At 64.5% G+C, this 54,298-nt stretch carries 42 protein-coding genes, 3 tRNA genes, 1 other RNA gene and 2 pseudogenes; 29 read left to right on the top strand and 19 right to left on the bottom strand.

What is annotated here, in order from left to right:
• A pseudogene (locus XdyCFBP7245_RS24300) lies at window positions 1-135 on the top strand (IS5/IS1182 family transposase); the annotation flags it as partial.
• Window positions 136-385: 250 nt separating this feature from the next.
• Window positions 386-2,329, top strand: coding sequence for a methyl-accepting chemotaxis protein (locus XdyCFBP7245_RS18010; RefSeq protein ID WP_211287739.1), 1,944 nt, complete (start codon window positions 386-388; stop codon window positions 2,327-2,329).
• A 401-nt stretch (window positions 2,330-2,730) separates the two neighbouring features.
• On the opposite strand, the gene XdyCFBP7245_RS18015 is transcribed toward XdyCFBP7245_RS18010, so the two are convergent.
• A complete protein-coding gene (locus XdyCFBP7245_RS18015) occupies window positions 2,731-3,432 on the bottom strand; it encodes a pirin family protein (protein ID WP_104616874.1) in 702 nt (233 codons plus the stop codon).
• Window positions 3,433-3,568: 136 nt separating this feature from the next.
• Here XdyCFBP7245_RS18015 and XdyCFBP7245_RS18020 point away from each other — a divergent pair, with 136 nt between their 5' ends.
• Window positions 3,569-4,513, top strand: a complete 945-nt coding sequence (locus XdyCFBP7245_RS18020) for a LysR substrate-binding domain-containing protein (protein WP_104616875.1) — start codon at window positions 3,569-3,571, stop codon at window positions 4,511-4,513.
• Window positions 4,514-4,557: 44 nt separating this feature from the next.
• Complete coding sequence (locus tag XdyCFBP7245_RS18025) at window positions 4,558-5,550, top strand: DedA family protein/thiosulfate sulfurtransferase GlpE (RefSeq protein ID WP_104616876.1); 993 nt, start codon at window positions 4,558-4,560, stop codon at window positions 5,548-5,550.
• Between the two features lie 137 nt (window positions 5,551-5,687).
• Here the strand turns inward: XdyCFBP7245_RS18025 and XdyCFBP7245_RS18030 are convergent.
• The 10 genes from XdyCFBP7245_RS18030 to XdyCFBP7245_RS18075 all read right to left on the bottom strand — a co-directional run bounded on the left by XdyCFBP7245_RS18030 (window position 5,688) and on the right by XdyCFBP7245_RS18075 (window position 11,873).
• Window positions 5,688-5,764 (bottom strand) — tRNA-Arg (locus XdyCFBP7245_RS18030).
• Window positions 5,765-5,857: 93 nt separating this feature from the next.
• Window positions 5,858-5,934, bottom strand: a tRNA-Arg gene (locus tag XdyCFBP7245_RS18035).
• A gap of 40 nt (window positions 5,935-5,974) precedes the next feature.
• Window positions 5,975-6,880: an alpha/beta hydrolase family protein gene (locus XdyCFBP7245_RS18040; protein WP_104616877.1), complete on the bottom strand. Its 906-nt coding sequence runs from the start codon at window positions 6,878-6,880 to the stop codon at window positions 5,975-5,977.
• On the bottom strand, window positions 6,877-7,686 hold the full coding sequence (thiD, locus tag XdyCFBP7245_RS18045) for a bifunctional hydroxymethylpyrimidine kinase/phosphomethylpyrimidine kinase (protein WP_170068704.1): 810 nt from the start codon (window positions 7,684-7,686) through the stop codon (window positions 6,877-6,879). The genes XdyCFBP7245_RS18040 and thiD overlap by 4 nt, the downstream gene beginning before the upstream one ends.
• 37 nt (window positions 7,687-7,723) lie before the next feature.
• On the bottom strand, window positions 7,724-8,392 hold the full coding sequence (locus XdyCFBP7245_RS18050) for a YoaK family protein (RefSeq protein WP_104616879.1): 669 nt from the start codon (window positions 8,390-8,392) through the stop codon (window positions 7,724-7,726).
• 6 nt (window positions 8,393-8,398) lie between these two features.
• On the bottom strand, window positions 8,399-8,881 hold the full coding sequence (locus XdyCFBP7245_RS18055) for a hypothetical protein (RefSeq protein ID WP_104616880.1): 483 nt from the start codon (window positions 8,879-8,881) through the stop codon (window positions 8,399-8,401).
• On the bottom strand, window positions 8,881-10,278 hold the full coding sequence (locus tag XdyCFBP7245_RS18060) for a PhoH family protein (RefSeq protein WP_104616881.1): 1,398 nt from the start codon (window positions 10,276-10,278) through the stop codon (window positions 8,881-8,883). Before XdyCFBP7245_RS18060 ends, XdyCFBP7245_RS18055 begins: the two co-directional genes overlap by 1 nt.
• 82 nt (window positions 10,279-10,360) lie before the next feature.
• On the bottom strand, window positions 10,361-10,843 hold the full coding sequence (locus tag XdyCFBP7245_RS18065) for a peroxiredoxin (protein WP_104616882.1): 483 nt from the start codon (window positions 10,841-10,843) through the stop codon (window positions 10,361-10,363).
• A 39-nt stretch (window positions 10,844-10,882) separates the two neighbouring features.
• Window positions 10,883-11,233 (bottom strand): ribonuclease E inhibitor RraB, encoded by a 351-nt coding sequence (locus XdyCFBP7245_RS18070; RefSeq protein ID WP_104616883.1) that lies wholly within the window; start codon window positions 11,231-11,233, stop codon window positions 10,883-10,885.
• Between the two features lie 13 nt (window positions 11,234-11,246).
• Window positions 11,247-11,873: a glycine cleavage system transcriptional repressor gene (locus XdyCFBP7245_RS18075; protein ID WP_083992831.1), complete on the bottom strand. Its 627-nt coding sequence runs from the start codon at window positions 11,871-11,873 to the stop codon at window positions 11,247-11,249.
• A gap of 92 nt (window positions 11,874-11,965) precedes the next feature.
• Between XdyCFBP7245_RS18075 and dapA the strand changes: the two genes are divergently transcribed.
• Together dapA and XdyCFBP7245_RS18085 are read left to right on the top strand one after the other, a co-directional pair.
• Window positions 11,966-12,874, top strand: coding sequence for a 4-hydroxy-tetrahydrodipicolinate synthase (gene dapA / locus XdyCFBP7245_RS18080; RefSeq protein ID WP_104616884.1), 909 nt, complete (start codon window positions 11,966-11,968; stop codon window positions 12,872-12,874).
• A gap of 16 nt (window positions 12,875-12,890) precedes the next feature.
• Window positions 12,891-13,406, top strand: coding sequence for a hypothetical protein (locus tag XdyCFBP7245_RS18085; protein ID WP_055844218.1), 516 nt, complete (start codon window positions 12,891-12,893; stop codon window positions 13,404-13,406).
• 112 nt (window positions 13,407-13,518) lie between these two features.
• On the opposite strand, the gene fdxA is transcribed toward XdyCFBP7245_RS18085, so the two are convergent.
• From fdxA to XdyCFBP7245_RS18110, 5 genes are all read right to left on the bottom strand, one after another.
• Entirely contained in the window at window positions 13,519-13,842 is a 324-nt protein-coding gene (gene fdxA, locus XdyCFBP7245_RS18090; RefSeq protein ID WP_005994928.1) for a ferredoxin FdxA, read from the bottom strand.
• A gap of 299 nt (window positions 13,843-14,141) precedes the next feature.
• On the bottom strand, window positions 14,142-15,020 hold the full coding sequence (locus XdyCFBP7245_RS18095) for a 2-dehydro-3-deoxygalactonokinase (protein WP_104616885.1): 879 nt from the start codon (window positions 15,018-15,020) through the stop codon (window positions 14,142-14,144).
• Window positions 15,017-15,928, bottom strand: a complete 912-nt coding sequence (locus tag XdyCFBP7245_RS18100) for an SMP-30/gluconolactonase/LRE family protein (protein ID WP_104616886.1) — start codon at window positions 15,926-15,928, stop codon at window positions 15,017-15,019. Before XdyCFBP7245_RS18100 ends, XdyCFBP7245_RS18095 begins: the two co-directional genes overlap by 4 nt.
• Window positions 15,922-17,070, bottom strand: a complete 1,149-nt coding sequence (dgoD, locus tag XdyCFBP7245_RS18105; RefSeq protein WP_104616887.1) for a galactonate dehydratase — start codon at window positions 17,068-17,070, stop codon at window positions 15,922-15,924. The genes XdyCFBP7245_RS18100 and dgoD overlap by 7 nt, the downstream gene beginning before the upstream one ends.
• Window positions 17,067-17,699 carry a 2-dehydro-3-deoxy-6-phosphogalactonate aldolase gene (locus XdyCFBP7245_RS18110; RefSeq protein WP_104616888.1) on the bottom strand — a complete coding sequence of 211 codons (633 nt, stop codon included), beginning with the start codon at window positions 17,697-17,699 and terminating at the stop codon, window positions 17,067-17,069. The genes dgoD and XdyCFBP7245_RS18110 overlap by 4 nt, the downstream gene beginning before the upstream one ends.
• Before the next feature lie 408 nt (window positions 17,700-18,107).
• Between XdyCFBP7245_RS18110 and XdyCFBP7245_RS18120 the strand changes: the two genes are divergently transcribed.
• From XdyCFBP7245_RS18120 to XdyCFBP7245_RS18175, 12 genes are all read left to right on the top strand, one after another.
• Entirely contained in the window at window positions 18,108-19,079 is a 972-nt protein-coding gene (locus XdyCFBP7245_RS18120; RefSeq protein WP_104616890.1) for a LysR family transcriptional regulator, read from the top strand.
• Window positions 19,080-19,336: 257 nt separating this feature from the next.
• Window positions 19,337-22,270, top strand: coding sequence for a TonB-dependent receptor (locus XdyCFBP7245_RS18125; protein WP_104616891.1), 2,934 nt, complete (start codon window positions 19,337-19,339; stop codon window positions 22,268-22,270).
• Window positions 22,271-22,602: 332 nt separating this feature from the next.
• Window positions 22,603-25,323 (top strand): TonB-dependent receptor, encoded by a 2,721-nt coding sequence (locus XdyCFBP7245_RS18130; RefSeq protein WP_104616892.1) that lies wholly within the window; start codon window positions 22,603-22,605, stop codon window positions 25,321-25,323.
• A gap of 111 nt (window positions 25,324-25,434) precedes the next feature.
• Window positions 25,435-27,693: a beta propeller repeat protein gene (locus XdyCFBP7245_RS18135; RefSeq protein ID WP_104616893.1), complete on the top strand. Its 2,259-nt coding sequence runs from the start codon at window positions 25,435-25,437 to the stop codon at window positions 27,691-27,693.
• A 106-nt stretch (window positions 27,694-27,799) separates the two neighbouring features.
• On the top strand, window positions 27,800-29,716 hold the full coding sequence (locus XdyCFBP7245_RS18140) for a sialate O-acetylesterase (RefSeq protein ID WP_104616894.1): 1,917 nt from the start codon (window positions 27,800-27,802) through the stop codon (window positions 29,714-29,716).
• Window positions 29,717-29,727: 11 nt separating this feature from the next.
• Window positions 29,728-31,470 carry a GH35 family beta-galactosidase GalD gene (gene galD, locus XdyCFBP7245_RS18145; RefSeq protein WP_170068705.1) on the top strand — a complete coding sequence of 581 codons (1,743 nt, stop codon included), beginning with the start codon at window positions 29,728-29,730 and terminating at the stop codon, window positions 31,468-31,470.
• 59 nt (window positions 31,471-31,529) lie between these two features.
• A complete protein-coding gene (locus tag XdyCFBP7245_RS18150) occupies window positions 31,530-34,433 on the top strand; it encodes a TIM-barrel domain-containing protein (RefSeq protein ID WP_104616895.1) in 2,904 nt (967 codons plus the stop codon).
• Window positions 34,434-34,566: 133 nt separating this feature from the next.
• A complete protein-coding gene (locus tag XdyCFBP7245_RS18155) occupies window positions 34,567-36,897 on the top strand; it encodes a glycoside hydrolase family 95 protein (RefSeq protein ID WP_104616911.1) in 2,331 nt (776 codons plus the stop codon).
• Window positions 36,894-38,387, top strand: a complete 1,494-nt coding sequence (xylB, locus tag XdyCFBP7245_RS18160) for a xylulokinase (RefSeq protein ID WP_104616896.1) — start codon at window positions 36,894-36,896, stop codon at window positions 38,385-38,387. The genes XdyCFBP7245_RS18155 and xylB overlap by 4 nt, the downstream gene beginning before the upstream one ends.
• Before the next feature lie 36 nt (window positions 38,388-38,423).
• Window positions 38,424-39,761, top strand: a complete 1,338-nt coding sequence (gene xylA, locus XdyCFBP7245_RS18165; protein WP_104616897.1) for a xylose isomerase — start codon at window positions 38,424-38,426, stop codon at window positions 39,759-39,761.
• An 85-nt stretch (window positions 39,762-39,846) separates the two neighbouring features.
• On the top strand, window positions 39,847-41,274 hold the full coding sequence (locus XdyCFBP7245_RS18170) for a sugar porter family MFS transporter (protein WP_170068706.1): 1,428 nt from the start codon (window positions 39,847-39,849) through the stop codon (window positions 41,272-41,274).
• Window positions 41,275-41,570: 296 nt separating this feature from the next.
• Entirely contained in the window at window positions 41,571-43,121 is a 1,551-nt protein-coding gene (locus XdyCFBP7245_RS18175; RefSeq protein ID WP_104616899.1) for an MASE1 domain-containing protein, read from the top strand.
• Here XdyCFBP7245_RS18175 and XdyCFBP7245_RS18180 read toward each other — a convergent pair.
• Window positions 43,060-43,536 (bottom strand): hypothetical protein, encoded by a 477-nt coding sequence (locus XdyCFBP7245_RS18180; protein WP_104616900.1) that lies wholly within the window; start codon window positions 43,534-43,536, stop codon window positions 43,060-43,062. The two genes, XdyCFBP7245_RS18175 and XdyCFBP7245_RS18180, sit on opposite strands and share 62 nt — an antisense overlap.
• 321 nt (window positions 43,537-43,857) lie before the next feature.
• Here XdyCFBP7245_RS18180 and XdyCFBP7245_RS18185 point away from each other — a divergent pair.
• Window positions 43,858-43,934: non-coding RNA, sX9 sRNA (locus tag XdyCFBP7245_RS18185), on the top strand.
• A 7-nt stretch (window positions 43,935-43,941) separates the two neighbouring features.
• Here XdyCFBP7245_RS18185 and XdyCFBP7245_RS18190 read toward each other — a convergent pair.
• Window positions 43,942-44,162, bottom strand: a pseudogene (locus tag XdyCFBP7245_RS18190) (hypothetical protein).
• Between the two features lie 230 nt (window positions 44,163-44,392).
• On the opposite strand from XdyCFBP7245_RS18190, the gene XdyCFBP7245_RS18195 reads away from it, so the two are divergent.
• Together XdyCFBP7245_RS18195 and folE2 are read left to right on the top strand one after the other, a co-directional pair.
• Window positions 44,393-45,544 carry an N-acetylmuramoyl-L-alanine amidase gene (locus XdyCFBP7245_RS18195; protein ID WP_104616901.1) on the top strand — a complete coding sequence of 384 codons (1,152 nt, stop codon included), beginning with the start codon at window positions 44,393-44,395 and terminating at the stop codon, window positions 45,542-45,544.
• Window positions 45,545-45,580: 36 nt separating this feature from the next.
• Window positions 45,581-46,504, top strand: coding sequence for a GTP cyclohydrolase FolE2 (gene folE2 / locus XdyCFBP7245_RS18200; RefSeq protein WP_104616902.1), 924 nt, complete (start codon window positions 45,581-45,583; stop codon window positions 46,502-46,504).
• A gap of 442 nt (window positions 46,505-46,946) precedes the next feature.
• On the opposite strand, the gene XdyCFBP7245_RS18205 is transcribed toward folE2, so the two are convergent.
• Window positions 46,947-47,021: transfer RNA gene (locus tag XdyCFBP7245_RS18205), tRNA-Glu, on the bottom strand.
• 49 nt (window positions 47,022-47,070) lie between these two features.
• Here XdyCFBP7245_RS18205 and pcnB point away from each other — a divergent pair.
• The 8 genes from pcnB (at window position 47,071) to XdyCFBP7245_RS18245 (ending at window position 53,942) form a co-directional block, all read left to right on the top strand.
• On the top strand, window positions 47,071-48,438 hold the full coding sequence (pcnB, locus tag XdyCFBP7245_RS18210) for a polynucleotide adenylyltransferase PcnB (protein ID WP_104611311.1): 1,368 nt from the start codon (window positions 47,071-47,073) through the stop codon (window positions 48,436-48,438).
• 3 nt (window positions 48,439-48,441) lie between these two features.
• Entirely contained in the window at window positions 48,442-48,927 is a 486-nt protein-coding gene (folK, locus tag XdyCFBP7245_RS18215) for a 2-amino-4-hydroxy-6-hydroxymethyldihydropteridine diphosphokinase (protein WP_104616903.1), read from the top strand.
• Between the two features lie 35 nt (window positions 48,928-48,962).
• Window positions 48,963-49,778, top strand: coding sequence for a 3-methyl-2-oxobutanoate hydroxymethyltransferase (panB, locus tag XdyCFBP7245_RS18220; RefSeq protein WP_104616904.1), 816 nt, complete (start codon window positions 48,963-48,965; stop codon window positions 49,776-49,778).
• Window positions 49,775-50,617, top strand: a complete 843-nt coding sequence (panC, locus tag XdyCFBP7245_RS18225; RefSeq protein WP_104616905.1) for a pantoate--beta-alanine ligase — start codon at window positions 49,775-49,777, stop codon at window positions 50,615-50,617. The genes panB and panC overlap by 4 nt, the downstream gene beginning before the upstream one ends.
• A gap of 176 nt (window positions 50,618-50,793) precedes the next feature.
• Window positions 50,794-51,174 (top strand): aspartate 1-decarboxylase, encoded by a 381-nt coding sequence (gene panD / locus XdyCFBP7245_RS18230; RefSeq protein WP_104616906.1) that lies wholly within the window; start codon window positions 50,794-50,796, stop codon window positions 51,172-51,174.
• The gene (pgi, locus tag XdyCFBP7245_RS18235; protein WP_104616907.1) at window positions 51,171-52,685 is read left to right on the top strand and encodes a glucose-6-phosphate isomerase; all 1,515 of its coding nucleotides are present in this window, start codon (window positions 51,171-51,173) and stop codon (window positions 52,683-52,685) included. The genes panD and pgi overlap by 4 nt, the downstream gene beginning before the upstream one ends.
• 282 nt (window positions 52,686-52,967) lie before the next feature.
• Window positions 52,968-53,312 (top strand): type II toxin-antitoxin system Phd/YefM family antitoxin, encoded by a 345-nt coding sequence (locus XdyCFBP7245_RS18240; protein WP_104616908.1) that lies wholly within the window; start codon window positions 52,968-52,970, stop codon window positions 53,310-53,312.
• A 3-nt stretch (window positions 53,313-53,315) separates the two neighbouring features.
• Window positions 53,316-53,942: an ATPase gene (locus XdyCFBP7245_RS18245; RefSeq protein ID WP_104616909.1), complete on the top strand. Its 627-nt coding sequence runs from the start codon at window positions 53,316-53,318 to the stop codon at window positions 53,940-53,942.
• The last annotated feature ends 356 nt before the right edge of the window (window positions 53,943-54,298 follow it).

Raw genomic sequence — 54,298 nt, forward strand, 5'->3', positions numbered from 1 at the left:
GAACGCACCCATGCCTGGTTCGCAGGCATGGGGAAGCTGCGCATCCGCTTCGAACGCCGCATCGATCTCCACCTGGCGTTGCTCTCGCTTGCCTGCTCCATCATCTGCTTACGGCTTCTTCCTGGGTTTTGTTAGCCGCTCTAAATCAGCGCCTGTCTTCCGCGCCGGGGAAGAAGGCTTGGTCTTCCTCGTGCACCCGATAAAGAGGGCCTCGACTTCGAGCATGAGTGGAGCATGACGAGGTCGATCAGGGAGAAGCCGTCCGATGCCTGAATCGCTCGGTTCTGTGGCATGCGACGGGGGTCAAGTAAGCCGTACGTGTGTCGCTAACGACGTGACCAATATCTCGGATTTTCACGTGATGCGCCTACCGTTGCTTGGACGCTTGTTTTCTTCCTGGAGCCGTGGGCTGCAGCACAAGGTCAATGCGGTAGATCGGGTGATGGCGGTGATCGAATTCGATCTGGATGGCCGCATTCTGGACGCCAATCCCAACTTCCTGTCGCTGATGGGGTACCGGCGTGACGAGGTGGTCGGCCAGCATCACCGCATGTTCGTGACGACGAGTGATCGCGACAGCGAGAGCTACCGCCAGTTCTGGGATGCGCTGCGGCGTGGCGACTTCAATGCGGGGCGTTTTTGCCGGCTGGACAAGCAGGGTCGCGAAGTCTGGATCAACGCCTCGTATAACCCGTTGCTGGATCGTGCGGGCAAGGCCTACCGCGTGGTGAAGTACGCCACCGACATCACCGAGCAGGTCCGTCAGACCGCCGATTTCGAAGGGCGCATCGATGCGATCGACAAGGTGATGGCGGTGATCGAATTTTCGCTGGATGGCACGGTGCTCGATGCCAACCAGAATTTCTTGCAGGTCATGGGCTATCGGCTTGATGAGATTCGCGGCAAGCACCACGGCATGTTCGTGGAGGCGCAGACGCGTCAGTCGGCGTCCTATCGCGCGTTCTGGCAATCGCTTGGGCGCGGTGCATTCGATGCCGGTCGCTACAAGCGCATTGGTAAGGATGGCAGGGAAGTGTGGATCCAGGCGTCCTACAACCCGGTCCTCGACGAACTCGGTCGCCCTTACAAGGTGGTCAAGTACGCCACCGACGTCACCCGTCAGGTCATCGATTCGGCCGATGCGGATGGGCGCATACAGGCCATCGACAAGGTGATGGGCGTGATCGAGTTCGATCTGCACGGTCGTGTGTTGAGTGCCAACGAGAATTTCCTGGCGATTGTTGGTTACTCCGCGCAAGAGGCGGTTGGTCAGCATCACGGGGTGTTCGTGGATGCGGCCTACCGCGCCTCCGACGAGTACCGGCATTTCTGGGCAAAGCTGGCGCGTGGTCAGTTCGACGCGGGGCGCTATCGCCGGCTGAGCAAGGATGGCAGTGCGGTGTGGATCCAGGCGTCCTACAATCCGATCCTGGACGTCTCCGGGCGCCCGTACAAGGTGGTCAAGTACGCCACCGACGTGACCGATCAGGTGCGCTCTGCCGAGCGCATGCGCGAGCTGATGCGGCAGACCATGAGCATCGCGCAGAACGTGCAGCGCGAGTCGCATCATATTTCTGCCAGCAATCAGGAGCTGGTGAGCCGGGTGTCCACACAGTCCGAGGCAGTGGCGCAGACCTCGAGCACGATCGATCAACTGGCCGCCACCGTGCGCACCAATTCCGAAAATGCCGGCTCGGCACGCCGCATGGCCGAGGACTCGGCCGCAGTGGCACGGCGCGGTGCAGACGTCATCTCCAACGTGGTCAAGACCACCGCCGGGATTCGATCGGCAACCGACCGCATCGGTCAGATCATCGAAGTGATCGACGGCATCGCGTTTCAGACCAATATTCTGGCGCTCAACGCGGCGGTGGAGGCAGCGCGCGCCGGCGAGCAGGGACGCGGGTTTGCGGTGGTCGCCACCGAGGTACGCAGCCTGGCGCAGCGTTGCGGCGTGTCGGCCAGGGAGATCCGTTCCCTGATCGACAATGCCGCCGGGCAGGTTGGCGACGGCTCGCGCCTTGCCGAACAGGCCGGTGTGGTCATGCAGGACGTGGTGACGTCGGTGCTGCGTGTCACCGCGACCGTAGAGCAGATCGCCGCTGCCAGTCACGAGCAGGCGCAGGACCTTTCGACGGCGAACACGGCGTTGCAGTCCATTGGGATGCAGGCGCGCGATCAGGCGCAGATGGTCGATGACCTGGCGCGGTCGGCACGGGTGCTGGAAGCCGATGCGGACACACTATTTGCGCTGGTCAACGGCGATGACGACGGAGCTGCGCAGCTCGATACGCCGTTTAACCGGCAGGTCAAATCGCAGGCCGCGTGACCGCAGCCGGCGCCGATTCCATGGCCGGATTTGATTGGCCGCGAAGCGGTTGCCTTCGTTGCTGAAGCAATGCGCGATGTCGTGTGGCGACGCGTATGCCATCCGCGCCGCTTAACCCGCATGTCAGCGCAGGCAGCATAACCGCAGCTGCGCCGCTTTCACGGCCAGATTGGATCGGCGGTGAAACGGTTGCCTTCGTCGCCGAAGCAATGTGCCGTGCGGTATAGAACTCTTGCGATACGCGCGGTCGCAGAAGCGCAGGCAAGCGTGGAAGCCGCACGCGCAGCGTCGCAACGAGGCCTCGCACACAGCACAAAGCCCGCAAATGCGGGCCTTGTGTATTGCGATCAGCGCCCCTGCAGCACATGCACATCGCATGCGCTGCAAGGTTCGCAACCGGCTTACTTCGGCAGATCGAATACCAGCACTTCGGCGTCGCGTGCATCGGCCAGCACGATCTCCGGCTCGCCGATGACCTGCACCGCATCGCCGGCCGACAACGCCTGCCCATTGACGCTCAGGCTGCCGCGGGCTACTTGCACGTAGCCGATGCGGCCTTCTGCCAGCGGCTGCTGCAGGCGCACGTCGCCATCGAGGATCGACGCATACAACCGTGCGTCCTGGTGCAGGCGCAGCGAGCCGTCGTCACCGGCCGGCGAGGCGATCAGGCGCAACTGGTTACGCTTGCTGTCGGCATCGAAATGCTTTTCTTCGTAGCTGGGCTCGATACCGTTGCGCTCGGGCATGACCCAGATCTGCAGGAAGTGCACCGGCTCGCTGGACGAATGATTGAACTCGCTATGGGTCACGCCGCTGCCGGCGCTCATGCGCTGCACATCACCGTAATGCAGCACCGAACCAGTGCCCATGCTGTCCTTGTGCTCCAGCGCGCCGCCCAGGACGTAGGAAATGATCTCCATGTCGCGGTGGGCGTGGGTGCCGAAGCCTTCGCCTGGGGTCACCTTGTCTTCGTTGATCACCCGCAGCGGGCCGATGCCCATGTGGCGCGGGTCGTGGTAGCTGGCGAAGGAGAAGGTGTGGCGCGAGGACAGCCAGCCATGCTCGGCGCGGCCACGGGTTTCGCTCTTGCGGACATTCAACATGTTGCTTCTCCTTGAAAGATTCGAATTGGCGCTGGGGGTGGGATTGGTGTCCCAGCGGCTTGATGCGTAGTCTCCACCTCTGCCGGCGAGAGAAAAAGCGAGTAGATTTGGCTGCTACCATCGAAAAATTCGAATAATGAAAATCAGCCTGGAAGCGTTGCAGATCCTGGATGCGATCGACCGCCGCGGCTCGTTCGCTGCGGCGGCCAAGGTGTTGTTCAAGGTGCCATCCACCATCTCCTACACGGTTTCCAAGCTGGAAGACGATCTGGGTGTGCAGCTGTTCGAGCGGGTGGGGCCGAAAGCAACGCCGACCCAGGCCGGGCGCGAGCTGCTGCGCGAAGGACGCAACCTGCTGCGGGCCGCCCAGGAGCTGGAGGTGCGCGTGCGGCGGGTGGCCTCGGGCTGGGAGTCGGACTTTGCGATCGGCTTGGATGCGATGTTGCCGGCTGCGCTGCTGCAGGCGCAGATCCTGGACTTCTACGCCGTGGCCGACAGCACGCGGCTACGCGTACTCAGCGAGTCGCTGTCCGGCAGCTGGGAGGCGTTGCTGGACCGGCGCGTGGATCTGATCGTGGCGGCGGGCGAGGGGCCCAGCGGCGGCGGTTATGTCGCCGAACAGATCGGCAGCGTGCGCTTTGTGTTCGCGGTGGCGGCGACGCATCCGCTGGCGGGCGCGCAGCTGCTCGGCGCGACCGAGCTGGCCGACCATCGCGCGATTGCCGTGGCCGATTCGGCACGGCGTCTGCTGCCGCGTACTGTCGGTTTGTTGTCCGGCCGCGACGTGCTGACCGTGCCGGACATGCAGACCAAGTTGCTGCTGCAATTGGCGGGGGCAGGCTACGGGTTTCTGCCTGAGCCGTATGCGCAGGGCGCGCTGCGGGAGGGCCATTTGCGCAAGGTGCCGGTGGAAACGCACAAGGCCGACGAAACTTTCTACCTGGCGTGGCGTCCGGGCGAAGAGGGCGAAGCGCTCGGCTGGTGGCGGCGCGCCTTGCGTGCCGACGGTTTGTTCGAGCGATGGTTGCAGGCGCTTGCCGAAACGTATCGTTTCGCTGCCGCCGGGCAGTCGCAAGCGTGATCAAGAGCGGATAATGGCCGTTCGCCGTCGCGCAGGGTCCTCGCATGCAAGGCTTGATCGAACAGTACGGATTGGCGCTGGTGTTTGCCAACGTGCTGGCATTGTCGCTCGGGCTTCCGGTGCCGGCGCTGCCGACGCTGGTGCTGGTCGGCGCCGGTTACGCGCTGCGCGGTGGTAGCGAGGCGTGGCTGGCGGGTCTTGCCGCGTGGGGCGTGTCGGTGCTGGCGAGTCTGCTTGGCGACCTGGTGTGGTATCTGGCAGGCCGCCGCTTCGGCAATCGTACCTTGCAGTCGCTGTGCCGGTTGTCGCTGTCGCGCGATACCTGCATGAAGCAGACCGAGCGATTCTTCTCGCGGTGGGGCGTGCGCGTGCTGGCAGTGGCCAAGTTCGTACCGGGCCTGTCGATGGTGTCGGTTCCGATGGCTGGTGCGATGCGGGTGCGGCCGGGCGCGTTCCTGCGTTACGACGCGTTCGGCGCTTCGCTGTGGGCGCTGGTTGGGCTGGGGCTTGGGGCGGCGTTCGCCCATCAGGTGCAGGACGTGCTGGCGTTCTTGTCCGAGCTCGGTTCCGGTGCGGTGCTGGTGTTGGCCGCGCTGCTGGCCTGCTACGTCGGCTGGCGCTGGTGGCGGCGTCACACGCTGCTGCGCTCGCTGGAACAGGCGCGCATTGCAGTGGACGAGCTGGTGCCGCTGCTGGAGGGCGACGAGAGCCTGCGGCCGACGGTGCTGGATATCCGTGCTCCAGGATATCGCGACCTGCAGCCGTACACGATTCCTGGCGCGGTCTTTGCCGACGAGCGCCAGCTTGCGCAGATTCTGGCCAGCGTGCCGCGCGATCGCAGCGTGGTGATTTATTGCGCGTGCCCGGATGAAGTGTCTGCAGCATGGCTGGCAGGCAGGATGCGCGAGCGTGGATATCGTGATGTGCGTCCGTTGCTTGGCGGGCTAGATGCATGGCGCGATGCCGGGCATCCGGTGACCTCGTTGGTGCCGGTGGTGGTGGTCGGCGAGTCGGATGCTCTGGGGGCTACAGCGTGAGCGTTCTGCGTCTGGGTCGGTAACAGACACCGCAGCGCAGCCGCTCGGCGCGATCGATGCGCTGCACTCGCAGGCGATGCAGGACAAAAACGACAGGCAAAAAAAAAGACCAGCAAGCTGGTCGTTTTCTTCAAGATTGGTGCGCCCGGAGAGATTCGAACTCCCGACCGCCTGGTTCGTAGCCAGGTACTCTATCCAACTGAGCTACGGGCGCATATCTTGTTTGACTTGCAATCCGATGCAATGCAACCGGACTTTTTAACCGAAAAAACAGCGGTTGAATGCTGTCTTTTTTTGTTCCTGAAGATGGTGCGCCCGGAGAGATTCGAACTCCCGACCGCCTGGTTCGTAGCCAGGTACTCTATCCAACTGAGCTACGGGCGCCTCGTCAGGAGCGGAATTATGCGGATGCCCGACGTACTCGTCAATCCCTTTGTGAAATTCGATCGTCGCCGACTGCATCGGCACGCATGCGTTGCAGCGCAGCCGCAACGGCGCCAGGTGCCTTCATCCATGCAAAGTGATCGCTGCGCACGCCCAGTTGCGCATCGTCCAACTGCTGCACCTTTGCATGCGCCTGCGGCATCTTGTGCAGCAGTGCATGCAGCGCCGCGGCGGGGCCGAAATGATCGTGGGCGAAAGTCAGCGCCTTGATCGGTACCGTCACCGTGCTCAGTGCGCGCTCCAGATCCCAGCCACTGCCTGCAGCGCGATAGCGATTGCTGCGTCCGACCTGCGCCCAGTCGCCGATCAGGCTGCGTGCCTCGGTGCCGCCAAAGCCGAGCGATCGCCCGTGCAGCACGCCTTGCAAGCGTGCAAGCCAGGGCAGGGCGCGATACACCAGCGGCAGCCCGTAGCGCATCGGGCGCGGAAAGTTACGCCAATACGGCGAGCCGCGGGCAACCAGCCATAGCTGGGTCAGAGGCCAGTCGACTTGCGACGGCGATCGCGACGCCTGCAACGCGGCATGACAGCAGGCCAGCTGCCCACCCAGGCTGTGCCCGCCGACGATGCGCGGGTGCTGCGGGTCGTGACGCTCCATCAGTGCCTGGCTGGCCGGGATGTCATCGCCAAGCAGTATGCGATAGCCCCAATCGTATCGACGCGATGGCCGCAGCGTGCTGCTGCCATTGCCGCGCCATTCGTGCAGATACACCGCGATTCCGGCAGCGGCCAACGCATGGGCGAACGCTTGGTAATGCCGCGCTGCCACGCCCAACGCCGGCAGCCACAGCAAGGTGGCGATCGGTTGCGCCGGTGCGATGCGCATCACTTCCCAGCGATGTCCATCCGCCGCGCTGGCAGCCAATGCGGCGCTGTGCACACTCATCCCGTTGGGGCAGCGCCGAAGTGGTCGAGCACCAGTACCTCGCTGTGCCCAGGGCGCTGCCCCAGGCGAATGGCACGCGCCACATAGTCAATTGCGGCTTCGCAAGCATTGAGCAGCGACAGGCCCTGGCACAGTTGCGCGGCAATCGCTGCCGACAGGCTGCAGCCGGTGCCGTGCGCGTCGACGTCCACACGTGGATGCATGAACACGTCCTGGGTGACGCCGTCGTCGAAGCGATCGATCACGCGCGCGCCTTCACGCAGATGGCCGCCCTTGAGCAGCACGGCGTTCGCACCCAGCTCCAGCAGCGCGGCGGTCGCATGTTCTGCGGCGTCGGCTGTGTCGATGCGGCGGCCGGTCAGCAGCTCGGCTTCCGGCGTATTGGGCGTGATCAAGGTTGCCAGTGGAAGCAGGCGGGTACGCAGCGCATCCAGCGCAGCGTCCTCGAGCAGGCGTGCGCCACTGGTGGCCACCATGACCGGGTCCAGCACGATGAAGGGCGGGCGATGGGCTTCGAGCAGGTCCGCCACGCAGTGGATGACCTCGGCATTGGCCAACATGCCGAGTTTGACGGCCTGGATCTGGAAATCGGCGAAGCAGGCATCCACTTGTGCGCGCAAAAATGCGATGGGCGGGATGTGCACCGCGGTGACGGCACGCGTGTGCTGTGCGGTCAATGCGGCAATCGCCGACAAGCCATGCACGCGATGCGCGGCGAAGGTTTTGAGATCGGCCTGGATGCCGGCACCACCGCCGGAGTCTGAGCCGGCGATGGTCAATGCGGACAGGGTGCTGGGCGTGGTCATGCGCCGATTCTGCACTGCTACCTGGAGGATGTGCGGATCAGGTGCGCCAGCGACGCCATTGCAGGTAGGCGACGTAGCCGACACCGGTCAATCCGGTGAGGCTGGCTGGCAGGTAGAGCGCGTCGTACTGCCAGCGCTGGAACAACAACGTGCCCAGGACGCTGCCGCCAAGAAAGCCACTGATGATCAGCCCGCTCAACGTGAGTCGACGCACTTGCAGCGGGCGCCCGCGCAGCAGGTGCCCCAGGCCGATGCCCAGGTCGGTGAACATGCCGCTCAAATGCGTGGTGCGGACCGCTGCGCCACTGAGGGTGGTCGCCATCGCATTCTGCAGGCCGCAGGCGCCAGCGGCGAACAGCACGCCGCCGACATGATGCAGTTTGAACAGCGGAATCGCAGCCAGCAACAGCAGTGCCTCGATCAGCAGCGCCGCGCCGTAGCGCTGTCCAAGCCGCAAGACATCGTCCTGGATGATCAGTCCGCTGAGCATGGCGCCTGCGCAGAAGGCAATGAGGATGCCCCAGAGAAAGCCGATTTCCGGCGCGGTGTTTTGCACCAGAGCAACGCCGAGCAGGCTGGTCGTGCCGGTGAGGTGGCTGACCACCTGGTGCTCCGAGCCCAGGTAGCCGACCACGTTGACCATGCCGGCCACGCTCGACAATGCCACCGCGCCAACCCAGACCCAGCGCGGCAGCAGGATTCCCATCTCGCGTCAGGGCGTGCCGTTGACCGCGATCTGCGAAAACCCGCCGGTCTGCGGGTCGTACAGCGCACCCCAGAAGGCGCTACCGCCGTCGCAGACCTTGATCGCTTCTCGCGCCGGTTTCACCGGCGGGTCGTTGGGCAGCTTGAAGGCATTGATGTAGATCAGCTGCTGGCCCTCGATCACCACGCCCACATATTGCCGGTCGAACTCGCGCGGCTCGGCGATGGTCGGGGTCAACGCATCCTGCCGGGATTCGAGCTGCTCGATCTGTTGATGGCTCGGTTCCCAATAGCCGGTGATCTGGCCCGGATGACGCGCCGGACTGTCGCGCGAGCAGGTGTCCAGCACCTGCTCGGCGACGCTCTGGCGGGTGATGATCCACGACTGCCCGCTCTTGAGGTTGGTCGGCACTGTCGATGGTGCCTGCGTGGTCGCACAGCCTGCCAGCGCGAGCACTGCAAGGGCAGTGGCGCTGCGAAGCGTTCGCATCACAACACCTCCGAGGCGAAGTCCGCCAGACGCGAACGTTCGCCACGGCGCAGCGTGATATGCGCGCTGTGCGGCCAGGCCTTGAAGCGATCCACTGCGTAGGTCAGGCCGGACGTGGTCTCGGTCAGATAGGGCGTGTCGATCTGTTCGACGTTGCCCAGACAGACGATCTTGGTGCCGGGGCCGGCGCGGGTGATCAGCGTCTTCATCTGCTTCGGGGTGAGGTTTTGCGCCTCGTCCAGAATCAGATAGCGCGACAGGAAGGTGCGGCCGCGCATGAAGTTCATCGAGCGGATCTTGATGCGGCTGGCGAGCAGGTCGTTGGTGGCCGCACGGCCCCACGAGCCGCCGTCCTGGTTGTGGGTGAGCACTTCCAGGTTGTCGGTGAGCGCGCCCATCCACGGCGTCATCTTTTCTTCTTCGGTGCCGGGCAAAAAGCCGATGTCTTCGCCCACGCTGACGGTGGCGCGGGTCATGATGATTTCGCGGTAGCGCTGCTGGTCCATCGTCTGCGCCAGGCCCGCGGCCAGCGCGAGCAGGGTCTTGCCGGTGCCGGCGGTACCGAGCAACGTGACGAAATCGATCTCCGGGTCCATCAGCGCGTTGAGCGCAAAGTTCTGCTCGCGGTTGCGCGCGGCGATGCCCCAGACCGCATGCTGGGTGTGGCGGAAATCATCCACCAGGCACAGTGTGGCCTTGCCGCCGCCGACCTTGGCCACGCGCAGTTCCACGTCGTCTTCGCCCGGCAGATACAGGTACTGGTTCGGGTACCAGTCTTCGTCGTCGGCCAGCACGATCTCGTAATGGGTGCGGCCGCGCTCGTTCCAGCTGCGCAGGTCCTCGTTGTGCTTTTGCCAGAAGTCTTCCGGCAACTCGATGGCACCGGTGAACAGCAGACTGAAATCGTCCAACGCGCGGTCGTTCTGGTAGTCCTCGGCCACCAGGCCGCTGATGTAGGCCTTGATGCGCAGGTTGATGTCCTTGGACACCAGAATGACAGGCACATCCGGGTTTTCTTCGCGCAGCGCCAGCACCGAGGCCAGGATCTTGTTGTCCGGCAGCATCGCGCCGAAAGTGCGGCCCGGGTCGATCGGGTGGATCTGGAAATACAGCCGGCCGATCGCGGCTTGGCCCTTGAGCTGGATGCCTTGCGGGTGACTGAGCAGGATGCCGGCCTGAATCTGCTCGGCGTCGGTGTTTTCCAGCAGCTCGTCCAGGAAGCGGCTGACTTGGCGCGCGTTGCGGCTGACTTCGGAGGTGCCCTTCTTGGCGCTGTCGAGTTCTTCGATCACCTGCATCGGAAGGAACACATCGTGTTCTTCGAACTTGAACAGCGAGGTGGGATCGTGCATCAGCACGTTGGTGTCCAGCACGTAGATGCGCTTGCCTCGGGTCATTGGGTCTTCCAAGTGATGGAGCAGGGGCGAGCCATCACGCCTGCACATGCAGGGTGATGGAGGACACGGGAAACCAGGGGCGTCACTGTTTGGCGTGCGCCTTGACTGCCGCCAGCACGGCCTCGGCATGGCCGGCGACCTTGACCTTGCGCCAGGCCTGCACGACGCGCCCCTCGGGCGAGAGCAGGAAGGTGCTGCGCTCGATGCCGAGCACCTGCTTGCCGTACATGTTCTTTTCCTTGATCACGTCGAAGGCGCCGCACAGCGCCTCGTCGCCATCGCTGATCAACGGGAAGTTGAAGCCTTGCTTGGCGCAGAAGTTGTCGTGCGACTTCACCGAATCGCGCGAGACGCCCAGGATGGCAGCGCCGGCTTTCTTGAAGTCCGGCAGCAATGCATTGAAGTCCAGGCCTTCGGTAGTGCAGCCGGGCGTGCTGTCCTTCGGGTAGAAGTACAGCACCACCCACGTGCCGGCATAGCCGCGCAGGGTGGTCTGGGTGCCGCCGGACAGCGCCAGCGGCAGGTCGAGGGTGGTTGCGGGCAGTTCCAGTACAGCGTCGGTCATCGTTGCTCAGCCTGAAGTGGAGAGGCGGTCGGCGGCCGATCAGGCCGGCCCGACGTCCATTCCATCATAAGCAGCTACATGGAAACGTTTGGCGAGTGCATCGAACTGCGCATTGCGCTGATTCAGCGATTCGATGGTGTGCTGTTCCAGCTTGTCCACATGCAGAAAATACGATTCTTCGTCGTCGCCATCGTCTTCGTCGCGTTCGCCCAGGAAGATGTCGATGACGCGGTAGCCGTCCGTGGTCAGTTGCTCGGCAAGTTTTTGCAGCGGCTGCTGCGCCGGGTCGGCGAAGAAGTATTCCCAGCGCAACGGACCGTCGAGATTCCAGTCGGTCTCGGAGCGGATGTGATCGAACATCTGTTTCAGCGCGGATTGGGCGATGGCCATCGGTGCGTCTGCCTTAGAACTTCATCGGGTCCATGATCGCGTCGAGATTGAGGTGATCACAGAATTCCAGGAAATCATCGCGCAACGCGGCGATGTGCATGTTGGCAGGTACCCCGATGGTCACCTGCGCAGAGAACATCTCCGCGCCGGTCTGCATGGCGCGGTAGCGGGTGCTTTGCAGGTTTTCGATGGTGATGCCCTGGCGGTCGAAGAAATCGGCCAGCTGGAACAGGATGCCCTGCTTGTCGGCGGCGATCACTTCCACGATGTACGGCAGCAGGTTGGACTGGGTCTGCTTGGGGCCGGTGCGGTACCAGACCAGCTTGAGGCCTTCCTCGCGTTCGAGTCGGGTCAGCATGGCTTCGAGCTTGGCGACCGAATCCCAGGAGCCGGTGGCCAGTGCGGTGACCGAGACATCGCGCCCCACCGTGGCCAGGCGAGCGTCCACGAGATTGCAGCCGCTATCGGCGATGCGGCGGGTGACAGGCAATAGGGGGGACTCCGGATGCGTCGTGTAGGCGTTGATCAGGAGGTGATTTTCGGTCGGCGAAGGCCGGGGTGTAGAGTCAGTCAAAGGGGCTTCCGGCATTGCATCAGGCTGAATGGCCGCCCGGGCAGGCGCCCTGGCGGTGACCAGCATACTTGCCCGTGGTTTCGCGCCGCAAGTAACATGCAGGCGGTCGCAACCCGTGTGCGCGCGGGCCTCCTCAGTTACGTAAGAGCAGCAGAATCTTGTCCCTTTCCGGCATCATCACCGCGCTGGCGACCCCCTTCGGGCCGGACGGCGCACTCGACCTGGATGCCTGGCGGCGGCTGCTGGAGCAGCAGCTGCACGGTGGCGTGCAGGGAATCGTGGTCGCTGGCTCCACCGGTGAAGCCGCCGCGCTGAGCGACGACGAATACGACACCTTGCTGCGCGCCGCCGTTGCCCAGGTTGCAGGCCGGGTGCCGGTGCTGGCGGGTACCGGGCTGTCCGGCACCGCAAAAACCATTGCGCAGACGCGCCGCGCCGCCGCGCTGGGCGCGCAGTACGCGCTGGTGGTGACGCCGCCGTACGTGCGCCCGACCCAGGCAGGGTTGAAGGCGCATTTTCTGGCCGTGGCCGACAACGGCGGGTTGCCGCTGGTGTTGTACAACGTGCCCGGCCGCACCGGCTGCGATCTGCTGCCGGAGACGGTGGCAGAGCTGGTCGATCACCCCAACATCGTCGGCATCAAGGAAGCGCGTAGCGAGCCAGAGCGCATCGCCGCGCTGATGGCGTTGCGCAGCGACTCCTTTGTGGTGCTCAGTGGCGATGACGGCAGCGCCGCGCAATCGATGCTGGCCGGCGCCCAAGGGCTGATCTCGGTGGCGTCCAACGCATTGCCGTCGGCATACCGGCGCTTGTGCGATCTGGCCCGCGATGGCCAGCGCGATGCGGCCATCGCCTGGGATGCGCGCCTGAGCGAATACCATAGCTTCTGCGGGATCGAATCCAATCCCATCCCGGTCAAGGCGCTGCTGCAGCGCGCCGGGATCGGGCACGGCCTGCGCTTGCCGCTGCTGCCACTTTCTACGGCGCACCAGCCTGCCGCCGACCGCCTTGCCGCCGACGCCGTTGCGTTGGAAGCACTTTCCAGCCGCGAAATGCTCGCGGCCTGACCCAGGAGATCTATCGATGCGTCATTCCGTTTCCCCCGTCCGCGTGCTGTCGCTCGCGTTGCTGGCGACCGCCACCGTCGCCGCCACGAGTGGTTGCAGCTGGTTTCACAAGGGCGCGCGCGGCGACTATGCGTTGGCCCCGGAAGCCCGCCCGCTGGAAGTGCCGCCGGATCTGAACCTGCCCGACACCTCCGGTGCGATGAAGGTGCCGACCCTGGCGTCGACCACCCAGCAGACCAACACGCCGCCGTCGGCAAGCGCCAACAGCGGTTTTACCGTGCCGGGCGAGCGCGATGAGGTGTTTGCCAAGGTCGGCACGGCGCTGGCCGAGATTCCCGGCCTGACGGTCGCCAGCAAGGCGCAGATGCTGGGCTCTTACGACGTGAGCTACGAGGGTTCCAGCTTCCTGGTGCGCGTGGTCAAGGTCGAGGCGGGCAGCTACGTGTCGGCAGTGGATCCGCGCGGCATGCCGGCCACGGCTGCGGCACCGGTGGCGGTGATCAGCGCGCTGAAGGGCAAGCTCGGCGGCTGAGTGAGTGGTTCGGCCATGGCCGAATAGCGAAACGGGCGCTCAGGGCGCTCGTTTTGCGTTTGCTGCGGTGTGGCCGCGCGGCAGGGATGCTGTCGCGCGTCGGGACAGCGCCTTAGCGCTGCAGCAGCGGTAGTTTGTTCGGTTTGCCGTCCCAGTCTGCCGCATCGGGCAGGGGCTCCTGGCGCACGGTCAGCACCGGCCAGGCCTTGGCCAGTTCGGCGTTGAGCGCGACGAAGCCTTCCTGGCCTGCGGGCACGTCATCTTCCGGGTAGATCGCGTTGGCCGGGCACTCTGGCTCGCACAGGGTGCAGTCGATGCACTCGTCCGGGTCGATGACCAGGAAATTCGGGCCGACGTGGAAGCAATCCACCGGGCAGACCTCGACGCAGTCGGTGTATTTGCACTTGATGCAGTTTTCGGTGACAACAAAAGGCATGGCGGAATCCGGCGTTTAGCCTGGCAATTCTAAAGCAGTCGGGTGGTGGGTGTGAGGTGGGGTGCAGATTGTTTGCCGCGCAGATGGTGGAGTGATCGTGGTCTGTGGGTGCCTTGATGCCTGGATCTCCCGGGGTGGGTTGGCTGTCTTCCGCCGTACCCTCACCCCAACCCCCGCTCCGCGCCCCGGCCCCCCGCTTGCGGCGCGGGCGCTCCAAGGCGCGCGTCGATGGCGCGCAAGCCGTGCCTTCTCGCCCCACGGGGAGAAGGACTTTGCGTCCTGTCTCCCCCTCAGGGAACTCAGGTCAGGCCATGTTGCCGGGCCAGGGCGAACAGGCCGGTGGCGGCCAGGTCTTCCGGGTGTGCTTGGGTGGCGACGCCCAGGTGCGTCAACGCCAGGGCGTAGCGTTGCGCCAGGGCGGGGCTACCGACCAGGTGCACAGTGGCTTGGCTGCCGCGATGCTCGCGTAGCTCGTGGCCGATGAGCAGGCCCGAGAGGTACGAGGGCAGGGCCTGTGCACTGAGGCGGTCGAACAGGCCCAGCGTGCGGGTGCCGAACAAGTGGTGACTGAGGCCGCCGGGTTCGGCGCTGCGATCCACGCCTGACAGGAATGCGGCCTCATCGAGATCGCCATGGTCGTCGGGCATCAGCTTGCCGAGGATGCTGTGCTGGCGCAGCACCGCGTACAGCTCGCCGGTCATGACGGTGGCGAAGTCGGTCAGCTGGCCGTTGGCGATCGTCGCCCATTTGCTGTGCGTGCCGGGCAGGCAGGCGATGTGGTCGCCATCGCCAAGTGCGGCGATCAGGCCGACCAGTTGGGTTTCTTCGCCGCGCATGACATCCGGCACGCCGTGCTGCGCGCCGGTGCTGACGCCGGGGACGAACCACAGCGTGCGGCCGGGCAGCAGATCGTCGTAGCGGCGCATGGCGGCAGCCAGTGCGGCGATGTCGGCCGGGCAGGGCAGGTAGGCCTGCTCGACCCAGCCGTTGCGGCTGCCGATCATGCCTGACAGCACGATCGGGCCGTCCCAGCCGTCGATCAATGCGCGCAGGACCTCGCCGAAGCGGCCCTGGCAGGCGAGGATGCCGTCGCTGCCGCGGCGTTGATCGAGCACGGCGCCGGTGGCGTCGAGCAGGTAGGCACGCAGGCTGCTGGTACCCCAATCGACCGCGATCATGCGCTGGCCACCCGGCTTTCGGGCAGGCCGGCGATGGCGACGTCGCAGACGAACAGGCCGCCGGCTTCTGGCATGCGTGCGAGTTCTTCGGCGCTATGGTCCAGGCGCGAGGAGATCACGTGCAGGCGATCCAGCGCTGCGCCACCGAAAGAACTGCAGGTGGGATGTTTGACCGGCAGGTGCACGATGCGCTCGACGCTGCCGTCGGGGCGATAGCGCACCACGCGTGAGGCGCGCCACTGCGCATTCCACAGATGGCCTTCGCTGTCGATGATCGAGCCGTCCGGCTCGGCGTCGTCGCGGTCCAGGGTGGCGAACACGCGCGTGTTGCTGGTTTGCGCGGTCTCCGGGTCGTAGTCGCAGCACAGTATCTGCGGGCGCACCGAGTCGCAGTAATACAGCGTGCGGCCGTCGAGGCTGAAGCAGATCGAGTTGGGGATCGACACGCCCGGCAACGGCAATGCGCGGAGGCCGTGCTTCAGCGAGAACTGATACATCGCGCCGCGCGCGGCCTTGTTGTCGTGTTCGTCCATGGTGCCGAACACCAGATTGCCGTGCCGATCGGCGCGGCCATCGTTGCTGCGCGTCAGCGGGTTGTCTGTCTCGATATCGGCCAGTTTTTCGAATGGCAAGACATCTTCTTCGGTGCTGTCCGGGTCGGCGATGCCGATGGCCTTGGCCAATGCGATCAGCAGGCGGCCGTCGTTCATCAGGCCGAGGCAGCCGGGGCGATCGGGCAGCGTCCAGTAACGTGTCTGCGCGCTGGCCGGATGATGCCGCCACAGGCGTTTTTCGCTGATGTCGACCCAGTACAGCGCCTGGCGCTGTTCGCACCACAGCACGCCTTCGCCATGCGTGCAGCGACTGTCGACCGCCAGTACGGCGGTGTGCTCGGGCATGCTCACCATTCGGCGATGCTGCCGTCGGCGTGGCGCCACACCGGGTTGCGCCAGTCAGGCGGATTTTCGTTTGCGCGCTTGAGCATCTCTTCGTCGATCTCCACACCGAGCCCGGGCTTGGGCAGTGCGGCGATACTGCCATCCACGCACTGAAAATCGTCTTTATTGATGACGTAATCGAGCAGGTCGGCGCCTTCGTTGTAATGGATGCCGATGCTCTGTTCCTGCAGTACCGCGTTGTGCGAGACGAAGTCCACGTGCAGACACGCAGCCAGCGCGATCGGGCCGAGCGGGCAGTGCGGAGCGAAGCCGACATCGTAGGCTTCGGCCATCGCGGCGATCTTGACGCACTCGGTGATGCCGCCGGCATGCGACAGGTCCGGCTGCACCATGCCGATGCCGCCGGCACACAGCACGTTCTTGAATTCGAAGCGCGAAAACATGCGCTCGCCGGCAGCCAGCGGGATCGAGGTGCTGGCGGCCAGGCGCGGGTAGTACTCGGCCTGTTCGGCCAGCACCGGTTCTTCGACGAACAGCGGCTTGAACGGTTCGAGCTCGCGCAGCAACGCCTTGGCCATCGGCGCGCCGACGCGACCGTGGAAGTCGATACCGAAGTCGATGGCGTTGCCGAAGGCTTCGCGGATTTCGGCGACCTTGACCACGGCGGCATCGACGGCGCGTGCGCTGTCGATCAGCTTCATTTCCTCGGTGCCGTTGAACTTGAAGGTGTCAAAGCCCAGCGCGCGGTAGTCGGTGATCTGCTGGATGATGGCGCCGGGGCGGTCGCCGCCGACCCAGCGGTAGGTCTTCATGCGATCGCGCACCAGCCCGCCCAGCAGCTCGTACACCGGCACGCCCAGCGCCTTGCCCTTGATGTCCCACAGCGCCTGGTCGATACCGGCGATGGCGCTCATCAGGATGGCGCCGCCGCGGTAGAACCCGGCGCGGTACATGGTCTGCCACAAGTCGTTGATGCGCGCCGGGTCCTTGCCGACCACATAGCCGGCCAGTTCGTGCACGGCCGCTTCCACGCTACGCGCGCGTCCTTCGATGACCGGCTCGCCCCAGCCGGTGATGCCCTCGTCGGTCTCGACCTTGAGGAACAACCAGCGCGGTGCGGCGTGGTAGGTGGTGAGGCGGGTGATCTTCATCCTTGCAGTTCCTGGTAGGCCTGCACGAAGTTGCGTGCATGCGTCTGGGTCGTTTCGAGTGATTGCGCGGGTTTGTACAGTTCGCCACCGATGCCGGCGCCGGCGGCGCCCTGGGCGATGAAGCCGGCCAGGCTCTGCGGGTTGACGCCGCCGACCACGTAGACCGGAATGTGGGTGGGCAGCACCGAGCGCAGCGCGCGCACATGCGCAGCGCCATAGGTTGCGGCCGGGAACAGCTTCAGGATCGTTGCGCCGGCATCGATGGCGTCGAACGCCTCGCTGGCGGTGGCGAAGCCGGCCACCACGGTCAGCCCGCGCGACACCGCATGGCGGATCAGGCTGGGGCGCGTGTTGGGGGTGACGATGAAGCGCGCACCGATGTCGGCCAGGGTGTCGACGTCTTCGTTGCGCAGCACGGTGCCGGCACCGATCCAGGCGCGCTCGCCATAGGTCTGCTGGGCCAGCGCGATGCTCTGCTGCCAACGCGGCGAATTGAGCGGGATCTCGATCGCATCGAAGCCGGCGTCGATCAGCGCGCCGACATGGGCGAGCGTGTCTTCCGGCGTGATGCCACGCAGGATGGCAATCAGCGGCAAGGTGAACAGGCTGGCGGTGGTCTGTGAAGTCATGCTGTTACTCGCGATAGATCTGAAAGCGGCCGTTGACGGCCAGAAGCGTCGGGGGGAGCTTGCGCAACTGCGCGCGGCAAGCAGAGGCTGCGGCTGCACATCCGGAGAGAAAAACGAAGTGCGGGAGGGCCTGCGTGCGATTGGGCAATGCGTAGGTGTCGCACGTGCATGCGTCGCGCTATGGCCCATAAATGGCCGGCAAGATGCCGTCATCGTCGTCCACCTCCGCAGTCATGGCGTGCGTGTCGCCACCTAAATCAAAGATGGTCACGTCTGTTCTGGCCGCGCCCGGGAGGTAGGGGCTCCTGCTGCGGCGAGCGCTAGCCTCGCCCGGGGAGATATGTGCTGCAAATGAAATTTTCGGCATATTCTATTCCCCCGACGAATACACGGCCGCAATCGCACCCCATGGCAAATTCCGGTACTCCCTGGTTCAACGCAGCCCGCCTCAAGACGCGCCAACTGCTGCTGTTGCTACATCTGCACGAACAACGCTCGGTATTGCGTGCGGCCGAGGCCGCCAGCATGACCCAGCCGGCCGCCTCCAAGCTGCTGGCCGAGATGGAAGACATGCTGGGGGTGAAATTGTTCGAGCGGCATGCCCGCGGCGTGGAGCCCACCTGGTACGGCCATGTGCTGATCCGGCGTGCCCGTGCGGCGATGTCGGAGATCGGCCGGGCGCAGGAAGAAATCGCCGCGTTGCGGGCCGGCCGCATGGGTCAGGCCTCGATCGGGACCGTGGTCAATCCAGGCACCAATCTGGTGCCGCAGGCGATTGCCGAGGTCAAGCGCGAGTTTCCGGACATCCTGGTGCGGGTGGAGATGGACTACAGCCGCCCGCTCGTTGCCAAGTTGCTGGATGGTCAGCTGGACATCGTGATCGGCCGCATCCTGGGCCCGGAAGGCGTGGGCGAACTGGAGTTCGAGCCGCTGGCCGATGAGCCGCATTCGGTGATCGCCCGTGCCGGCCACCCGCTGGCCAGCCGGGTCGGCCTGCAGCATGCGGACCTGGTGCGGTATGGCTGGATCCTGCCGCCGGCCGACAGCGTGCTGCGTGCGCGGCTGGATTCAATGTTCATGGAGCACGGCGTGCAGACGCCGACCAACGCCATCGAAACCTCGTCGTTGCCGGTGACCTCCACCCTGTTGCGCGGCACCGACATGCTGACCGCGCTGCCGGTGGAATCGGTGGCGCCGCTGATCCAGGCCAAGTTGCTGACCGTGCTGCCGATCGAGCTGGGGGTGCGGATGGAGTCGTTCGGCATCATCCGTCGGCGCGATTACATCCTGCCGCCGGGCGCCGAGCGCATCCTGCAAGCGCTGCGGACCACCGCGCGCCGCTTGTACCCCGGTCTGCGCGGGCCGGAATCCCTTGGCTAGCGGGCTCTTCCATTTGTATTCCCTGGGGTAATACCAGTCCGTGAATTTTTCATTGGCTGACGCTAGACCGTGCGCCTATATCTGTGCGCCAGATCGCACGCTGAAGCGCACGTGAAGTCGGGCAGGTGATCGGCGGCCAAGCCGCCATGTAAGTAACGGTGAAGACCGGCATCAGCGCCTGTCTCACCTGATCACGCGGGGCGTCTTGCGCCGCGACAACCAGTCTTCAGTCGTCTTGCGTCCTGGGAGGGATTCAGATGTCCAAGTTTTCAAGCCATGCCTCGGCAGGTACGGGCGTGCGCGCCCGTCGTCTGCAACATCTGCGTCATTCCGCCATGGCCGTCAGCATCGGCGTATTGCTTGCCGCACCGGTGTACGCGCAACAGGCGCAATCGTCGCCGGGCGCTGTGTCGAACAAGGCCGACGCCAGCGCCGTGGATCTGGATACGGTGGAGGTGCGCGGTGTGCGCGCCAGCCTGATCAAGTCGCAGGTGATCAAGCGCGACTCTACCCAGATCGTGGATTCGGTCAGCGCCGAAGACATCGGTGCGCTGCCCGACCGCAGCGTCACCGAAACCTTGCAGCGCGTCAGCGGCGTGACCATCGACCACTTTGCGGCGCGCAGCGACCCGGACCACTTTTCGGCCGAAGGCAGTGGCGTGATGATCCGAGGCCTGACCCAGGTGCGCGGCGAACTCAATGGCCGCGATATCTTCAGCGCCGCCAGCGGCCGTGGCTTGAGCTTTGAAGACGTACCGGCCGAGTTGATGGCCGGCGTGGACGTGTACAAGAATCCCTCGGCAGAAATCATCGAAGGCGGTCTGGGCGGCACGGTCAACCTGCGCACGCGCATGCCGTTCGACAACCCGGGGCGCATCGTCGGCGGCAATATCGACGTCAACTACGGCGACATGAGCAAGAAGTACAAGCCGTCGGCGTCGTTCCTGTTCAGCGATCGCTGGCAGACCGGCGTCGGCGAAATGGGCTTCATGATCGATATCGCCCATTCGGAACTGGCGACGCGCTCGGACGGCATCCAGGTGGAGCCGTATGTGCGGCGCACCGACGACGCGGTACTGGCCGGCAGCGGGCGCAGCGAGGTGTATGTGCCCGGTGGCGTCAACTGGCGTCAGCTGGATTTCGAACGCAAGCGCGACGGGATTGCCGCAGCGTTCCAGTGGAAGCCCAGCGACCAGACCGAGATCTACGCCCAATACCTGCGCTCGCGTTACAAGATGAACTGGCAGGAGCGCGCGGCGTTCTTCAACGACAGCAACAACAGCATCAGCCCGGCGCCCGGCACCACCTTCGAGTACGACCAGGACGGTGTCTTCCAGCGCGGCTCGCCGGTGTCCAATTCCTGGCGCGGCGCGCTGACCGGCGATGGCGTGCGCTTCAATACCGACAACCGCTACTCCGATCAGCAGACCACCACCTCTGACCTGTCGGTGGGCTTCAGCCACTATTTCAACGACAACCTGCAGATCAAGGGCGATGTGCAGCTGGTGCAGTCGGAGAACGACCAGCTCGACTTCACCGTGTTCAGTGCGACCTATCTGCCTGGCTTGACCTATGACGTGTCGGGCAAGTATCCGACCGTGCAGATCGCCAACCAGGGCTTTACCCAGGACCCGTCCAATTATTTCTGGGCGGCGGCGATGGATCACCTGGGCAAGAACCGCGGACGTCAGCTGTCCACCCGCGTGGACCTGGAATACACCTTCCAGGACAGCAGCTGGCTGCGCTTCATGCGCTTTGGCATGCGCGCCACCGACCGCAACCAGACCAACAAGAACTCCGGGTACAACTGGGGCGTGTTGTCGGACAACTGGGCGGCGATTCCCGGCAGCAGTAACGGCCTGGCGACCATGTCGCAATACCTGCCCGACGAGTCGTCGCGGTTCACCTTCTCCGATTTCTTCCGTGGCGGCGTGAACGTGCCCACCACGCTGGTGGTCCCCAACGGTGGGCTGGTCAAGAATTACCGGCGCGCGTCGGATCTGCTGCAACAGCAGATCGTGGCCTTGCGTGGCTACGGCTGGGCGCCGGATACCTATCAGCCGCAGGACACCAATCGGCAGTTCGAGCGCACCCAGGCCGCGTATGCGGCGCTGTACTTCGGCAACGACGAGGCGTGGGGCGTGCCGGTGGACGGCAATATCGGCGTGCGCATCGTGCAGACCAAGACCCAGGCCGAAGGCTTCGGTCAGTTTCAGAATCTGTCCGGGTTGAACGTGTCGCCGGAGCTGCAGGCCCGTTACACCGGCCAGTATTTCGACAACAACTCCCAGGGCAGCTACACCAATGTGCTGCCCAGCTTGAACATGCGCTTCCGCTTCACCGACACCTTGCAGTGGCGTATCGCTGCGTCCAAGGCGATGGCGCGCCCGGATTACACCCAGTTGCAGCCGTACGTGCTGCTCAACGTGGAAACCGACGACGCCGGCAATGCGACCAACTTCGTCGGCACTGCGGGCAACCCGACCCTCAAGCCGATGACCGCCAACCAGTTCGATACGGCGCTGGAGTGGTACTTCGACAGCAGCGACATGCTGTACACCACGCTGTTCTACAAAAAGGTCAAGGATTACTTCTCCACCCAGACCCGCAGCGAGACTTACGACAACCGCGAGTGGCTGGTGACCCGGCCGTACAACACCGACGAAGGCACCATCCGCGGCGCCGAAGTGGGCTACACGCAGTTCTTCGACGAACTGCCGGGCTGGATGAGCGGCTTCGGCATCAATGCCAACTTCACCTTCGTCGACAGCAAGGGCGGCGCCAATACCGCCATCGACCCGTACACCCGCACCACGGTGACCGGCGTCGAGCTGCCGCTGGAGGGCTTGTCGCGGCGCAGCTACAACCTGGCCGGCATCTACGAGAAGGGCCCGCTGTCGCTGCGCCTGGCCTACAACTGGCGCTCGCGCTATCTGCTGACCACCAGCGACGCGGCCACCCGGCTGCCGACCTGGGCCGACGACTACGGCCAGCTCGACGGCTCGTTCTTCTACCGCTTCAACGACCATCTGCAGCTGGGCGTGCAGGCCAACAACCTGACCAACACCGTGACCAAGGTGCTGATGGGTCCGACCTCGTACGCGGATGGCGAAGTAGACCCGCGCCTGTACACGCGCTCGTCCTTCGTCAACGACCGCCGCTATTCGCTGGTGCTGCGTATGAACTGGTAAGTGCGACCGGTCACGTTTCGACTGTGCGTTGATCTGCACAGTCGAGCTCGTCGGTGAGGGTCCGGTAGCCCGGTCGGTAATGCCGGAGCTACCGGGTTTGCCGTGCTTGCTATAGTTTTAACGAATACCTTTCCAGGAATATTTCATTGGTGTGGCATGACGGCCGCGCCCTATGCTCCCGCCGCAGCCGCAGGTCTGCCCGCCAGGGCGACCGCGTATCCGCGCCTCCGGTCTTGCCGGGCGGCGGATGCGGGCCAGCAACAACGACGGGCAGGGCGTTCGCGCACCGGCCCGCTAAAACGAGTCGTACATGCGTCCTGGGAGGGAGCACCATGTCAGTGCAACATCGCCATATTCCGGCAGGCCGGGCTGTGGGCCAGCGTTCGATCCGTGATTTCCGCCGCTCGGTGATGGCCATCAGTGTGGCCACGCTGCTCAGCGCGCAGGCCTATGCGCAGGATGCGACCACCCCTGCCGCGCCCGCCTCGGACGCCACCACCCAGCAGCTGGACACCGTGCAGGTCACCGGCACGCGCAGCAGCGTCACCAAGGCGCAGCTGGTCAAGCAGAACGCCGAACAGATCGTCGATTCGATCGTCGCCGAAGACATCGGCAAGCTGCCCGACAACAACGTTGCCGAGGCGCTGCAGCGCATCTCCGGCATCCAGATCACCCGCAACTATGGCGAAGGCAGCTCGATCGCTATCCGTGGTCTGACCCAGGTGCGCACCGAGCTCAATGGCCGTGACATCTTCACCGCCAACGACGGCCGCGGCCTGAGCTTCGAAGACGTGTCGGCCGAGTTGCTCGGCGGCGTCAACGTGTACAAGAACCCGTCTGCCGACATGATCGAAGGCGGCCTGGGCGGCACCGTCGACCTGCGCACGCGTCTGCCATTCGATTACGACGGCCGCAAGATCGCCGGCAGCGTGCAGTACAACTATTACGACCTCGCGGACGACGGCAAGCCGGCGTTCTCTGGCCTGTTCAGCGATCGCTGGCAGACCGGCATCGGCGAGATCGGCATCCTGGTGAACTACTCGCAGCAAAAGAGCCCGTTCCGCCAGGACACCATTTCGATCGAGCCGTGGTACACCCAGACCGATCTGCCGGGCTATGAAGGCCAGCAGATCTCGGTGCCGCACGGCGCCGGCATCAACACCACCGTCGGTGAGCGCGAGCGCAAGACCGGCGCGTTTGCGATGCAGTGGCGCCCGAACGATGCGGTCGAGGTCTATACGCAGGTGCTGCGTTCGGATTACGACTTCAGCTGGCACGACTATTCGTTCTTCGCGCTGACCGGCGCCAACCCGATGCAGGGCCTGCCCGGCATCCAGGTCAACAGCCGCAACGAGTTCGTCAACGGCTCGTTCCAGAACGTGCCGACCGAATCCAACACCAGCCTTACCGAGCGGCATTCGGTGACCACCGATTACTCGCTGGGCGCCAAGTGGACGGTCAACGAAAAGCTGACCCTGAGCACCGACTTCCAGTATGTCGATGCCACCACCACCGGCACGCGCTACATCCTGTCCACCGGTCAGGCCACCAGCCCGCAGTTCAATGTCGATTTCCGCGGCGATCTGCCGCGCTTGTCGGTGACCGATTCCAGCGGTGCGGAAGGCTATCTGGCCGACGTCAACAACTACAGCGGTTGGCGCTATCACCTGGACAACAAGGACGACAACACCGGCACCGAGTTCGCCTGGCGCTCCGATATGGATCTGGCGTTCGACAGCGACTTCGTGCGCAGCTTCAAGGCCGGTGTGCGTTACACCGACCGCGATGCCGAGACCAAGGGCAATATCTATCGCTTCATGTGCATCAACAATTGCGCAGGCGCGCCGTTCTCGCAGTACCCCAGCGTGGGCGTGGTGACCAATCCGATCACCGATTTCTTCCGTGGTCAGAGCCACGCCTTCGGGCCGACCCTGACCGCATCGGATGCGGCAGTGGCGAACTATCAGCAGACCTTGGCCACCTTCGGTGCCAGCCCGCTGGAATTTGCGCCCAACAACATCAACACGCAGACCGAGAAGACCTACGCGGCATACGGCGTGCTGCGCTTCGGCGTGGATGGCGACATCCCGTTCGACGGCAACATCGGCGTGCGCGTGGTGCGGACCGAAGTCGGCTCGCAGGGCGTGCGTACCGGCACCGACGCCGAAGGCGGCGGTCTGATTCCGGTCGATGCGCAGCAGACCTACACCGACGTGCTGCCCAGCTTGAACCTGCGTTGGATGCTGAGCGACCAGCTGCAGTGGCGTTTTGCGGCCTCGCGCGGCATTTCGCGCCCGACCTTCGACCGCCTCAATCCGAACCTGAGCCTGAGCACCGGCACCTCCAATGGCGCGTCGACCTTCACCGGCAACGCGGGTAACCCGAACCTGGAAGCGGTCAAGGCCGACCAGTTCGACACCGCGCTGGAGTGGTACTTCGGCCAGGGCTCGATGATGTACGGCACCCTGTTCTACAAGAAGGTGGAAGGCTTCATCGCCAACGCCGTCTTCAACGAGGTGTACGACGGCCAGGTGTGGCAGATCACCCGTCCGGTCAATGGCGACTCGGGCAAGATCCGCGGCGCGGAACTGGGCTACACGCAGTTCTTCGACTTCCTGCCGGGCTGGTTGAGCGGCTTCGGCCTGCAGACCAACTACACCTACGTCGACAGCGAGGCCCCGAGCCCGACTGCCACCGACACCAACGGCCAGTCGTTGACGGTGCCGCTGGAAGGCTTGTCCAAGAACAGCTACAACGCGATCCTCAGCTACGAAACGTCGCGCTTCCAGGGCCGTGTGGCCTACAACTGGCGCAGCGACTGGCTGGTGACCACCGCAGGCAACGGCACCGGCAATCTGCCGGTCTACAACAAGGGCTTCGGCCAGCTGGATGCCTCGCTTCGTTACAACATCAATGCTGTGTGGTCGATTTCGCTGGACGGCGTGAATCTGCTCGATACCCGTCGCGAAAGCTACCTGGGTAACGAGTCGCGCTACCGCGACTTTGTGATCAACGATCGTCGGTATGGCCTGACGTTGCGGGCCAGCCTGTAGAACGCGCCGTAGGAAGTGCGTCTCCGGTCCGGCGAGCTGTGCAGGCAGCTCGTTGGACCGGTGTTTTTCCTATCGATGGCGCTGCCGTCGATCGCGAAGGGAGCCGGAGGAATGATCGCCATGATCGATCCGCCTACTAAGCGCCGCCTTTTCGCAGCACATGCGTGGCCGACTGCCGTTTGCCTGGCGCTGGTGTTGCTCTTCATGACGTCTCACGTGCAAGCGGCCGAGCCCGTCACGCAGGGGCCTTACCAGTGGCGCAGCGTGGCCATTGGCGGTGGCGGCTTTGTCACCGGTGTGCTGTTTCATCCCGCCGAACGCGATCTTGCCTATGCGCGCACCGATGTCGGTGGCGCGTATCGCTGGGATGCGCGAACGCAACGGTGGGTGGCACTGACCGACTGGTTGGGCGCCGACGACTGGAATCTGATGGGCATCGATGCGTTCGCCATCGACCCTGCCAATCCCGAGGCCATCTATCTGGCCGCCGGGACCTATATGCACGCGCGCGCCGGCAATGCGGCGGTGCTGCGCTCGTTCGATCGCGGCCGCAGCTTCGAGCGCGCCGATCTGCCGTTCAAACTGGGCGGCAATCAACTGGGCCGCGCCAACGGCGAACGGCTGGCGGTGGACCCGCACGACGGCCGTGTGCTGTTGCTGGGCGCACGCGATGCAGGCCTGTGGCGCAGCGACGATCGCGGCGCGCACTGGGCGCGGGTGGACGGATTTCCTGCCCAGGCACTGGCCGGTGCCACCGCGCGCAACCATGTCGGAGGCGAGCAGGCGGTGGGGATCGCCTTTGTCGTGTTCGACGCCGCCAGCGGTCGCGCTGGCAGTCCCACGCCACGGATCTACGTTGGCGTTTCCACCGCACACACCAGCCTGTATGTGTCCGACGACGCCGGTCGCACCTGGTCGGCGGTGGCCGGGCAGCCGCACGGCTTGCGCCCCAGCCATATGGACGGCGGCCGCGATGGGCAGTGGTATCTCAGCTACGGCGATCAGCCCGGCCCGGACTTGATGGCCGGTGGTGCGTTGTGGAAGTACAGCCCGGCGCAGGCGCGCTGGAGCGAGATCAGCCCGATTCCGCAGCCGGCCAACGGCGATGGTTTCGGCTGGGGCGCGGTGGCGGTGGACCCGCACGATCCGCAGGTGTTGTTGGCCAGCACCTTCCGCCGGCGGACGCCGCGCGATGAGCTGTTTCGTAGCGTCGATGGCGGCAGGCACTGGACGCCGTTGTTGGCCGATGCGGTGTTCGATCACAGCGCCGCGCCGTGGACCGCGCAGGCCACACCGCACTGGATGGGCGCATTGGCGATCGATCCGTTCGACAGCAACCACGCGCTGTTCGTCACCGGCTACGGCATCTGGGCCTCGCGCAATCTGCGCGATTTCGCCGGCACGCGGCAGCCGTTGCACTGGTGGTTCCAGGACCGGGGGCTGGAAGAAACCGTACCGTTGGAACTGCTCAGCCCGATGGCGGGCGCGCCTCTGCTCAGCGCGCTGGGCGATATCGATGGGTTTCGCCACGACACGCTGGATACCGCGCAGCTGCAGTATGTCGGCCCGCGCCTGACCAATGGCGAGAGCATCGATGCTGCAGGGCAGGCGCCGCTGACGGTGGTGCGTAGCGGCACCGTGCGCGAGCGTCGTAACAACGAGATCCGCGCGCTGCTGTCGCGCGACGGTGGTGCGCACTGGAGCGCGTTTGCCAGCGAGCCGCCGGCCGGGCAGGGCGCGGGCACCATTGCCATCGCAGCCGATGCATCGCAGGTGGTCTGGACGCCCGACCACGGCGGCAACTGGCGTACTGCTGATTTCGGCAAGCAATGGCAGCGTGTGCAAGGGCTGCCCGACACGGCGGTGGTGGTGGCCGACCGCGTCGATGCGCAGCGCTGGTATGCCGCCGACACCGTCAGCGGACGCTTTTACGAAAGTACCGATGGCGCGGCCAGCTTCCGCGATACCGGGCACCAGGTCGGCAACCCTGCACGCGATGAGCGTGCGCGTCCGCAGCTGCGCCCCGACCCCTGGCGTGCCGGCGTGGTGTATCTGGCCAGCCCTTCGCTGGGCGTGATGCGTTGGCAGAACGGACGCTTGCAGACCCTTTCCAAGCCTGACGAAGCGCGCTCGCTGGGCATCGGCAAGCCACTGCGCGAGGGCGCACCGCCGGCGCTGTATCTGGCCGGGCGCGTGGCCGGCGTGGATGGCGTATTTCGCTCCGACGACGAAGGCGCGCAGTGGCTGCGCATCAACGACGACGCGCACCGTTTCGGCAAGCCTTACAGCGTCACCGGCGACCCGCGACGGCCTGGTCGCGTCTACTTCGCCACCGGTGGCCGTGGCATTTTTTACGGTGATCCACGATGAGCGCTGCGTGCCTGCGCGCGGCATCGCGCTGCCGTACCTTGACCCGCTGCATTCCCTATCGCCTCGTTGCGCGCCGACCGGCCGCGCCGCTCCTGGAGATCACCGCATGACCGCACCTCTCGTTCGCCGCGCCTGCCTGCTGGGCCTGGTGCTGGCCAGCCCGCTCGCGCTGGCCCAGCCGACCCTGCCGCTGTTGTTTGCCGATGGCGCGGTGTTGCAGCGCGACCAGCCCATGCCGGTGTGGGGGTGGGCATCGCCCAATGCCGCGATCACGGTCAGCTTCGATGGCAAGCGCGCCACCGCCAAGGCCGACGCGCAGGGCGCATGGAAGGTGAGCCTGCCCGCGCACAAGGCGGGCGGCCCGTACGTGTTGAGCGTGCAGGGCGATGGCGGGCAGCTGCAGGTCCGCGACGTGCTGGTCGGCGATGTATGGCTGGCCAGCGGGCAGTCGAATATGGAATTTACGTTGGCGCAGGCCAGCGATGGTCCGCAGGCGGTCGCCGCCGCCAACGACCCGCAGTTGCGTCACTTCAAGGTGCCCAAGTCGTGGTCGGTGCAGCCGGAAGCGCGCCTGACCGGCGGCGAGTGGAAGGCCGCCACGCCGGAAACCGCCGGCGAATTCACCGCGGTGGGGTATTTCTTCGCCAAGGAACTGCGCGCCAGCACCGGCGTGCCGATCGGTATCGTCAACAGTACCTGGGGCGGCAGTGCGATTGAGGCGTGGATGGACGCCGCGTCGCTGGGGTTGAATGCCGCGCAGAACCAGGGCGCGATCGAGGCGATCAAGCAACGCGACGCTGCCGCACAGGCCGCCACCGGCAAGCGTATCGCGCGCTGGCCCAAGGTCGACGGCGACATGCCGCAGTGGCGCGACGCCGAGTTCGACGACAGCGATTGGGACAGCATTCCCACCAGCCAGCAATGGGAGTCCAACGGTTACGACGGCATGGACGGTATCGCCTGGTACCGCACCACGGTGACCTTGAGCGCTGCCGAGGCCAAGGCCGGCGTCACGCTGGGCGTGGGCCAGATCGACGATTCGGACATCACCTACGTCAACGGCCAGCAGGTAGGCAGCACCGAAAAGCAATGGAATCTGCCGCGCGTTTACAGCGTGCCGGCGGCGGCACTGCATGCCGGCGTCAATCACATCGCCGTACGGGTGGAAGACCTCAGCGGCGGTGGCGGCATGCACGGCCCGGACGAGCAGCGCTTCGTGCAGACCAGCGATGGCGCCAAGCGCGTGCTGAGCGGCTGGAAATTCCGCCCGGCGCAGGTGCGTGTGTCGTTGGTCGACAACAAGAACCAGCTGCCCACGCTGCTCTACAACCAGATGATTCACCCGCTGCAGCCGTTCCCGGTCAAAGGCGTGATCTGGTACCAGGGCGAAACCAACGCCACCGACAGCGGAGCAGTCAAATATCGCAAACAGTTCGCCGCGATGATCCAGCAATGGCGTGCCGAGCGCGGCGCCAAGGCGCTGCCGTTTTTGTGGGTGCAGCTGGCCAACTTCAAGGCCGGCGGCGACAAGGGCGAGCTGAGCCCGTGGGCGCTGTTGCGCGAGTCGCAGTCCAAGACGCTGGCGCTGCCGGCGACCGGGCAGGCGGTGATCATCGATATCGGCAACCCCACCGACATCCATCCCACCAACAAGCGCGATGTCGGCCATCGCTTGGCATTGGCGGCGCGGCACGTGGCGTATGGCGAAACCTTGGTGTACAGCGCGCCGGTGTTCAAGCGGGTAACGTTTGAAGGTGGCAAGGCGGTGCTGACATTCGACCTGCAGGGCAGTGCGCTGCAGGTACGTGGCGGCGGTGCAGTGCAGGGCTTCCGTGTCGCTGGTGCCGACAAGCAGTTCCATCCGGCCACCGCGCGCATCGACGGCGATCAGGTGAGCGTGCGCAGCGATGCGGTGCCTGCACCGGTGGCCGTGCGCTACGGCTGGAGCGAGAACCCCGACGACGCCAACCTGATCAATCGCGACGCCCTTCCTGTTTCCCCCTTCCGCACCGATACCTGGTGACACGGAGCCTTATGTCCATGTATTCCCCCGTTGCACATGCCATCTCTTGCTCCAACGCGCGGCGTTGCCTGCGTCCGCTGCTGCTGTCCGCGCTGACGCTGGCCCTGGCTGCCTGTCAGTCCGGCGAGCAGGGCCAAGCAGATAAGCGCGCGGCTTCCGCGCCGGCTGCAAGCACCGCCGCGGCAACGCCGGCCAGCGCACAGACGCCGGTCGCACAGACACCGATGCCGCAGTTCGTCAGCAAGGACGGCAAGCATGCCTTGATGGTCGACGGCGCGCCGTTCCTGATCCTGGGCGCGCAGGTCAACAACTCCAGCAACTATCCCGGCGTGATGGACAAGGTGTGGCCGGCCATGCAGGTGCTGGGCCCCAACACCGTGCAGGTGCCGATCGCCTGGGAACAGGTCGAGCCGGAAGAAGGCAAGTTCGATTTCTCCTTCGTCGACACGCTGCTGAGCCAGGCGCGCGAGCACAAGGTGCGGCTGGTGCTGCTGTGGTTTGCGACCTGGAAGAACAATGGCCCGGCCTATGCGCCGTTGTGGGTCAAGGCCGACAACCAGCGCTTCCCGCGTGTGATCACTCGCGAGGGCAAGGCGATCGGATCGCTGTCGCCGCATGCGCAGACCACGCTGGATGCCGATCGCAAGGCCTTCGTCGCCTTCATGCAGCACCTGAAAAAGGTCGACCCGCAACACACCGTGATCATGATCCAGCCGGAAAACGAGCCGGGCACCTACGGCAGCGTGCGCGACTTTTCGCCGATGGCGCAAAAACTTTTCGACGGCCCGGTCCCGGAGACACTGCTCAAACGCTTGAACAAGCAGCCGGGTAGCTGGGCGCAGGTGTTCGGCGCCGATGCCGATGAAATCTTCCATGCGTGGTCGATCGGCCGTTACATCGATCAGGTCGCCGAAGCCGGCAAGGCCGAGTATCCGTTGCCGATGTACGTCAATGCCGCGCTGCGTGGCCCGTTCAATCCGGGACAGCCCGGCCAGTACGCCAGCGGTGGCCCCACCGACAACGTGCTCGATGTCTGGAAGGCGGCCGGCCCGCATATCGATCTGCTGGCGCCGGACATCTACATGCCCGAATACCGCATGTACACCACCGTGCTGGAGCGTTACGCGCGCCCGGACAATGCCTTGTTCGTGGCCGAAACCGGCAACCGCCCCGAATACGCGCGTTACCTGTATCCCACGCTGGGCCATAACGGTATCGGCTGGTCGGCGTTCGGCATGGACTACACGCGCTATTCCAACTATCCGCTGGGCGCCAAGCACGTCAACGAAGAAACGCTGGCGCCGTTCGCGCTCGGCTTCCAGGCGGTCAGCATGGGCATGCGCCCGTTCGCCAAGGCCGCCTCCGAAGGCAAGCTGCACGGCACCGCCGAAGAGCCCGGCCAGGCCGTGCAGGAGCTCAAGCTCAACGACCGCTGGAGCGCCACCATTACCTACGGTGTGCCGCAGTTCTGGTTCAAGGGCGAGCCGCCGGGCAATCCGGAACCGATCGGCGCGGCGTTGATCGCCGAGCTGGGCCCGGACGAATTTCTGGTCACCGGTTACCACGTGCGCGTGACCTTGCACCCGGCCAGCGACGCTACCGCCAACATGTTCTACGACCGTGTCGAGGAAGGCGTGTACGACGACACCCAGTGGAAGTTCCAGCGCAACTGGAATGGCGACCAGACCGATTATGGCGTCAATTTTTCCAGCGTGCCGCAGCTGCTCAAGATCAAGCTCGCCACCTACAAATAATCAGCAACCCATGCGCTGCGGCCCCCGCGGCAGCGTTTCGCAATTCAAAGGGAGTGACCATGCAAACCACCATCCGTTCCGCCGGCGCCGCGCCTGCACACCGACGTACACCGCTTGCCTATTGCCTGGCGTTGTCGCTGGCCCTGCTGGCCAATGCCGCGCATGCGCAGGACGTGCGCAAGGCCGCCGATGGCGTCACCGTGGTGCCGAGCGCCAAGGGCGCCGCACCGGTGCGCCTGCAGGTGGTCGATGCCGGCATCATCCGCGTCAGTGCCGATCCGGACGGCGACTTCGCACGCAGCCCCAGCTTGATGCGCGTGCCGGTGCAGGGCGATAGCGCCTTCCAGCTGGCCGAGCAGGGCGACAGCGTGCAGCTGAAGACCGGCAAGGTGACCGCCACGGTGTCCACCGTCGATGGCCATGTCAGCTTCGCCGATGCCAATGGCAAGCCGGTGCTGTCCGAAGTGGCCGGCGGGCGCAGCTTTGCCCCGCTCAAGGTCGAAGGCAAGCAGTACCTGAGCGTGCGCCAGCGCTTCCAGTCGCCCGATGACGAAGCGTTGTACGGCTTCGGCCAGCACCAGCAGGGCTGGATGAATCAGAAGGGCCGCAACGTCGAATTGCAGCAGAACAACATCGACATGGCGGTGCCGTACCTGGTGTCCAGCCGCAACTACGGCCTGCTGTGGGACAACAACTCGATCAGCCGCCTGGGCGACCCGCGCGGCCTGCAGCCGCTGCCCAAGACGCTCAAGTTGTACGACGCCAAGGGCAAGGCCGGCGCACTGACCGCACGCTATGCCATCAACGGCAAGCAGGTGCTGGAGCGCCGCGAGAACGAGGTGAACTACCAGTACCTCAGCGACCTGACCAAGTTCCCGAAGAAGGCCATCACCAAGGACAAGGACAGCCGCATGCAGGTCACCTGGGAGGGCGAGATCGAAGCGCTCACCGGTGGCGAGCACACGTTCTCGCTGTATTCGAGCGAATACGCCAAGTTGTACGTCGACGGCAAGCTGGTGATCGATCGCTGGCGGCAGAACTGGAACCCGTGGAATCACGAGTTCAAGCTGGAGCTGGAGCCGGGCAAGCGCCACACCGTCAAGGTCGAATGGGATCTGATCGACCCCAGCTACATCGCGTTGCTGCATCGCGACCCGCTGCCGGCAGCGGAAGCCAAGGATCTGTCGCTGTGGTCCGAAGCCGGCCAGATGATCGACTACTACTTCGTCTCGGCCGATTCCTACGATCAGGCCGTTGCCGGCTACCGCGAACTCACCGGCAAGTCGGTGATGCTGCCCAAGTGGGCCTATGGTTTCTGGCAGAGCCGCGAGCGTTACAAGAGCCAGGATGAGCTGGTCGGCGTGCTGGCCGAGTACCGCAAGCGCAAGCTGTCGCTGGACAACATCGTGCTCGACTGGTCGTACTGGCCCGAGAACGCCTGGGGTTCGCATGATTTCGACCCGAAGCACTTCCCGGATCCGGATGGCATGGTCAAGGCCGTGCACGACATGCACGCGCAGATCATGATTTCGATCTGGCCCAAGTTCTATCCCACCACCGCCAACTACAAGGAACTGGATGCCGCCGGCTTCATGTACAAGCGCAACGTGGAAGTAGGCGAGCTGGACTGGATTGGCAAGGGCTACAAGAACTCGTTCTACGACCCGTACTCGGAGAAGGCGCAGGCCATCTACTGGCGCCAGGTCAACGAGAAGCTCAACAGCAAGGGCTTCGATGCCTGGTGGATGGACGCCGACGAGCCGGACGTACACTCCAACCTGGACATCGGCGAGCGCAAGGCACGCACCACGCCGAACGCGCTGGGCTCGTCCACCGAGTACTTCAATTCCTACCCGCTGCCGCACACCCATGGCGTGTACGAAGGCGACCGCGCGGCCGACGACAAGCGCGTGTTCATCCTCTCGCGCAAGGGCTATGCAGGTACCCAGCGCAATGCGGTGGCGGTATGGAGCGGCGACATCGTGTCGCGTTGGGACGACATGCACGACCAGATTTCCGCCGGCGTCAACATGGCGCTGTCGGGCCTGCCCAACTGGACTTTCGACATCGGCGGGTTTGCGGTGGAGAAGCGCTACGAGAACCAGGACCCGGCGCATCTGCCGGAATGGCGCGAGCTCAATACGCGCTGGTTCCAGTTCGGTGCGTTCGTGCCGATCTTCCGCTCGCACGGCCAGTTCCCGTATCGCGAAATCTGGAACATCGCCCCGGAAGGCACGCCGTTCTACGACAGCATGGCGTACTACAACCGGCTGCGTTACGCGTTGCTGCCGTACATCTACAGCCTGGCCGGCGATACCTATCAGCGCGATGGCGTGATCATGCGCGGAATGATGATGGACTTCCCGGATGATGCGAAGGCGCGCGACATCAACGACCAGTACCTGTTCGGACCGGCGTTCCTGGTCGCACCGGTGACCCGCTTCGGCGCCACCTCGCGTCAGGTGTATCTGCCGGCCGGCACCAGCTGGCTCGATTTCGCCACCGGCAAGCGTTACGACGGCGGCCAGACCATCGAAGCGGCCGCGCCGATCGAACGCATGCCGCTGTTCGTGCGTGCCGGCTCCATCGTGCCGACCGGCCCGGTGCAGGAATATGTAGACCAAAAACCCGACGCGCCGCTGACCGTGGTGGTCTACACCGGCGCCGACGGCCAGTTCTCGCTGTACGAAGACGATGGCAAGGGCTATGGCTACGAAAAGGGCGAGTTCAGCCGCATTCCGCTGGTGTGGAACCAGGCCAAGGGTGAGCTGAGTATCGGCAAGCGCGAAGGCAGCTGGACCGGCATGCAGGCCCAGCGCACCATCAATGTGCGCTTCGTCGATGGCCCGCGCGACGATGCCGGTGCGCTCGAGCCCAAGACCGACACCAGCCTCCAGTACGACGGCAAGGCGGTCAGCGTGTTGCAGCGCAAGATTGCGTCCGGCAAAGCGCGTCGTCGATGATCGCAGGCTGTCTTCAGTCGATGAGCAAGCAGATGCCGGAACGCCGCAAGGCAGTCGCGGGCGGTTCCGGTGATGCAGCACGGCGGTGGCCGTGCTGACCCGTCGGGAACTGTGCAAGGCAACCGGGGCCGCGATGGCGGTCCTGGGCGCCGCACCGGTTGCCGCACAGGCCGCACCGTCTTCCAAACACGCCGCGTCGCCGCCCGTGGCGCCCGCTGACGCATTGCAGCTGTGGTACCGAGAACCGGCCAACGAATGGGTGGAGGCCTTGCCGGTCGGCAATGGCCGACTCGGCGCGATGGTGTGGGGCGGTATTGCCCACGAGCGCCTGCAACTCAACGAAGACACCCTCTACGCTGGCGGGCCCTACGATTCCACCAGCCCGGAGGGATTGGCCGCGTTGCCGCAGGTGCGTGCGCTGATCTTTGCCGGCCGCTATGCCGAGGCCGAACAACTGGCCGATGCCAAGCTGCTCTCGCGCCCGCTCAAGCAGATGCCGTATCAACCGCTGGGCGATCTGTTGCTGGATTTCGATCGTGTCGACGGCATCAGCGAATATCGCCGTCAGCTGGATCTGGACACCGCAGTGGCCACCACCAGCTTCCGCTCTGGCGGCGTGTTGCATCGGCGCGAGGTGTTCGTCTCTGCGCAGTCGCAATGCATCGTGGTGCGTCTGTCGTGCGAGCGGCCGCGGGCGATTTCCTTGCGCGTGGGCATCGATAGCCCGCAACACGGCGAGGTCACCGCAGAGCAGGGCGGTTTGCTGTTCACCGGCCGCAACGGCAGCTTTGCCGGCATCGACGGCAAGTTGCGGTTTGCGTTGCGCGTGCTGCCGCAGGTGAAAGGCGGCAAGGTGACTGCGTTGCGCGATCGCTTGCGTATCGAAGGCGCCGATGAAGTTGTCTTGCTGCTCACCGCAGCCACCAGTTACCAACGCTTCGACGCAGTAGATGGCGACCCGCTCGCAGGCACCGCAGCCAGCCTGCGCAAGGCCCAAACCCTGGACTACGTCGCATTGCTGCGCACGCATCTTGCCGATCACCAACGCCTGTTCCGGCGTGTGGCGATCGACCTGGGCACCAGCGACGCGGCAGCGCTACCCACCGACCAACGCGTACAGCGGTTTGCCGGCGGCAACGACCCGGCATTGGCCGCGCTCTACCATCAGTACGGCCGCTATCTGCTGATCTGCAGCTCGCGGCCCGGCTCCCAGCCGGCCAACCTGCAGGGCATCTGGAACGACCTGATGCAGCCGCCGTGGGAAAGCAAGTACACCATCAACATCAACACCGAGATGAACTACTGGCCCAGCGAGGCCAACGCCTTGCACGAGTGCGTGGAACCGCTGGAATCCATGCTGTTCGACCTGGCCACCACCGGCGCGCATACCGCACGTACGCTCTACGACGCACCCGGCTGGGTGGTGCACAACAACACCGATCTCTGGCGTCAGGCCGGGCCCATCGATGGCGCCAAGTGGAGCCTGTGGCCGATGGGCGGGGTGTGGTTGTTGCAGCAGCTGTGGGACCGCTGGGACTACGGGCGCGACCGTGCGTATCTGAGCAAGATCTACCCGTTGTTCAAGGGTGCGGCGGAGTTCTTCGTTGCCACCTTAATGCGCGACCCGCAAACGGGCGCGATGGTGACCAATCCATCGATGTCGCCGGAAAACCAGCATCCGTTCGGCGCTGCCGTGTGTGCCGGGCCGACCATGGATGCGCAGCTGTTGCGCGACCTGTTCGCGCAGTGCATCGCGATGAGCAAGGTGCTTGATGTCGATGCAGCGCTGGCGCAGCAGCTGGCCACGCTGCGCGAGCAACTGCCGCCCAACCGCATCGGCAAGGCGGGGCAGTTGCAGGAGTGGCAGCAGGATTGGGATATGGACGCGCCGGAGATCCACCACCGTCACGTCTCGCATCTCTACGCGCTGCATCCGTCGAGCCAGATCAATTTGCGCGATACCCCGGAGCTGGCCGCTGCCGCCAGGCGTTCGCTGGAAATCCGTGGCGACAACGCCACTGGCTGGGGGATCGGCTGGCGGCTGAATCTGTGGGCACGGCTGGCCGATGGCGAGCATGCGTATCGCATCCTGCAACTGCTGATTTCGCCCGAGCGCACCTACCCGAACCTGTTCGACGCACATCCGCCGTTCCAGATCGACGGCAACTTCGGCGGCACCGCCGGCATCACCGAAATGCTGTTGCAAAGCTGGGGCGGCAGTGTGTTCCTGCTCCCCGCCTTGCCCGCTGCCTGGCCGCGCGGCAGCGTGCGCGGCCTGCGCGTGCGTGGCGGCGCCAGCATCGATCTGGAATGGGATGGCGGTCGCTTGCAGCAGGCACGCCTGCACAGTGATCGTGGCGGACGCTATCAACTGTCCTATGCAGGGCAGACCCTGGACCTGGAACTGGGCGCGGGCCGCACCCAGCAGGTGGGACTCAACAACAACCGATTGGTGAAGCAATGAGCTTGTACGTAGGACTGGACGTGGGCACGCAGAGCGTCAAGCTGGTGGCCTACGACGCCCAGGAGCGCGCCGTGATCGCCACGATTGCCGCACCGATGGAGCTGATCAGCCGCGATGACGGCACCCGCGAGCAGCAGGCGCAGTGGTGGGTCGATGGCATCGTGCACTGCTTCGCGCAGCTCGATGGCGAACAGCGCGCGCGCGTACGCGGTATCTCGGTGTCGGGCCAACAGCACGGCTTCGTGCCGGTGGCTGCCGATGGCAGCGTCACCGCGCCGGTCAAGCTGTGGTGCGATACCAGCACGGCGCTGGAGTGCGACGAAATCATGGACGCGGTGGGCGGCGCGGCAGGCAGCGTGGCTGCCGCAGGCAACCCGATCCTGGCCGGCTACACCGCATCCAAACTGCCGTGGACGCGCAAGCATCGCCCTGAGGCGTATGCGGCGATGACCACGGTGATGCTGCCGCATGATTACATCAATTTCTGGCTCACCGGCGAACGCTTTGCCGAAGTGGGCGATGCCTCCGGTACCGGCTGGCTGGATGTACGCACGCGTCAGTGGTCCGAGCGGATGCTCGGCGCCGTCGATGCACAGCGTGACCTGCGCGCGGCGTTGCCGCCGCTGGTGGAAACCGGCGCGGTGTATGCGTTGTCCGATGCGGCCGCCGATGCATTGAAGTTGCCGGCCGGCGTGCGCGTCACCACCGGCGGTGGCGACAACATGATGGCGGCCATCGGCACCGGCAATGTGGTGCCGGGCCGCCTGACGATGAGCCTGGGCACCAGTGGCACCTTGTTCGCCTACGCCGATCATCCGGTGGTGGACGACGACGCACGCTGGGCCGCGTTCTGCTCGTCCAGCGGCGGCTGGTTGCCGCTGATCTGCACCATGAACTGCACCGTCGCCACCGAAGCGGTGATGCGCATGTTCTCCATCCCCCGCGAGCAGACCGAAGCGATGATTGCCGGCACCGCACCCGGTGCCGACGGTCTGGTGTTGTTGCCGTTCTTCAACGGCGAGCGCACACCCAATTTGCCCGATGCACGCGGCTGTTTGTTCGGTATGGATCTGCACAACACCACCGCTGCGCATTTCTATCGCGCCGCGATGGAAGGGGCGACCTATAGCCTGCGCAATGGCTTCGACGCCTTCGTCGCGGCCGGCCTGCAGTTCGATACCATCCTGCTCACCGGCGGCGGCAGCAAGAGCGCGCAGTGGCGGCAGATGGTGGCCGACGTATTCAATCTGCAGGTCGTGGTGCCGACCCAACCCGAAGGCGCCGCCTTCGGTGCCGCGCTGCAAGCGTTGTGGGCCTGCGACCGCGACGATGGTGGCGATGCCGCGTTGTCGGAGGTGGTGCTGGAGCACCTGCAGGTAGACGACGCGCTCGCTGCTCAGCCCGACCCGCAGCGCGTGGCCCAGTATCAGCAGCACTACCAAGCCTTCCTCAAGCACCTGCACGTCGTCAGCCCGCTCTACGCTGACTGATTCACCACTCCCCCAGAACCAAGGACATCACACCCCATGAGCAACACCGTTTTCATCGGCGCGACGGAATATTTTCCCGGCATCGGCAAGATCGGCTTCGAAGGCCGCGACTCCGACAACCCGCTCGCGTTCAAGGTCTATGACGCCAACAAGAAAATCGGCGACAAGACCATGGCCGAGCATCTGCGCTTTGCCGTGGCCTACTGGCACAGCTTCTGCGGCAACGGCGCCGATCCGTTCGGCCCGGGCACGCGCGCCTATCCGTGGGATGCGGGCAACACCGCGCTGGGGCGCGCCGAAGCCAAGGCCGATGCCGCGTTCGAATTCTTCACCAAGCTCGGCGTGCCGTATTACTGCTTCCACGACATCGACCTGTCGCCGGATGCCGACGACATCGGCGAATACGAAAGCAACCTCACCCACATGGTCGGCATCGCCAAGCAGCGCCAGGCCGACACCGGCATCAAGTTGCTGTGGGGCACTGCCAACCTGTTCTCGCACCCGCGCTACATGAATGGCGCATCCACCAACCCGGACTTCAACGTGGTGGCGCGTGCGGCGGTGCAGGTCAAGGCTGCGATCGATGCCACCGTGGAATTGGGCGGCGAAAACTACGTGTTCTGGGGCGGCCGCGAAGGCTATGCCTGCCTGCACAACACGCAGATGAAGCGCGAGCAGGACAACATGGCGCGCTTCCTCACCCTGGCACGCGACTACGGCCGCGCGATCGGCTTCAAGGGCAATTTCCTGATCGAGCCCAAGCCGATGGAGCCGATGAAGCACCAGTACGACTTCGACAGCGCCACCGTGATCGGCTTTCTGCGTCAGCATGGCCTGGACCAGGATTTCAAGCTCAATATCGAAGCCAACCATGCGACGTTGTCGGGCCACAGCTTCGAGCATGACCTGCAGGTGGCATCCGATGCCGGCCTGCTGGGCAGCATCGATGCCAACCGCGGCAACCCGCAGAACGGCTGGGATACCGACCAGTTCCCGACCGACCTGTACGACACCGTCGGCGCGATGCTGGTGGTGCTGCGGCAGGGCGGGCTGGCACCGGGCGGCTTGAACTTCGATGCCAAGGTGCGCCGCGAATCGTCCGACCCGCAGGACTTGTTCATGGCGCATATCGGCGGCATGGACGCGTTCGCACGCGGGCTGGAAGTGGCCAATGCGCTGTTGACCTCCTCGCCGCTGGAAACCTGGCGCGCCGAGCGTTACGCCAGCTTCGACAGCGGCGCCGGTGCGGACTTCGCCAATGGCACCAGCACGCTGGTGGACGTGGCCAAGCATGCGGCCGGCAACGTGCCGACCCAGATCAGCGGCCGCCAGGAAGCGTATGAGAACTTGATCAATCAGTATCTGACGCGTTGATGTCCCGTGGCCGGCGGCGCATCGCGTCGCCGGCCGACGGCGGCCACACCAGTGACCGCTCCCTTGCATGTTTCCAGGTGAACCCATGTCCAGTGTCTCCGTAAACGGCGCCCCCGATGCCGGTGAGAACACCCGTTTCATCGTCCTGATCAGTTGCGTTGCAACGATCGGCGGTTTTTTGTTCGGCTTCGACAGCGGCGTGATCAACGGCACTCTCGACGGCCTGAAGCAGACCTTCCATTCCAGCGCCTTCTTTACCGGGCTAGAAGTAGCCTCAATGTTGATCGGCTGCGCCATTGGCGCCTTCTTTGCCGGCAGTCTTGCCGACCGCTGGGGCCGCCGCGGAGTCCTGATCATTTCTGCGGCACTGTTTCTGGTCTCGGCGATTGCTGCTGGCGCCGCGCATAACTCCTGGTTTTTCATTTTTGCACGCCTGATGGGCGGACTTGCGGTGGGTGCAGCGAGCGTCATTTCACCGGCCTACATCGCCGAGGTCGCCTCCGCGCGCTATCGCGGCCGGCTGGCCACCATGCAGCAGATCGCCATCATCAGCGGTCTGTTTTGCGCCTTCCTGAGCAACTACCTGCTGGCCAACGCCGCCGGTGCCTCCACCGAGCCGTTATGGGGCGGGCAGGCCGCCTGGCGCTGGATGTTCTGGATGCAGGCGATTCCGTCGCTGGCGTTCCTGCTGTTGCTGCTGGTCATCCCCGAAAGCCCGCGCTACCTGGTGGTCAAGGGCCGTCGCGAGCAGGCGCTGGTGGTGCTCAAGCGGCTGTACGGCACTGCTGCCGCGCAGACCAAGCTGACCGAGATCTCCGCGTCCATGTCGGCCGACCAGCACAAGCCCAAGTTCTCCGACCTGATCAGCAAGGCCACCGGCAAGGTGCGCCCCATCGTCTGGATCGGCGTCGGCCTGGCGGTGTTCCAGCAGCTGGTCGGCATCAACGTGGTGTTCTACTACGGCGCGGTCTTGTGGCAGGCGGTCGGCTTCTCCGAACAGGATGCACTGCTGATCAACGTGCTGTCCGGCGGCCTGAGCATCGGTGCCTGCCTGGTCACGGTGATGCTGGTCGACAAGATCGGCCGCAAGCCGCTGCTGTGGATCGGTTCGGCCGGCATGGCGGTGTCGCTGGCGCTGGTGACTTATGCGTTCGCCACCGCGTCTCTGGACGCCACAGGCAAGCTGGCGATGTCCGATGCCATGGGCATGTTGGCGCTGGTGGCCGCCAACGTCTACGTGGTGTTCTTCAACGCCTCGTGGGGCCCGGTGATGTGGGTGATGCTGGGCGAGATGTTCCCCAACCAGATCCGCGGCTCGGGCCTGGCCATTGCCGGTGCCGCGCAGTGGACCTCCAACTTCGCCATCACCGTCAGCTTCCCGATCCTGCTCGGCAGTATCGGTCTTGCCGGCGCCTACGGCATCTACACCGTCGCCGCCTTCATCTCGGTGTTCTTCGTGCTCAAGTACGTCTACGAGACCAAGGGCAAGGAGTTGGAGCAGATGGAGGGCTGACCAGCGCGTTGTGCTGAAATCACCATGGGAAATGCAGAAGGCCGCGCAATGCGCGGCCTTCTGCCTGTCTGGCCAGTCATTCGATACGGTGTGTGCGTCAGTTGATGTGTTGGGTCTTGCGCTCGAACCCTCCAGGCGCGTGACCAGTGCACCAGGTGGAGTGCAAAGTGGGTCTCTGGATACGAGCGTGGCTCAAGGAAATTGACAGCCTTATTTCAAATTGTGCGCCAACGCTATACTCCATCGGGCGCTTCCCTACAGACTAGAGATCAATCGTGGAACCAAGGAGTGGTGGGATGGTGGTAGCAAAGGAATTCCTCAGGGGCGCGCTGATAAGCGTCTGCTATTGCTTGGCATTTCTGTCGCTTTGGTATTGCTCCATTGATCAGTGGTACCTGCCTGTCGGCTTGCGTGTCATCACGCTGTTGTTCCGTCCTTATCGGGAGTGGCCGTTCCTGTTGGTAGGCGACGCGGCCGCCATGCTCTGGTTGCGTGTTCCGCTCTCACACACCCAAGATTACGATCTTGCCTGGGCATACGTCAGCCCATTCGTCCATGCGCCCATGATTGCGCTGGTTGTTTGGTTGGCCCGCAACTATGTGGGCAAGGTGCTCTTTCATGCTTCCGTGCTTATCCCTTTTGCGATTGCAATCGCCTTGTGTAATTCGTTGTGGAGCATCGCCCTCAATGCGGGACTCGGAGGGCCAGATACAAAGAATTTTATGGAGTTCTCGCTTCGGTACTGGCTGGGCAGTTACCTGGGCATCTTGGTGTTTCTGCTTCCCGCGATGCTTTGGTCGCCTCGGCGAAAAGAAATTGCTCGTCTGGATCTGCCGAGAGATCTCGGCATGTCGGTCGCTGTGATCGTGGGTCTGTTCTATGTAATCGGCTTCGTCCAGGAGCCTTCTTTCAGAACGGGCTTGATGGTGGCGTTAATTGGGCCCGCTGTTTTCTTGACGTTTCGTCATGGATGGACAGGAACCGCACTGGGTACGCTTCTAGCCAACTTTGCATTGGCGATTACGCTTCCGAAGACCTATGAAATAGGCTATTACAACGCAAATCTTTATGCTGCTCAGCTCGTTCATGTGGCCGTGAGTACGTGCTTGTTTATCTTCGGTAAGAAACTGGTCAAACCGATCAGGCGGTTCGACACCATCAGGCGAATCAAGGCTGACGCTCAGGAGGCCGTCCAAGCCAGTTATCTTGCCGCTGAGCGAACATTGCGTAATCGGGTCGTGGAGTACTCCGATCTCAATGTTCAAATGAACCGTATACGCAAGCGCGCGATTGCTGATCTGCGGGAACGCGGAAATCATGCGGTTGCAATGGAAATGACGCGTATCGCGGTGATCGAATCCAGGCTTCTGCATGAATATGTTTCCGCTCTCTATCCGCTTGAGATCGAGACGCACGGTTTATTCGGCTCACTTCGACGTGAAGGTTTGGAGCGATTGACGTCAAGCACGTTCGAATGCCTTCTGTACGGGGACTGCTCCAAACTTTCATTGGGACTGCAGCTGGCTGCTTACCGGTGCACGCTCAATGCGCTAGAGCTTCTGCCTGAAGCAGACAAGCATTTTCTACATGCGCGTGTTTGGCGTGGCCGGGGGGCGCAGGGCATCGTCATGCGCGTGTTTGCGGACACATCTTTGATTGATTCGGTGCGGCGTGATTCTCCTGAGGCTGAGGCCGAATTCCGTGCCCGGCTTAAGTCGCATGGCGGCACGTTTCGCCGCCGCCATGCGTTGGTCCTAACTTTCCTTATGGCCGAAGCGTCGCCTGCTATTGCGACGGCGCAACCTTCCAGCGTTCCCCGTTGGCTTGCCGCTCGACATGCACGGTGAAGTTTTCTGTCCGGTAAACCACTTTAGCGCTTGGTCCGAGCTCGTCTGACGACGTCGTAGGTGCGGTGTTGGCCCAGATCGAGTTTGCAGCGGGGAGAATGACGCGGTCAGCATCCTTGCCCATTGGCAGGGTCCAGAGTGCATTATCGACGCGAGCGACGACTGCTCGGACCGACCCTGCAGTATCGTTGATCTGGAGGTAGGTCACGCCGTCGCGTTGAAACTCGTAGATCGACCAGGCGGAATCCAGTGCAAGATTGGTTGCTGCAGCGGGGCTACGCTCGCCTAGTCCGTTTGTTGCGCGCGCGCCAACGCCACCTGCACAGCACCCCCCTGACTGCGCCGAGACGTGACCAGCGAGCGATGCGCAGCCCAGCACAAGAAGTGCCTTCAATACGTTCGATTTTACTTCCATGATGTCGCCTGCCCCTGCGCGGGGCGATGTTGCCTGCAATTCAGGCCCGCATAAGGTACGTCTGAGACGCGCCGGAGTGTTGCGCCCTGGTCGCAAAATCGTTTAACGCGATAGTCGGACGAATGCGGTGGATTTTCTTGGGTGCCAATCCTCCCGGTCTTATGGCTTGCTGCTTGTATGGCTTGAAGAACCAGGCAAGGTGCTCGTGCCGGTCCCATCTACCTCGCCACGAGGTGCAGCTTTGGAGATATTCCAACGTACAGCAGCTAGCGAAAGGACTGTGCAGCTGCCAGGCGGGCGCGGCCGTTGCGCAGAACCTGCATGTACCACTCGTACATTCCGGCTCTGAGCGCGCCGTCCGCCCCCAACTGACGACTGCTCGCTACGTTTTGTTAGCCGCTCTTATCAGTTCGGCGAAAGCTCCCTAAAGGCACGTTCAAACCAATCAATCACCTGCTGGTGATGCGCCGGACCCCAGCGGCGAGGAGTTGCTGGGTATGGTGGTCGGTGGGCGTGCGCAGGTCGGTGAGGCGCTGGGCGATGAAGAGTGCGGTCAGCGGTTGGGCGCAGTCGACTTCGATGCAACGACGCCAGGCGGCGTAGCTATCGGGGAGGTGGGTAGACATCGGGCAGGGTTCCGGGGCGAGGAGATGAACGCCGAGGCGCAGAATAGTGAGTGACGGACTTGCTTTCGCAGAACTAATGTTACTTTATAACACTTCATCTTCTCCGGGCAGTCATTTCCTTCCATGTCGTTCTCTCTGCTGCCGTCCGTGCGCGGTCTGGAATCGCGTCCCATCACGTGGTTCCGCCTTCCGTGGCGTACCGAACGCCTGGTTGAGCGAGGGCGTGCGCGATGAAGCGGCGGCAATTGCTGCAGGGTGTTGGCGCTGGGTTGGTGCTCTCGCCGTGTCTGGGAAATGCGCAGGCGCTTCCAGCCCTGCAGGGATGCAGCGTGCAGCAGCAAGGCGATGTGCTGCGCCTGCGGCTGGAGTTGAGTGCGCAGGCCGTCTACAACAGTTTCGGGTTGTCCGATCCTGAGCGACTGGTGATTGATTTGTCGGGCGTTTCGAGCCAGTCGCCGCGCATTGCGCCTCTGCCCCCTGGCACGGCGGTCATCGCCATCCGCAGCGGGCCACACGCCGATGGGATGCGTGTGGTGCTCGATCTGGCCCAGCCGGTCGCAGTCACTAAGCACTGGGACGGCAATGTTTTGTTACTGGATCTGGCTGCCGCATCCAGCGCGGTGCCGCTGTCGACAGTCGTGGCTGAAGATGCGCCGATCATTGCGACGCGCTCGCGCCTGCATCCGTACGTGATCGCCATCGATGCCGGCCACGGCGGCAAGGACCCCGGTGCGGTCAGTGCCGATGCGCGTTACGAAAAGTATGTCGCCATGGCGGTGGCCGGGCGGTTGCATCAGCGGCTCGCCGCCGACACGCGCTATCGACCGACCATGATCCGCAGCGACGACCGTTTCGTACCGCTGCACGAACGGGTGTTGATCGCCCATCGCCACAACGCCGATCTGTTCGTGTCCATCCATGCCGACGCCGCGCCCAACACGCAGGCCAGCGGCGCGTCGGTGTTTGCCTTGTCTGAAAATGGTGCCAGCTCGGCGTTGGCGCGGTGGATTGCCGACAGCGAGAACGCCGCAGACGAGATGGGCGACAACGCACGCCGGCTGCGCGTGCCGACCAATCCAGTGCTGTCGCAGGTACTGGCCGATCTGTCGCTGAGCGGAACCATCGCCAGCAGCGTTGCGTTCGGTCATTTGATGCTGGAGCGCTTGCAGCACGTGACCCGGCTGCATCAGCCTCAGGTGGGGCAGGCCGGTTTTGCGGTGCTGAAGTCGCCCGACATTCCCTCGCTGCTGGTGGAAACTGGCTTCATGAGCAACCGCGACGATTGCGATCGCTTATGCGGCGATGCGCATCAGGACGAGCTCGCGCAGACCCTGCATGCGGGCATCGACGACTACTTCCAGGCATTTCCTGGCCGCGCCTGATGCGCGGCTGTCATCTTCATCATCAACGAGTGCCCGATGTCCGCCACGCTTCCCGATGTTGCCGTTACCGAACCGCCCGCGTTGAGCGCACCGCTGCGCTGGGTGGGCATGCACGATATTGCCATCCCCGTACGCCTGGATGAGGCCGAGCCCAGCGGTACCGTCGCGGCCCGCGCCAGCGTACAGGTCGATCTGCCGCGCCCCGAGATCAAGGGCATCCATATGTCGCGGCTGTACCGCTTGCTAGACCGGTATCTGGAGCAGCCGGTCTCGCCGGCGATGCTGTCGCAGTTGCTGCAAGCCTTGATCGACAGCCATGCCGACTGCGGCAGCCGCGCGGCGCGGGTGACGCTGTCGTTCGAAGTGATGCTGCGTACGCCGGCCTTGCTCAGCGAAGGTCTGGCAGGGTGGCGCGCATACCCGGTGCGCATCGATGCGCAGTGCAGGGCGGGGCGCAGCCAGGTCCAACTGCAGATCGACGTGCTGTATGCCTCGACCTGCCCGTGTTCGGCGGCATTGTCGCGGCAGTTGTTGAGCGAGGCATTTGTGCAGCAGCACGCCGGCCGCGCTGCGGTGCCGTTGGACGACATTGCGCAGTGGCTGCAGGTGCACGGTTCGTACGCCACACCGCACAGTCAGCGCAGCCTGGCACGGGTGCGTGTGGATCTGTTGGCCTGCCTGCAGCGGCTGGATATCCGTGCATTGATCGGCGTCTGCGAACAGGCATTGGCGACGCCCGTGCAGGCGGCGGTGCGGCGTATCGACGAGCAGGCCTTCGCACGTTTGAACGGCGCCAACCTGATGTATGTGGAAGATGCCGCGCGGCGTTTGCGCATGGCGTTGGCCGAGCGCTACACGTCCTTCGACGTGGCGGTGCGCCACCTGGAAAGTCTGCATGCCCATGACGCCGTTGCCGAAACCGGCAGCGATGGAGATCGCATCCACCCGTTTGCCAGTTGAGGAGAGGCCATGCACTGCAAATATCCAAGGCGTGTCGCGCGGATGGCGCGCAAGTACGGCATGTCGGCTGTTGCGATGGGGCAGGGGCGATACAACATGCGCTGCGCGCCAGGGATCGATCTGTCTGTGCTGCTGGCACTCATCGTGTTGCTGTGATCGACAAGGCTGCGGATTACGCCGCGCACGCGGGGCAGTGCGGCAGATCGCTCGGCAGGGTGCGATCTGGATTGCATCCAGGTCGGTCAATGGTGTGGCACTCAACCGGACTCGGCCAGGTGGCTCGATTGGCCGGAAAGTGCTGTGACGGGAGGCTGCCGAACGTCACCGCCTGTGCGGTCTCGCTGCCCGCCGCTGCAGCGGCACTGCCCCTTAAAAATACCTGCGCCACAATGCAAAAACCCCGCGATGCGGGGCTTTGGCGTGGTCTGCAGCAGGACGAACGTGGTGCTCCCTAGGGGACTCGAACCCCTGTTTTAGCCTTGAGAGGGCCACGTCCTAACCATTAGACGAAGGGAGCGTTTTTGTCGCGTCTTGTGCAGCGCGCTAGTATAGTGAGGTAATAGCCGTTGGGCAATCCTGCAACACAAGACGGAAGCGCCATCATCGAACCCTCAGTTACATCCCCGTTCACGCTGCGCGTCATCCCACGCGATCAGCACACCATCTCGCGCAAGGACATCAGCCCCAACGCGCTACGCGTGCTGTATCGCCTGCGCGAGTCCGGCTTCGGTGCCTATCTGGTCGGCGGTGCAGTCCGTGACCTGCTGGTCGGCGGACACCCCAAAGACTTCGACGTCGCCACCAGCGCCACGCCGGAAGAAGTCAAGGCGCTGTTCCGCAATTGCCGGTTGATCGGCCGCCGCTTTCGTCTGGCGCATGTGGTGTTCGGCCGCGAGATCATCGAAGTGGCCACGTTCCGCGCCAACATCGACGATGGCAGCGGCGACCGCGAGCTGGATAACGGCCGCCTGGTGCGCGACAACGTCTACGGCAGCATCGAAGACGATGCGATCCGCCGCGACTTCACCTGCAACGCCCTGTACTACGCGATCGAAGATTTTTCGGTGCGCGATTACTGCGGTGGCTTCGAAGACGTGCAAGCGCGGCTGATGAAGTTGATCGGCGACCCGGAGTTGCGTTACCAGGAAGATCCGGTGCGCATGCTGCGTGCGGTGCGCCTGGCGGCCAAGCTGAACTTCGAGATCGAAGCCGGCAGTGCCGAGCCGATCCCGCGCCTGGCCGGGCTGTTGTCCGAAGCCGCGCCGGCACGGTTGTTCGAAGAGATTCTCAAGCTGTTCCTGTCCGGGCACGGCGTGGCAAGTTTCGAAGGCCTGGAGCGTTACGGCCTGCTCGGTGCGTTGTTCCCCGAGAGTGCAGCGGCGCTCAAATCCAACCGTAGCGGCGCGTTGCGCGCGATGGTGCTGGAAGGCTTGCGCAATACCGATGCGCGCGTGGCCAACGACGAGCCGGTGTCGCCGGCCTTCCTGTTCGCGTTGCTGCTGTGGCCGGCGTTCTGCCGCACCTTGATGGCACTGCAGGCGCAGGGCGTGCAGCCGGAAGATGCGCAGCGGCGCGCTGCCGACCGTGTCACCTTGCACCAGCTTGAGCGGGTGGCGTTGCCGCGTCGTTTCTCGCTGCCGATGCAGGAAATCTGGTTGCTGCAGACGCGCTTCTCGTCGCGTCAACGCAAGCGCGTGTTCCGTACCTTGTCGCATCCGCGCTTCCGCGCGGCGTTCGATTTTCTGGTGTTGCGTCAGTTCGCATCGGCCGATCATGCGGCCGATGTGGAGTTCTGGCGCGAGGCGCAAAAGTCGTCGGGCCAGGAGCTGGTCGATGCGATCGAATCGGCGCAGGCCGATCACGATGGCGACGAGGGTGCGCCGCGCAAACGTCGCCGTCGTCGTCGTCGCACCGGCGCTGCGGCAGGCGAGTAGGGCATGCACACCGCCTTTGTCGGCCTGGGTGCCAACCTGGGCCCGGCCGAGGCCAGCGTGCGCGCGGCCATCGCTGCGCTTGGCGCGCTGCCGCAATCCACGCTGATTGCCGCTTCGCGCCTGTACCGCACGCCGGCCTGGGGCCGCGAAGACCAGCCCGACTTCCTCAATGCCGTGGCGCAGCTGCGCACCGCGCTGGCGCCGCTGCCGCTGCTGGAGGGCTTGCTCGGCATCGAGCAGTCGTTCGGACGTGAGCGCCGGGCCGGCGAGCGCTGGGGTCCGCGCACGCTCGATCTGGACCTGCTGCTGTACGCCGACCAGGTGATCGACCTGCCGCAGCTACAGGTGCCGCACCCGCATCTGCACGCGCGCGGCTTCGCGCTGCTGCCGCTGGCCGAGCTGGCGCCGGAGGCGATCATTCCAGGTCATGGAACAGTGCGGCACGCATTGCAGGCCATCGATGTCTGCGGGCTGGAGCCGATTGGGTAGATAATGAGCGGCTTATCACCCCACGTAATGACTTCATGAGCAGCCACGCCGACAGCAAGCCCTGGACCGTGCCCGCCCTGGCCGAGGCCAAGCGGGCGGGTCGAAAACTGGTCATGTTGACCGCCTACGACGCCGGGTTTGCGCGCAGCTTCGACGCCAACGGCGTGGACCTGATCCTGGTCGGCGACTCGCTCGGCATGGTGGTGCAGGGGCACGATTCCACCTTGCCGGTGACCACCGCCGATATGGTCTACCACACCGCCGCGGTCGCACGCGTGCTGGAGCGGGCCTTGCTGGTGACCGATCTGTCTTTCCAGGCCGATGCCACGCCCGAGCGCGCGCTCGATGCCGCCACCTTGCTGCTGCAGGCCGGTGCGGAGATGGTCAAGATCGAAGGCGCCGGGCACAAACTCGATGTCATCCGTTATCTGGTTGAGCGCGAGATCCCGGTGTGTTCGCACCTGGGGCTCACCCCGCAATCGGTGCTGCGGTTTGGCGGCTACAAAGTGCAGGGCCGCGGCGAAGCCGGCGAGCAATTGCGCCGCGATGCGCAGGCGGTGGTCGACGCAGGAGCCAGCCTGGTGGTGCTGGAATGCGTGCCCACGCCGATTGCCGCGCAGATCAGCGCCGACCTCAGCGTGCCCACCATCGGCATCGGTGCCGGCCCGGGCTGCGATGGCCAGGTGCTGGTGATGCACGACATGCTGGGCCTGGACAGCGGCCATCGCCGGCCGAAGTTCGTCAAGGATTTCCTGGCCGAAGGCGGTTCGGTGGCCGGCGCGGTGCGTGCCTATGCGCAGGCCGTGCGCGATGGCAGCTTCCCCGATGCAGAGCACGCGTACGCCGCATGATCCAGACCATTACCGATCTTTCCACCTTGCGCGCTCTGGTCACCGGCTGGAAGCGCGAAGGCCTGCGCGTGGCGCTGGTGCCGACCATGGGCAACCTGCACGCCGGGCATTATTCGCTGGTGATGCTGGCGCGCCAGTATGCCGACCGCGTGGTGTCGAGCGTGTTCGTCAACCCGACCCAGTTCGGTCCGAATGAAGATTTCGCCCGTTACCCGCGCACGCCCGAAGCCGACCTGCGTGGGTTGGAAGACGCCGGTTGCGATGCGCTGTGGCTGCCGGACGTGGACACGATGTATCCGCTCGGCACCGCGTTGGCCACGCCGGTCCACGCGCCCGGCGTCAGCGATGTGCTGGAAGGCGTGTGCCGGCCGGGGCATTTCGATGGCGTCTGCACGGTGGTGGCGCGGCTGTTCAACCAGGTGCAGCCGGACGTGGCCGCATTCGGCAAGAAGGATTACCAGCAGCTGGCGGTGATCCGGCAGATGGCGGCCGACCTCGCATTTCCGATCGAGATCCTGGGCGGCAGCATCGTGCGCGAAGCCGACGGCCTGGCGATGAGTTCGCGTAACCAGTATCTGTCGGCCGAGGATCGGCCCGTGTCGGCGCAGATCCGCAAGGTGCTGCTGCAGATGCGCGACAGTTATGCCGCCGGTACGCCGCGTGCGCAGGTCGAAGAACGCGCCACCCAGGCGCTGGAGCAGGCCGGTTTCCGGGTCGATTACGCGGTGGTACGCCTGCCCGATCTGAACGAACCGGGCGACAGCAATGCCGGAGCGCGGGTCGCCTTGATCGCTGCACGCCTGGGCACGACGCGGCTGATCGACAACCTGGAATTCTGACGCCGCGCAGGCCGCCGCGTGCGCCCGCGCTGAGCGATGGGCATGGGCGCGTCCGGCCCGCCAGAGGGCGTGCTTCACCGCCGCCTGAAGCCCTCACCAGCGGCCGCGCGGCACCCGGGTGAGCGCGGGCGCTTTCCGCTAAAATATCCGCTTTCCTTTCGTTGTTGCCTGCGTCCATGCACCTGTCCCTGCTCAAAACCAAGATCCACCGCGCCACCGTCACCCATTCCGAGCTCAATTACGAAGGCTCGATCGCTATCGACGGGCTGCTGCTGGATGCGACCGGCATCCGCGAGTTCGAACAGGTGCATATCTGGGACGTCACCAACGGTGCGCGCTTCAGCACCTATGCCATCCGTGCCGAAGAAGGCAGCGGCATCCTGTCGCTCAACGGCGGTGCCGCACGTCACGTGCAGGTGGGCGACCTGATCATTGTTGCTGCATTCGCCAGCATGAGCGAAGCCGAAGCGGAAACCTTCAAGCCCACTCTGGTATATGTTGACGGAGCCAACAAGATTACCCATACCAACCACAGCATCCCCACGCAGGCCGCATGACACAGACCAACGGATTCGACGCGCTTCACGCCCACGCTCAGCGCCTGCGCGGCGCTGCCATTCCCGCATTGCTTGCCGCCGAGCCGGAACGGCCGACGCAGTACGCCAGGCAAGTCGGTCCGTTGTACTTCAATTTCGCGCGCCAGAAGTACGACCGCGCCTCGCTCGATGCACTGTTTGCCATCGCGCGTGAGCGCGATCTGGCCGGTGCCTTCCAGCGCCTGTTTCGTGGCGAGCAGGTCAATGTCACCGAACAGCGCGCTGCATTGCATACCGCGTTGCGTGGCGATCTGACCGACGCGCCGGTGGCCTCCGAGGCCTATGCCACCGCTGCGGAAGTGCGCCAGCGCATGGGTGCGTTGATCGAGCAACTCGAAGCCACCAACGTCACCGATATCGTCAGTGTCGGCATCGGTGGGTCGGACCTGGGCCCGCGTCTGGTGGCCGATGCATTGCGTCCGGTGACAGGTGTGCGCTTCCGCGTGCATTTCGTCTCCAACGTCGATGGCGCCGCCATGCAGCGCACGCTGGCCACGCTGGACCCGGCACGCACCGCCGGCATCCTGATTTCCAAGACCTTCGGCACTCAGGAAACGCTGCTCAACGGCGGCATCCTGCATGCCTGGTTGGGCGGCAGCGAGCGCCTGTTTGCAGTGAGCGCCAACCCCGAGCGCGCGGCCAAGGCCTTCGACATCGCACCCAGCCGCGTGTTGCCGATGTGGGATTGGGTTGGCGGGCGCTATTCGTTGTGGTCGGCGGTCGGTTTCCCGATAGCGCTGGCGATTGGCTTCGCGCGTTTCGAGCAGCTGCTTGAAGGTGCCGCGCAGTTCGATGCGCATGCGCTCAACACGCCGCTGGAAGAAAACGTCGCGGTACTGCATGGCCTGACCGCGGTGTGGAACCGCAACCTGCTCGGCAGCGCCACGCATGCGGTGATGACTTACGACCAGCGTTTGGCCTTGCTGCCGGCGTATCTGCAGCAGTTGGTGATGGAGAGCCTGGGCAAGCGGGTCAAGCTCGATGGCTCTGCGGTCGACAGCGACACCGTGGCGGTGTGGTGGGGCGGCGCGGGCACCGATGTGCAGCACAGCTTTTTCCAGGCGCTGCACCAGGGCACCAGTGTGGTGCCGGCCGATTTCATCGGCACCGTGCACAACGACGATCCATACGCGGAAAACCACGTGGCGCTGATGGCCAATGTGCTGGCGCAGACCGAAGCGCTTGCCAATGGTCAGGACAGCAGCGACCCGCACCGCAGCTATCCCGGTGGTCGCCCGAGCACGGTGATCCTGCTCGATGCACTGACTCCACAGGCGCTGGGCGCATTGATCTCGATGTACGAGCACAGCGTCTACGTGCAATCGGTGATGTGGGGCATCAACGCGTTCGACCAGTTCGGTGTGGAGCTGGGCAAGCAGCTGGCCAGCCAGCTGTTGCCGGCACTGAAGGGCGAGTCGGCCGACGTCGCCGACCCGGTGACGCGCGAGCTGCTGAGTAAGTTGCGCGGCTGAGCCGCCGCACAGCTGTAGCGTCAAGCGACGAGGCCTGCGGGCCTCGTTTTAATTTAGGCAGCTAACAAGACGACTGGGTTCGCCGCCAGGCGGGCGCGGGCGGTGCTGGGTACTCGTCGGTCTTAGTTCTGAGTGCGCCGTTTGCACCCACCTGATGACTGCCCACTACGGTTTTTAGCCGCTCTTGTGTCGGGTTGGGCGTGGAATAGTCCAAAATGAACAAATTTCCCAAAATGGGCATTTTGGCGTAGCCTGGGCTCACTCACTTCGCAGGATCGCCCCATGTCCCGTCATCAGGACTTGCCCGAGCTCGAAAAAGCGCCAGCGGCCGACATCAAGATCAAGGGCTGGCCCAGCCTGATGCGCAAGGTGCGCACCCACGGCGCGGTGGTCATCACCAATCACAATCACCCCGAAGCGGTGGTGGTGGATGCGGAGGAATACCGGCAGCTGGTGCGGCAGGCCAGCGCGCTTGCCGATGCGGCCACACGCGCGCAGTCGCTGCAGGCCTTGCAGGTCAGATTCGACGCGCATCTTGCCGCGGTCACCGATGGCGCGGTGCTGGGACCGGTGATCGCCAAGCCCGCACGCCGTGGCCGCAAGATTCCCTTGGGTCCGTCGCTCTGATCGATGGGACATATTCTGGTATTGGCCGGCGTCAACGGCGCCGGCAAGAGTTCGCTGCTGGGCACCTTGCTGCAGGAAGACGGCGCCACCTGGTTCAACCCGGATGCCTTCACCCGGCAACTGGTGGAGCAGGGCTGGCCGCTGGAGGCTGCCAATGCCCAGGCTTGGCAGGAAGGTGTGCGACGGTTGCGCCAGGCAATGGCGGACGGCAGCGATTACGCCTTCGAAACCACGCTGGGCGCGACCACCATCCCGCGCTTGCTGCGCGAGGCCTGCGAACGGCACACGGTGGCAGTCTGGTTCTGTGGCTTGTCGACGGTGGAGCTGCATATCGAACGCGTTGCAGCGCGGGTCGCCGGCGGCGGCCATGCGATCGCCGAGCACAAGATCCGCGAGCGCTTCGATGCCTCGCGCGCCAATCTGATCGCCTTGCTGCCGCATCTGGCGGTGCTGCATGTCTACGACAACAGCGCCGCTGCCGATGCATCCGGGCAGGCCGAGCCGCTGCTGGTACTGGAACTGGATCGGGCCGGTCTGCATTACCCGCAGACGCCTGCAGAGCTGGCACAGGTACCGGAATGGGCCAAGCCCATCGTGATGGCAGCACTGGAAACGCGTCGGGTGACTTGAAGCGTGCATCCGGTCCTGTGAGCGGTGAGGGCGCCGCGCGCCCGACTCACTCAGCTTCTGACTGTATCCAAACGCCTCTACGACTCAAATCCTGTGCTGCTTTTGCATCTTGTGTCTGGATGGAATTACATATTTCGGATAGATCAGATTCAGAGCGAATGATTTACAGCCTGGCTGCAGGGTCCTTGCCCGCCCACCCTCGCGGGACACGCCGTGAATCCGTCCCTGTAGGCTCTTACGCGGCATCCATGCCGCGTAAGGTCCCACCGACGTCCCCCCGCCCTGAGTAGCGATCGGGTTTAGAGTCCGGGGTTGATGATATCGGTGTTTGCCAGATGTTGGGCATAAGCGGACGG

Origin of the sequence: Xanthomonas dyei (assembly GCF_002939865.1) — a bacterium.
Classification (GTDB): Bacteria; Pseudomonadota; Gammaproteobacteria; order Xanthomonadales; family Xanthomonadaceae; genus Xanthomonas; species Xanthomonas dyei.

Excerpts from the sequence above, each read along its gene's own strand:
- XdyCFBP7245_RS18065 (WP_104616882.1), bottom strand. The coding sequence starts at position 10,843 with ATGACCGACGCTGTACTGGAACTGCCCGCAACCACCCTCGACCTGCCG.
- xylB (WP_104616896.1), top strand. The coding sequence starts at position 36,894 with ATGAGCTTGTACGTAGGACTGGACGTGGGCACGCAGAGCGTCAAGCTG.
- XdyCFBP7245_RS18075 (WP_083992831.1), bottom strand. The coding sequence starts at position 11,873 with ATGCTGGTCACCGCCAGGGCGCCTGCCCGGGCGGCCATTCAGCCTGAT.
- thiD (WP_170068704.1), bottom strand. The coding sequence starts at position 7,686 with ATGACCACGCCCAGCACCCTGTCCGCATTGACCATCGCCGGCTCAGAC.
- XdyCFBP7245_RS18175 (WP_104616899.1), top strand. The coding sequence starts at position 41,571 with ATGGTGGTAGCAAAGGAATTCCTCAGGGGCGCGCTGATAAGCGTCTGC.
- XdyCFBP7245_RS18020 (WP_104616875.1), top strand. The coding sequence starts at position 3,569 with ATGAAAATCAGCCTGGAAGCGTTGCAGATCCTGGATGCGATCGACCGC.
- XdyCFBP7245_RS18095 (WP_104616885.1), bottom strand. The coding sequence starts at position 15,020 with ATGATCGCGGTCGATTGGGGTACCAGCAGCCTGCGTGCCTACCTGCTC.
- panD (WP_104616906.1), top strand. The coding sequence starts at position 50,794 with ATGCACCTGTCCCTGCTCAAAACCAAGATCCACCGCGCCACCGTCACC.
- dgoD (WP_104616887.1), bottom strand. The coding sequence starts at position 17,070 with ATGAAGATCACCCGCCTCACCACCTACCACGCCGCACCGCGCTGGTTG.
- XdyCFBP7245_RS18240 (WP_104616908.1), top strand. The coding sequence starts at position 52,968 with ATGTCCCGTCATCAGGACTTGCCCGAGCTCGAAAAAGCGCCAGCGGCC.
- XdyCFBP7245_RS18195 (WP_104616901.1), top strand. The coding sequence starts at position 44,393 with ATGAAGCGGCGGCAATTGCTGCAGGGTGTTGGCGCTGGGTTGGTGCTC.
- fdxA (WP_005994928.1), bottom strand. The coding sequence starts at position 13,842 with ATGCCTTTTGTTGTCACCGAAAACTGCATCAAGTGCAAATACACCGAC.
- folE2 (WP_104616902.1), top strand. The coding sequence starts at position 45,581 with ATGTCCGCCACGCTTCCCGATGTTGCCGTTACCGAACCGCCCGCGTTG.
- XdyCFBP7245_RS18015 (WP_104616874.1), bottom strand. The coding sequence starts at position 3,432 with ATGTTGAATGTCCGCAAGAGCGAAACCCGTGGCCGCGCCGAGCATGGC.
- folK (WP_104616903.1), top strand. The coding sequence starts at position 48,442 with ATGCACACCGCCTTTGTCGGCCTGGGTGCCAACCTGGGCCCGGCCGAG.
- XdyCFBP7245_RS18150 (WP_104616895.1), top strand. The coding sequence starts at position 31,530 with ATGCAAACCACCATCCGTTCCGCCGGCGCCGCGCCTGCACACCGACGT.
- panC (WP_104616905.1), top strand. The coding sequence starts at position 49,775 with ATGATCCAGACCATTACCGATCTTTCCACCTTGCGCGCTCTGGTCACC.
- XdyCFBP7245_RS18180 (WP_104616900.1), bottom strand. The coding sequence starts at position 43,536 with ATGGAAGTAAAATCGAACGTATTGAAGGCACTTCTTGTGCTGGGCTGC.
- XdyCFBP7245_RS18125 (WP_104616891.1), top strand. The coding sequence starts at position 19,337 with ATGTCCAAGTTTTCAAGCCATGCCTCGGCAGGTACGGGCGTGCGCGCC.
- XdyCFBP7245_RS18155 (WP_104616911.1), top strand. The coding sequence starts at position 34,567 with ATGGCGGTCCTGGGCGCCGCACCGGTTGCCGCACAGGCCGCACCGTCT.
- XdyCFBP7245_RS18070 (WP_104616883.1), bottom strand. The coding sequence starts at position 11,233 with ATGGCCATCGCCCAATCCGCGCTGAAACAGATGTTCGATCACATCCGC.
- XdyCFBP7245_RS18060 (WP_104616881.1), bottom strand. The coding sequence starts at position 10,278 with ATGACCCGAGGCAAGCGCATCTACGTGCTGGACACCAACGTGCTGATG.
- XdyCFBP7245_RS18055 (WP_104616880.1), bottom strand. The coding sequence starts at position 8,881 with ATGCGAACGCTTCGCAGCGCCACTGCCCTTGCAGTGCTCGCGCTGGCA.
- xylA (WP_104616897.1), top strand. The coding sequence starts at position 38,424 with ATGAGCAACACCGTTTTCATCGGCGCGACGGAATATTTTCCCGGCATC.
- XdyCFBP7245_RS18085 (WP_055844218.1), top strand. The coding sequence starts at position 12,891 with ATGCGTCATTCCGTTTCCCCCGTCCGCGTGCTGTCGCTCGCGTTGCTG.
- XdyCFBP7245_RS18025 (WP_104616876.1), top strand. The coding sequence starts at position 4,558 with ATGCAAGGCTTGATCGAACAGTACGGATTGGCGCTGGTGTTTGCCAAC.
- XdyCFBP7245_RS18245 (WP_104616909.1), top strand. The coding sequence starts at position 53,316 with ATGGGACATATTCTGGTATTGGCCGGCGTCAACGGCGCCGGCAAGAGT.
- XdyCFBP7245_RS18120 (WP_104616890.1), top strand. The coding sequence starts at position 18,108 with ATGGCAAATTCCGGTACTCCCTGGTTCAACGCAGCCCGCCTCAAGACG.
- XdyCFBP7245_RS18100 (WP_104616886.1), bottom strand. The coding sequence starts at position 15,928 with ATGGTGAGCATGCCCGAGCACACCGCCGTACTGGCGGTCGACAGTCGC.
- XdyCFBP7245_RS18040 (WP_104616877.1), bottom strand. The coding sequence starts at position 6,880 with ATGAGTGTGCACAGCGCCGCATTGGCTGCCAGCGCGGCGGATGGACAT.
- XdyCFBP7245_RS18170 (WP_170068706.1), top strand. The coding sequence starts at position 39,847 with ATGTCCAGTGTCTCCGTAAACGGCGCCCCCGATGCCGGTGAGAACACC.
- XdyCFBP7245_RS18140 (WP_104616894.1), top strand. The coding sequence starts at position 27,800 with ATGACCGCACCTCTCGTTCGCCGCGCCTGCCTGCTGGGCCTGGTGCTG.
- galD (WP_170068705.1), top strand. The coding sequence starts at position 29,728 with ATGTCCATGTATTCCCCCGTTGCACATGCCATCTCTTGCTCCAACGCG.
- pgi (WP_104616907.1), top strand. The coding sequence starts at position 51,171 with ATGACACAGACCAACGGATTCGACGCGCTTCACGCCCACGCTCAGCGC.
- XdyCFBP7245_RS18110 (WP_104616888.1), bottom strand. The coding sequence starts at position 17,699 with ATGACTTCACAGACCACCGCCAGCCTGTTCACCTTGCCGCTGATTGCC.
- XdyCFBP7245_RS18050 (WP_104616879.1), bottom strand. The coding sequence starts at position 8,392 with ATGGGAATCCTGCTGCCGCGCTGGGTCTGGGTTGGCGCGGTGGCATTG.
- panB (WP_104616904.1), top strand. The coding sequence starts at position 48,963 with ATGAGCAGCCACGCCGACAGCAAGCCCTGGACCGTGCCCGCCCTGGCC.
- XdyCFBP7245_RS18135 (WP_104616893.1), top strand. The coding sequence starts at position 25,435 with ATGATCGCCATGATCGATCCGCCTACTAAGCGCCGCCTTTTCGCAGCA.
- XdyCFBP7245_RS18130 (WP_104616892.1), top strand. The coding sequence starts at position 22,603 with ATGTCAGTGCAACATCGCCATATTCCGGCAGGCCGGGCTGTGGGCCAG.